The 57,671-nt window shown below is 61.9% G+C and carries 51 protein-coding genes, 4 tRNA genes and 2 pseudogenes (1 of these 57 running past the window's edge); 38 read left to right on the top strand and 19 right to left on the bottom strand.

The window, feature by feature from the left end; genetic code table 11:
• The 4 genes from FME68_RS09995 to FME68_RS09980 form a co-directional block, all read right to left on the bottom strand.
• Positions 1-1,104, bottom strand: partial view of an ABC transporter permease gene (locus FME68_RS09995; protein ID WP_158397456.1) — the 5' portion only. Its footprint begins 192 nt before the window's first position; 1,104 of the gene's 1,296 nt are visible here — the first part of the coding sequence; the start codon lies at positions 1,102-1,104; the stop codon falls past the left edge of the window.
• Positions 1,101-1,775 (bottom strand): ABC transporter ATP-binding protein, encoded by a 675-nt coding sequence (locus tag FME68_RS09990; RefSeq protein ID WP_010189772.1) that lies wholly within the window; start codon positions 1,773-1,775, stop codon positions 1,101-1,103. The genes FME68_RS09995 and FME68_RS09990 overlap by 4 nt, the downstream gene beginning before the upstream one ends.
• Positions 1,772-3,382, bottom strand: a complete 1,611-nt coding sequence (locus FME68_RS09985; RefSeq protein ID WP_158397455.1) for a permuted SH3 domain-containing protein — start codon at positions 3,380-3,382, stop codon at positions 1,772-1,774. Before FME68_RS09985 ends, FME68_RS09990 begins: the two co-directional genes overlap by 4 nt.
• Positions 3,383-3,605: 223 nt before the next feature.
• Positions 3,606-4,079, bottom strand: coding sequence for a hypothetical protein (locus FME68_RS09980; RefSeq protein ID WP_158397454.1), 474 nt, complete (start codon positions 4,077-4,079; stop codon positions 3,606-3,608).
• Positions 4,080-4,283: 204 nt separating this feature from the next.
• On the opposite strand from FME68_RS09980, the gene hemL reads away from it, so the two are divergent.
• The 7 genes and pseudogenes from hemL to FME68_RS09945 all read left to right on the top strand — a co-directional run bounded on the left by hemL (position 4,284) and on the right by FME68_RS09945 (position 10,740).
• Positions 4,284-5,618, top strand: a complete 1,335-nt coding sequence (gene hemL / locus FME68_RS09975) for a glutamate-1-semialdehyde 2,1-aminomutase (RefSeq protein ID WP_158397453.1) — start codon at positions 4,284-4,286, stop codon at positions 5,616-5,618.
• A gap of 31 nt (positions 5,619-5,649) precedes the next feature.
• Positions 5,650-6,258, top strand: a complete 609-nt coding sequence (locus FME68_RS09970) for a histidine phosphatase family protein (RefSeq protein ID WP_070516490.1) — start codon at positions 5,650-5,652, stop codon at positions 6,256-6,258.
• The gene (locus FME68_RS09965; protein WP_070681469.1) at positions 6,258-6,863 is read left to right on the top strand and encodes a TlpA disulfide reductase family protein; all 606 of its coding nucleotides are present in this window, start codon (positions 6,258-6,260) and stop codon (positions 6,861-6,863) included. Before FME68_RS09970 ends, FME68_RS09965 begins: the two co-directional genes overlap by 1 nt.
• 17 nt (positions 6,864-6,880) lie before the next feature.
• On the top strand, positions 6,881-7,666 hold the full coding sequence (locus FME68_RS09960) for a cytochrome c biogenesis CcdA family protein (RefSeq protein ID WP_046647905.1): 786 nt from the start codon (positions 6,881-6,883) through the stop codon (positions 7,664-7,666).
• Positions 7,667-7,717: 51 nt separating this feature from the next.
• A pseudogene (locus tag FME68_RS09955) lies at positions 7,718-9,309 on the top strand (cytochrome c biogenesis protein ResB).
• A 141-nt stretch (positions 9,310-9,450) separates the two neighbouring features.
• On the top strand, positions 9,451-10,482 hold the full coding sequence (gene ccsB, locus FME68_RS09950; RefSeq protein WP_049154848.1) for a c-type cytochrome biogenesis protein CcsB: 1,032 nt from the start codon (positions 9,451-9,453) through the stop codon (positions 10,480-10,482).
• The gene (locus FME68_RS09945; RefSeq protein WP_046647787.1) at positions 10,483-10,740 is read left to right on the top strand and encodes a helix-turn-helix domain-containing protein; all 258 of its coding nucleotides are present in this window, start codon (positions 10,483-10,485) and stop codon (positions 10,738-10,740) included. It begins immediately after the preceding gene.
• Here the strand turns inward: FME68_RS09945 and FME68_RS09940 are convergent.
• Entirely contained in the window at positions 10,737-11,045 is a 309-nt protein-coding gene (locus FME68_RS09940; RefSeq protein ID WP_049154847.1) for a hypothetical protein, read from the bottom strand. The two genes, FME68_RS09945 and FME68_RS09940, sit on opposite strands and share 4 nt — an antisense overlap.
• Positions 11,046-11,088: 43 nt before the next feature.
• On the opposite strand from FME68_RS09940, the gene FME68_RS09935 reads away from it, so the two are divergent.
• Positions 11,089-11,430 carry a DUF4229 domain-containing protein gene (locus FME68_RS09935; RefSeq protein ID WP_046647785.1) on the top strand — a complete coding sequence of 114 codons (342 nt, stop codon included), beginning with the start codon at positions 11,089-11,091 and terminating at the stop codon, positions 11,428-11,430.
• An 8-nt stretch (positions 11,431-11,438) separates the two neighbouring features.
• Here the strand turns inward: FME68_RS09935 and FME68_RS09930 are convergent, their stop codons facing one another.
• Genes FME68_RS09930 through FME68_RS09910 form a run of 5 tightly spaced genes read right to left on the bottom strand, consistent with a single transcriptional unit; the run spans position 11,439 to position 15,667 of the window.
• The gene (locus FME68_RS09930) at positions 11,439-12,323 is read right to left on the bottom strand and encodes a 1,4-dihydroxy-2-naphthoate polyprenyltransferase (protein ID WP_046647783.1); all 885 of its coding nucleotides are present in this window, start codon (positions 12,321-12,323) and stop codon (positions 11,439-11,441) included.
• A gap of 5 nt (positions 12,324-12,328) precedes the next feature.
• Positions 12,329-13,183, bottom strand: a complete 855-nt coding sequence (locus tag FME68_RS09925; protein ID WP_010189755.1) for a metal ABC transporter permease — start codon at positions 13,181-13,183, stop codon at positions 12,329-12,331.
• Positions 13,180-14,034, bottom strand: coding sequence for a metal ABC transporter permease (locus FME68_RS09920; RefSeq protein WP_070526052.1), 855 nt, complete (start codon positions 14,032-14,034; stop codon positions 13,180-13,182). The genes FME68_RS09925 and FME68_RS09920 overlap by 4 nt, the downstream gene beginning before the upstream one ends.
• Complete coding sequence (locus FME68_RS09915; RefSeq protein ID WP_158397452.1) at positions 14,031-14,741, bottom strand: metal ABC transporter ATP-binding protein; 711 nt, start codon at positions 14,739-14,741, stop codon at positions 14,031-14,033. Before FME68_RS09915 ends, FME68_RS09920 begins: the two co-directional genes overlap by 4 nt.
• Entirely contained in the window at positions 14,741-15,667 is a 927-nt protein-coding gene (locus FME68_RS09910; RefSeq protein ID WP_010189749.1) for a metal ABC transporter substrate-binding protein, read from the bottom strand. The genes FME68_RS09915 and FME68_RS09910 overlap by 1 nt, the downstream gene beginning before the upstream one ends.
• 107 nt (positions 15,668-15,774) lie before the next feature.
• On the opposite strand from FME68_RS09910, the gene FME68_RS09905 reads away from it, so the two are divergent.
• Positions 15,775-16,464: a metal-dependent transcriptional regulator gene (locus tag FME68_RS09905; protein ID WP_158397451.1), complete on the top strand. Its 690-nt coding sequence runs from the start codon at positions 15,775-15,777 to the stop codon at positions 16,462-16,464.
• Here FME68_RS09905 and menE read toward each other — a convergent pair.
• The 5 genes from menE to dcuC form a co-directional block, all read right to left on the bottom strand.
• A complete protein-coding gene (menE, locus tag FME68_RS09900; protein ID WP_328287806.1) occupies positions 16,461-17,609 on the bottom strand; it encodes an o-succinylbenzoate--CoA ligase in 1,149 nt (382 codons plus the stop codon). The genes FME68_RS09905 and menE overlap by 4 nt on opposite strands.
• Positions 17,610-17,620: 11 nt before the next feature.
• On the bottom strand, positions 17,621-17,782 hold the full coding sequence (locus FME68_RS09895; RefSeq protein ID WP_158397450.1) for a hypothetical protein: 162 nt from the start codon (positions 17,780-17,782) through the stop codon (positions 17,621-17,623).
• A gap of 26 nt (positions 17,783-17,808) precedes the next feature.
• Entirely contained in the window at positions 17,809-18,789 is a 981-nt protein-coding gene (locus FME68_RS09890; protein WP_158397449.1) for a 1,4-dihydroxy-2-naphthoyl-CoA synthase, read from the bottom strand.
• Between the two features lie 360 nt (positions 18,790-19,149).
• Positions 19,150-19,611 (bottom strand): DIP1984 family protein, encoded by a 462-nt coding sequence (locus FME68_RS09885; protein ID WP_010189741.1) that lies wholly within the window; start codon positions 19,609-19,611, stop codon positions 19,150-19,152.
• A 265-nt stretch (positions 19,612-19,876) separates the two neighbouring features.
• A complete protein-coding gene (gene dcuC / locus FME68_RS09880) occupies positions 19,877-21,286 on the bottom strand; it encodes a C4-dicarboxylate transporter DcuC (protein WP_070701475.1) in 1,410 nt (469 codons plus the stop codon).
• Positions 21,287-21,375: 89 nt separating this feature from the next.
• Between dcuC and FME68_RS09875 the strand changes: the two genes are divergently transcribed.
• The 7 genes and pseudogenes from FME68_RS09875 to FME68_RS09845 all read left to right on the top strand — a co-directional run bounded on the left by FME68_RS09875 (position 21,376) and on the right by FME68_RS09845 (position 29,453).
• Complete coding sequence (locus FME68_RS09875; protein WP_195914104.1) at positions 21,376-22,395, top strand: o-succinylbenzoate synthase; 1,020 nt, start codon at positions 21,376-21,378, stop codon at positions 22,393-22,395.
• A 48-nt stretch (positions 22,396-22,443) separates the two neighbouring features.
• On the top strand, positions 22,444-24,795 hold the full coding sequence (locus tag FME68_RS09870) for an ATP-binding cassette domain-containing protein (protein WP_158397447.1): 2,352 nt from the start codon (positions 22,444-22,446) through the stop codon (positions 24,793-24,795).
• A gap of 10 nt (positions 24,796-24,805) precedes the next feature.
• Positions 24,806-25,420 carry a hypothetical protein gene (locus FME68_RS09865; protein ID WP_158397446.1) on the top strand — a complete coding sequence of 205 codons (615 nt, stop codon included), beginning with the start codon at positions 24,806-24,808 and terminating at the stop codon, positions 25,418-25,420.
• Positions 25,413-27,101, top strand: coding sequence for a 2-succinyl-5-enolpyruvyl-6-hydroxy-3-cyclohexene-1-carboxylic-acid synthase (gene menD / locus FME68_RS09860; protein ID WP_070547316.1), 1,689 nt, complete (start codon positions 25,413-25,415; stop codon positions 27,099-27,101). The genes FME68_RS09865 and menD overlap by 8 nt, the downstream gene beginning before the upstream one ends.
• Complete coding sequence (locus FME68_RS09855) at positions 27,102-27,545, top strand: DUF3592 domain-containing protein (protein ID WP_046647772.1); 444 nt, start codon at positions 27,102-27,104, stop codon at positions 27,543-27,545. It begins immediately after the preceding gene.
• 8 nt (positions 27,546-27,553) lie between these two features.
• Positions 27,554-28,752, top strand: a pseudogene (locus FME68_RS09850) (glycosyltransferase family 4 protein).
• An 11-nt stretch (positions 28,753-28,763) separates the two neighbouring features.
• Positions 28,764-29,453 carry a demethylmenaquinone methyltransferase gene (locus FME68_RS09845; RefSeq protein WP_046647771.1) on the top strand — a complete coding sequence of 230 codons (690 nt, stop codon included), beginning with the start codon at positions 28,764-28,766 and terminating at the stop codon, positions 29,451-29,453.
• A 20-nt stretch (positions 29,454-29,473) separates the two neighbouring features.
• Here the strand turns inward: FME68_RS09845 and FME68_RS09840 are convergent, their stop codons facing one another.
• Positions 29,474-30,712: a geranylgeranyl reductase family protein gene (locus tag FME68_RS09840; protein ID WP_158397445.1), complete on the bottom strand. Its 1,239-nt coding sequence runs from the start codon at positions 30,710-30,712 to the stop codon at positions 29,474-29,476.
• Positions 30,713-30,805: 93 nt separating this feature from the next.
• Between FME68_RS09840 and FME68_RS09835 the strand changes: the two genes are divergently transcribed.
• Complete coding sequence (locus tag FME68_RS09835) at positions 30,806-31,810, top strand: polyprenyl synthetase family protein (protein WP_046647769.1); 1,005 nt, start codon at positions 30,806-30,808, stop codon at positions 31,808-31,810.
• Between the two features lie 76 nt (positions 31,811-31,886).
• Positions 31,887-31,968 (top strand) — tRNA-Tyr (locus tag FME68_RS09830).
• A gap of 50 nt (positions 31,969-32,018) precedes the next feature.
• On the opposite strand, the gene FME68_RS09825 is transcribed toward FME68_RS09830, so the two are convergent.
• Positions 32,019-33,122 (bottom strand): glutathione S-transferase family protein, encoded by a 1,104-nt coding sequence (locus FME68_RS09825; protein ID WP_158397444.1) that lies wholly within the window; start codon positions 33,120-33,122, stop codon positions 32,019-32,021.
• 246 nt (positions 33,123-33,368) lie between these two features.
• Here FME68_RS09825 and FME68_RS09820 point away from each other — a divergent pair.
• The 7 genes from FME68_RS09820 (at position 33,369) to rplA (ending at position 36,569) form a co-directional block, all read left to right on the top strand.
• Positions 33,369-33,444, top strand: a tRNA-Thr gene (locus FME68_RS09820).
• Between the two features lie 34 nt (positions 33,445-33,478).
• Positions 33,479-33,550, top strand: a tRNA-Met gene (locus FME68_RS09815).
• 127 nt (positions 33,551-33,677) lie between these two features.
• A tRNA-Trp gene (locus tag FME68_RS09810) sits at positions 33,678-33,753 on the top strand.
• A gap of 25 nt (positions 33,754-33,778) precedes the next feature.
• Positions 33,779-34,105, top strand: a complete 327-nt coding sequence (gene secE / locus FME68_RS09805) for a preprotein translocase subunit SecE (protein ID WP_070547318.1) — start codon at positions 33,779-33,781, stop codon at positions 34,103-34,105.
• A gap of 138 nt (positions 34,106-34,243) precedes the next feature.
• Positions 34,244-35,158 carry a transcription termination/antitermination protein NusG gene (gene nusG / locus FME68_RS09800; protein ID WP_049154835.1) on the top strand — a complete coding sequence of 305 codons (915 nt, stop codon included), beginning with the start codon at positions 34,244-34,246 and terminating at the stop codon, positions 35,156-35,158.
• A 165-nt stretch (positions 35,159-35,323) separates the two neighbouring features.
• Positions 35,324-35,767 (top strand): 50S ribosomal protein L11, encoded by a 444-nt coding sequence (rplK, locus tag FME68_RS09795; protein WP_010189723.1) that lies wholly within the window; start codon positions 35,324-35,326, stop codon positions 35,765-35,767.
• A gap of 97 nt (positions 35,768-35,864) precedes the next feature.
• Positions 35,865-36,569, top strand: coding sequence for a 50S ribosomal protein L1 (rplA, locus tag FME68_RS09790; protein ID WP_158397443.1), 705 nt, complete (start codon positions 35,865-35,867; stop codon positions 36,567-36,569).
• A gap of 596 nt (positions 36,570-37,165) precedes the next feature.
• Here rplA and FME68_RS09785 read toward each other — a convergent pair.
• Positions 37,166-37,942 carry a siderophore-interacting protein gene (locus tag FME68_RS09785; RefSeq protein WP_230308972.1) on the bottom strand — a complete coding sequence of 259 codons (777 nt, stop codon included), beginning with the start codon at positions 37,940-37,942 and terminating at the stop codon, positions 37,166-37,168.
• Between the two features lie 142 nt (positions 37,943-38,084).
• On the opposite strand from FME68_RS09785, the gene FME68_RS09780 reads away from it, so the two are divergent.
• The 8 genes from FME68_RS09780 (at position 38,085) to FME68_RS09745 (ending at position 44,060) form a co-directional block, all read left to right on the top strand.
• On the top strand, positions 38,085-39,029 hold the full coding sequence (locus tag FME68_RS09780; RefSeq protein ID WP_046647765.1) for an ABC transporter substrate-binding protein: 945 nt from the start codon (positions 38,085-38,087) through the stop codon (positions 39,027-39,029).
• Positions 39,030-40,097, top strand: a complete 1,068-nt coding sequence (locus tag FME68_RS09775) for a FecCD family ABC transporter permease (protein ID WP_082254433.1) — start codon at positions 39,030-39,032, stop codon at positions 40,095-40,097. It abuts the gene before it with no gap.
• Entirely contained in the window at positions 40,094-41,146 is a 1,053-nt protein-coding gene (locus tag FME68_RS09770) for a FecCD family ABC transporter permease (RefSeq protein WP_046647764.1), read from the top strand. Before FME68_RS09775 ends, FME68_RS09770 begins: the two co-directional genes overlap by 4 nt.
• Positions 41,147-41,152: 6 nt before the next feature.
• The gene (locus tag FME68_RS09765) at positions 41,153-41,947 is read left to right on the top strand and encodes an ABC transporter ATP-binding protein (protein WP_046647763.1); all 795 of its coding nucleotides are present in this window, start codon (positions 41,153-41,155) and stop codon (positions 41,945-41,947) included.
• A 338-nt stretch (positions 41,948-42,285) separates the two neighbouring features.
• The gene (rplJ, locus tag FME68_RS09760; protein WP_010189711.1) at positions 42,286-42,807 is read left to right on the top strand and encodes a 50S ribosomal protein L10; all 522 of its coding nucleotides are present in this window, start codon (positions 42,286-42,288) and stop codon (positions 42,805-42,807) included.
• A gap of 86 nt (positions 42,808-42,893) precedes the next feature.
• Complete coding sequence (gene rplL / locus FME68_RS09755) at positions 42,894-43,280, top strand: 50S ribosomal protein L7/L12 (RefSeq protein WP_046647762.1); 387 nt, start codon at positions 42,894-42,896, stop codon at positions 43,278-43,280.
• A gap of 134 nt (positions 43,281-43,414) precedes the next feature.
• A complete protein-coding gene (locus tag FME68_RS09750) occupies positions 43,415-43,738 on the top strand; it encodes a type II toxin-antitoxin system RelE/ParE family toxin (RefSeq protein ID WP_328287805.1) in 324 nt (107 codons plus the stop codon).
• Positions 43,716-44,060 (top strand): HigA family addiction module antitoxin, encoded by a 345-nt coding sequence (locus tag FME68_RS09745; RefSeq protein ID WP_230308966.1) that lies wholly within the window; start codon positions 43,716-43,718, stop codon positions 44,058-44,060. Before FME68_RS09750 ends, FME68_RS09745 begins: the two co-directional genes overlap by 23 nt.
• 17 nt (positions 44,061-44,077) lie before the next feature.
• Here FME68_RS09745 and FME68_RS09740 read toward each other — a convergent pair whose 3' ends face one another.
• The gene (locus tag FME68_RS09740) at positions 44,078-45,262 is read right to left on the bottom strand and encodes an MFS transporter (protein WP_328287804.1); all 1,185 of its coding nucleotides are present in this window, start codon (positions 45,260-45,262) and stop codon (positions 44,078-44,080) included.
• A 220-nt stretch (positions 45,263-45,482) separates the two neighbouring features.
• Between FME68_RS09740 and pgfA the strand changes: the two genes are divergently transcribed.
• The 5 genes from pgfA to FME68_RS09715 form a co-directional block, all read left to right on the top strand.
• A complete protein-coding gene (gene pgfA, locus FME68_RS09735) occupies positions 45,483-46,439 on the top strand; it encodes a cell envelope lipid trafficking protein PgfA (RefSeq protein ID WP_158397441.1) in 957 nt (318 codons plus the stop codon).
• 294 nt (positions 46,440-46,733) lie between these two features.
• A complete protein-coding gene (gene rpoB, locus FME68_RS09730) occupies positions 46,734-50,213 on the top strand; it encodes a DNA-directed RNA polymerase subunit beta (RefSeq protein ID WP_046647757.1) in 3,480 nt (1,159 codons plus the stop codon).
• A gap of 101 nt (positions 50,214-50,314) precedes the next feature.
• Positions 50,315-54,310: a DNA-directed RNA polymerase subunit beta' gene (locus FME68_RS09725; protein WP_070821682.1), complete on the top strand. Its 3,996-nt coding sequence runs from the start codon at positions 50,315-50,317 to the stop codon at positions 54,308-54,310.
• A gap of 237 nt (positions 54,311-54,547) precedes the next feature.
• Positions 54,548-55,195: an ECF transporter S component gene (locus FME68_RS09720; protein WP_158397439.1), complete on the top strand. Its 648-nt coding sequence runs from the start codon at positions 54,548-54,550 to the stop codon at positions 55,193-55,195.
• 364 nt (positions 55,196-55,559) lie between these two features.
• Positions 55,560-57,671: Rib/alpha-like domain-containing protein (locus tag FME68_RS09715; protein WP_268865443.1), on the top strand; the 2,112-nt coding region annotated here is incomplete at its 3' end.

Here is a 57,671-nt window from a genome sequence, read left to right as displayed (position 1 = left end):
ACCACCGATGAGGCAGACCACGATGGCCTCCGTGATGAACTGGATACGGATATCGCGGCGGCGTGCACCAAGCGCCTTGCGGATGCCAATCTCGCGGGTGCGCTCGGTGACGGTGATGAGCATAATGTTCATCACGCCGATACCGCCGACGAGCAGCGAGATGCCGCCGATGGCCGCGAGAACCAAGCTCATCGTGGTGAAGATCTGGTTCAAGGATGCGAGGTCATCGCTGAAGTCAGACACCTTCACCATGTAGTCAGGGTTGTCCTCGTAGTAGCTATCGAAGACGCGCTGCAAGTTGCTGGCCACCGCGGCCTTGTCCAAGTCCGGGTTGCCGCGAACGGTGACCTCGCTGAACGCGGTGCCGGCGCCGGGGGAATCGGAGAACTCGGCCTCCAGCGGGTAAGGAACGAAGGCGGTTTGGCTGGGACCACCGCCCACCAGAGGTCCGGTTTGGGGCTCTTCAAAGACACCGATGACGGCGAGCTCGATCGGGGAAGCCTCCTGGCTTTCAAAGCTCACGTATTGGCCAATGGCGTCTTCAGGGGCGTCGAAAAGCTTGGTGGCTGTTTCCTTATCCAGCATCGTTACTGCCCGGCTGGAGTCGATATCATCCTCGCTGAGGAAGCGCCCGGCCACGATGGAATAGGAAGAGCCGGAGACATAGTCCGGGTTGGTCGGGCGGACGAGGAGGTTGGCAGTCTCCTCCCCGGATTCGCCCTCGACCACGAGGGCACCGGAATAGGAGCTGTACTCGCCGATATTGATGCCGGCGATCTGATCTCCCAAGACCTCCTTGGCGCGGTCCAGCATGTCCGGGGTGAGCATCGAGGACTCGTCCTCGACAAAGCCGCCGCCCATGAAGGGATCATCGGCTTCTTCCTCTTCGCCCTCCTCAGGGCGCTCCTTGACCTGGACGGTGAAGTTATTGGCGCCGACCTTGTCCAAGTCTTTCTGCACGGAAGCCTGCAAGGAGTGGCCGAGCGTGACGATGGCGATGACCGCGGCGATGCCGATGATGACGCCCAAGAGCGTTAGCGCCGAGCGCATCTTGTTGGTGCGCAGGCTGGTCAGCGCCATCTTGGTGGATTCAGCGAAATTCATGACAGCACACCGTCCTTCATCGTGACGGTGCGGCTGCACTCATCAGCCAATTCCGGGTTGTGGGTAATAAACAAGATGGTCTTTCCATGCGTGCGGTGCAGTTCGTGGAAGAGGTCCATGACCATGCGGCCGGTCTGCGAATCCAGCGCGCCGGTGGGCTCGTCCGCTAGGAGAATCTCCGGCTGGTTGGCCAAGGCGCGGGCCACCGCCACGCGCTGCTTTTGACCACCGGAGAGCTCATTGGGGAGGTGGTTCATGCGGTCGCTCATACCGACCATCTCCAGAAGCTCTTCCGCGCGCTGGGTGCGCTCGTGAGCCGAAACGCCCGCATAGACCATGGGCATCTCCACGTTTTTTAGCGCGGACATGCGGCCGATCAGGTTGAAGTTCTGGAAGATGAAACCGATTTTTTGGCCGCGGAAGGAGGCTAGTTTGTCGTCGCCAAGCGCCAGCGCATCCACGCCAGCCAGCTGGTACTCCCCGGCGGTGGGGCGGTCGAGCAAGCCGATGATGTTCATGAGCGTGGACTTGCCGGAGCCGGACTGGCCAACGACGGCCACGAACTCGCCCTCCTCCACGCTGAAGTCGAGGCCCGGGATGACGGTCAGCTCGCTGTCGAGGCCCTCGTTGAAGCGTTTGACGATTCCCCGCATCTCAATGAGGCGGCTCATGCGTTCTCTTCCGCATCATCGGAGCCATCGACGGAGGCGGACATGCCGACCATGTCCTTGTGGGTATCCGCCTGGCTGATGACGGTTTCGCCCTCCTTGAGGCCGGAGGAGATGGCGGCGGAGAAATCAGATTCGCTGGCCACCTTGACCTCGCGCGCCTGGATCGTGCCGTTGTCGACGACGAGGACGTTCTTCTTGCCGCCTTCTTCATAGATGGCGGAGAGCGGCACGGTGATGACGTTCTTATCCTTCTTCGTAATGATCTTTACCTTCGTGGTGGAACCGAGACGCAGCCCCTCGCGGTTGCCGTCGACACGGATGTGCACGGGGAATTCGGGCTTGGAGGAGCCAGTTGGCTTGCCGGAGCCGCCGCCTGCGCCAGCCTCGACATCGGGCTGCTCAGCGGTGGGGGAGATGAAGGTGACCTTGCCTTTGTATTCCTTGCCGGGGCTCGACGGCGAGGTGAATGAGACTTCGTCGCCGACCTTGATGCGGGCGATGTCGCCCTCTTTGACCGTGGACTTCACCAACAACGTGGAGTCATCCGCCACGGTGAGGATGGGGCCTTCGGCGGGCATGCCGGCCTCGCCATTGACGGCGGTAATGACTCCCGCCAGCGGGGAGCGCAGGTCGGCCTGGGAGAGCCGGTACTCCAGCGGCCCATTTTCCTTGGCGTTGTTCGCGCTTGCCGACGCCGCCGATTCCACCGCGTGGTTCACCGCCTGGGACTGGGAGGAAATCTGCTGTTCGATGGCGAGGTTGCTGGCTTGCAGCGCGCGTTCGGCATCGGCAACCGCTTGGTAGGAGGCGGCGGTGGCGCGCTGTTGTTCGCCTAGCTCGCGGTCGATGCCGCGGAGGACGCGACCATAGGATTCCTCGGACTGCTTGAGCTGGCGCTCGGAGTCCTGCACGGCCTCGTCAGAATCGAGGTAGCTCAAGAAAGCGCTGGCAGTGTTGATTCCGGAGGGATCCTCGGTGGCGGTGCCGAGGGAGGCCAGTGCGGACTGGAAAGACTTGGACTCGGCATCGCGCACCCCGGAGCGTGCTTGCTCGACGGCGGCGCGGGCTTCGGCAATCTCGGGGCGGTCGCCCTTGGCGGCGAGGGCATCGTCGAGCTTGCGCTGTGCCTCGGCGTACTCGGTCTGCGCCGAGTTCACGGCGGATTGTGCGCTATTGACCTCTGGGTTGAGGCCTTGGTCGAGGGAATCTTGGAGCTGACGCAGCTGGAGCTGGGCATCCTCGATTTGGTGGACGGCCTCGAGCTTGCTGGCCTCCTGGGAGGTGCGCTGGGCCTCGAGCTCGCGCTCGGTTTCGGTGGTGTCCATGCGGCCGAGCAGCTGCTGGGCCTCGACGCGATCGCCCACCTTCGCGTCCAAAGACTGGATGGGGCCGGTCAGCGAGGTGGTCAGCGAGAGTTCGCGCTCGGCAGAAACCGTTCCGGTGGCGGAGACGGAACTGATGAGGTCTTCTTTGGCGGTTGTCGTGACATCGGTTGCGGTGAGCTGAATATCGGAAGACCCACTGGTTAGTGCGTACATTCCACCGCCGCCTGCGAGGAGAACCGCAGCGATAGCGCCAGCAGTGATGCCGAGAGCTTTCTTATTCATGAATCCCTTACTGTCAGTTTTAGACCGTCATTGAAAAGCGGGTTCAGATTAACTCTTGGGCATGCTTCCTGTCATGCGCAGTGGGGGAATATAGGAGGTAGATCAGGGTCTACCCTTAGATGATGTGAGGCCATGAGGACTGGTGACGTTTCGATCAAATAAGGGCCCCAAAATGGGCGATTTTCTGCCGCTATTTGATCGAAGCGTACTTGGCATCTGACTTTTAGAAGGGCACATCGATGCGGATTTCTTCCGCTTTCGGGAAAGGCGGCAGCTTGGGCAGCTGATCGAGTCCCTCCTGAACTTCCGGTGGGAGGGGAATCTGTGGGGGCTCGGGCAGCTCCAGCTTGGGCTTGGGCCGCTGTGGCGGGGCCGGGCGTGGCGCTGGTGCTGGCGCGGGCGCTGGCGCGCGGACGGTGACGGTTTCTACTTCGACGCGCGGCGTGGGTGTTTCGGCAACTGCGGGTGCGGGAGCTGGTGCTTCGGCTTCGGGTTCCGGTTCGGGTGCTGCGGGAGCAATGGAGGTGGTGTCGCCGAAGCGGTTGACCGGCTGGGGAAGGGCATTCGGCTCCCAGGAAGGCAGCTGGGTCGAGGTGGTGGGACTGGGTTCGGTTCGCGGAGCGGGCTCCGCCTGCGTGGTAGCGCAGGCAGAAAGCGGAAGGCAAGCAAAAATGACAAGAATACGGCGCGATGCCATGGGAATCCCCCTTAAGTAGTGCCTCCCCATAGCGCACCCCAGCGCTGAATTAAGGAAAGGCAGAATCAACGGTGTGCTGCCAGCATAGCGTTCCCATGGCGGGGTGCGCAGCGCGAGCGCGCTGAGGGTGCTCGCGAGGTGGTGGAGAGGCGGCTGCGAGACACGAGGGGACTCCAACTTTTGTATAGGGCTAAAACCGATACAATGTGGGCTATGCCTAACTCCAGCCAGCTAAACCAGCAGAATACGTCCCAGTCCGCCGAGTGGTTCGAGCGCGCCACCAAGGTCACCCCGGGCGGTGTGAATTCCCCGGTCCGCGCCTTCGGGTCCGTGGGCGGTCAAGCCCGCGTTATCGCTCGCGGTAAGGGCTCCCGCCTCTGGGATATCGACGGTAATGAGTACGTCGACCTGGTCAGCTCTTATGGCCCGATGATCCACGGCAATGCCCACCCGGCCATCGTGGAGGCCGTCCAGAAGGCGGCTGCCGACGGCCTCTCCTTCGGCGCACCCACCGAGGGCGAGACGCTGCTGGCGGAGCACATCGTCAAGCGCACCGCCGTGGAGCAGGTGCGCCTGGTCAACTCCGGTACCGAGGCCACCATGTCCGCCGTGCGCCTGGCCCGCGGTTTCACCGGCCGCGCCAAGGTCCTGAAGTTTGAGGGCTGCTACCACGGCCACGTGGACGCGCTGTTGGCGTCGGCTGGCTCCGGCGTGGCCACCTTCGCGCTCCCGGATTCCCCGGGCGTCACGGGTGCCTCGGCCGCGGACACCATCGTCGTCCCGTACAACGATCTCGACGCCGTCCGCGAGGCCTTCGCCGCGCATCCGGGAGAGATCGCCTGCATCATCGCCGAAGCCGCGGCGGGCAACATGGGCACCGTGGCCCCAGAGGAGGGCTTCAACGCGGCACTCAAGGAGATCGCGCATGCCGACGGCGCCCTGCTCATCCTCGATGAGGTCATGACCGGTTTCCGCACCTCCTACAAGGGCTGGTTCGGTGTCGATGGGGTAGCGGGTGACCTGGTGACCTTCGGCAAGGTGGTCTCCGGTGGCCTGCCCGCAGCTGCCTTCGGCGGCCGCGCCGACGTCATGGCTTCCCTCGCCCCGGCCGGCCCCGTCTACCAGGCGGGCACGCTGTCCGGTAACCCGGTGGCGATGGCCTCCGGTCTGGCTTCTCTGGAGCTGGCCAACGAAGAGCTGTACCCGCGCCTGCAGGCAAACGCAGACCGCCTGACCGGCCTGATAACGGCGGCACTTGATGCCGCCGGCGTAGCACATCACATCCAGCGTGCGGAGACGATGTTCTCCATCCGCTTCGCCGAGGGCCAGGGCCGCGACTTCGCCGATATGCAGGCAGCCGATACCTGGCGTTTCGCTCCCTTCTTCCACGCACTGCTGGAAGGCGGCGTGTACGTCCCGCCGTCAGCCTTCGAGACCTGGTTTGTGTCTGATGCGCTCACGGACAATGATTTTGAGGTAATCGAGGCAGCTCTCAAGCCTGCCGCCCAGGCCGCCGCCAGCGCGCAGCGCCCGCAGTAAACCAACCATTTGAGGGGATAGACACAGGTATATGTCCACCACCATCGTCCACTTCGTCCGCCACGGCGAGGTTTATAACCCGGATAAGATCCTCTACGGGCGCATCCCGGGCTATCACTTGTCCTCCCGTGGGCATTCCATGGCCGCACGCACGGCGAAAGCCTTCGAAGGCCATGACGTGACCTACCTGGCGGCCTCGCCGTTGCAGCGCGCGCAGGAAACCGCGATGCCGATTGCGAAGGTGACGGGCTTGGAGGTGGACGTCGACAAGGGCGTCATCGAGTCCGGTAACCGCTTCGAGGGCCTGCGCACCAAGGGCTGGAACTCGCAGCTGTGGAACCCGCAGCGCTGGCCGCTCATGGTCAACCCGCTCAAGCCCTCGTGGGGCGAGCCTTTCGAGGAGATCGCCGCGCGCATGATGGATGCCGCCGAGCGCGCCCGTTCCAAGGCTGAGGGACACGAGGCCATTGTGGTCTCCCACCAGCTGCCCATCGTCATGGTGCAGCGCACCGTGCTGGGCAAGCGCCTGGCCCACGCGCCGTGGGACCGCGAATGCGACCTGGCCTCGGTGACCTCGCTGGTCTACCGCGACCGCGAGATCATCGATATCTTCTACTCCGAACCAGCGCAGGACATCTAATGGTGCGCAGAACTATCCGCGCCGCCGTGGCCGGTGTCGTTGCTGCGCTTGCCTTGGCTGGCTGCGCGCAGAGCGAGGAGAACGCGCAGAACGCAGTAGCCTCCGGCGGTACCTTCGAGTTCATCTCGCCCGGCGGGCAGACCACCATCCGCTATGCGGAGGAAGACCGCAAGCCGCTCAAGGATTTCTCCGGTGAGGACCTGCGGGATGAGTCCACGACGATCAAGCTTTCGGATTTCAAAGACCAGATCGTCGTCCTCAACTCCTGGGGTCAGTGGTGCGCGCCGTGCCGCTCCGAATCGGATGACCTCCAGGCCATCCACGCGGAGCTGCAAAAGCGCAAGGTCGGCACCGTACTGGGTATTAACGTCAAGGACTTCAACCCGGAGATCTCCCGGGACTTTATGGCCGATAACGGCCTAGAGTACCCCTCCATCTACGACCCGCCCTTCAAGACGGCTGCGGCCCTCGGCGGCGTGCCCACCTCCGTGGTGCCCACCACCATTGTTCTGGATAAGCAGCACCGCCCCGCCGCGGTCTTCCTGACCGAGATCACGGAAAAGGATGTCCTCGAGGTCGTCGACGAACTGGAGAAAGAACAGTGATCCTTGCCGCTGACGGTATGGGGCAAAGCTTCGCCGATGCCGCCGTGTCCGGCCCGCTCCTGATCGGAGTGCTCGCCGCGGCCGTGGCCGGATTGGTCTCCTTCGCCTCACCCTGTGTGGTTCCACTGGTTCCTGGCTATATCTCTTACCTCGCCTCCGTGGTCGGCGGTGAGGTGAGCTATGACGAGGAGTTGGGGGTGGGCGTCGGCAAGCGCCGGCGTTGGGCCGTCGTCGGTGCCGCAGCACTCTTCGTGCTGGGCTTTACCGTCGTTTTCGTCCTAGCCACCGTGTCAGTCTTCGGCGCCATTTCGGCGCTGACGCTCAACGCGGATACCCTCATGCGCGCCGGCGGTGTCATCACCATCCTCATGGGTGTGGTGTTCATGGGCGTGGTGCCGGTACTACAGAAGGACACGCGCATGGCGCCGCGGCGCTGGACCACGTGGCTGGGCGCGCCGCTGCTCGGCGGGGTTTTCGCCCTGGGCTGGACCCCGTGCTTGGGCCCCACGCTGGCTGCCATCCTGTCTGTCTCCGCCGGCACCGAGGGAACCACCGCGCTGCGCGGCACCATCCTCATTATTGGCTACTGCCTGGGCCTGGGCCTGCCCTTCTTGCTCGTGGCACTGGGCTCCGCTAAGGCCATGCGCACCGTGACCTGGATGCGGGAGCACTCCCGGACCATCCAGATTCTCGGGGGCATCGCCATGATCCTCGTCGGCCTGGCGCTGCTGACCGGGCTGTGGGGAGATTTCATCAACGCCATCCGCCAGTGGACCGTGTCCTATGGCGCGACGCTGCTGTAAAGGAGATTTTTCGTGAGATATATCCGCAAGGCCTGGCACTGGCTGACCAGCATGCGCACCGCGCTGGCGCTGCTCTTCTTGCTGGCCATCGCCGCCATTCCCGGATCGCTCCTGCCGCAGCGCTCGCTCAATGAATCTAACGTCAACGACTTCATTGAGACCAACGGCAAGGTGGCGGAGATCTACGACAAGCTGCAGCTTTTCGACGTCTTCTCCTCCGTCTGGTTCCAGGCCATCTACGTCCTGCTCATGATTTCTCTGGTGGGCTGTATCATCCCGCGCTCCTGGGATCACTACAAGGCTTACCGCACCCCGCCGACGCGCGCGCCGAAGTACCTGGAAAAGATGCCGCTGAACGCCACCGGTCACTCGGAGAAGTCCCCGGAGGAGATCGCCGCGGCCACCACAACCATGCTGAAGAAGTGGCGGGTCTCCGAGGTCTCGCCCGAGAAGGACCGCGCGGGTGCGCAATCCTTCTCCGCGGAGCGCGGCTATGCCCGCGAGCTGTGCAACCTTATCTTCCACATCGCGTTGGTGGCCATCTTGCTCACCATGGCAGCCGGGCGTCTGGTGCACTACGAGGGCCAGGTCATCGTGGTCACGGAGAAGAACTCCCAGGGCCAGACCCAGGAGCAGGCGCAATCGACGGAGTTCTGCAACACCTCGACCTCCGTCTATGACTCCTTCCGCGCCGGCCCGCTTTTCGACGGCACCGGCCTGCACCCCTTCTGCTTCTTGGCCCACGACTTCACCGCGGACTACCTGCCCAATGGCCAGGCGGAGATGTTCACCTCGAACGTGTCCTATGCCGCCGGCGACGACATCTTCACGGACCCGGAGACCTGGGAGGACTACCAGCTGCAGGTCAATCACCCGCTGCGCATTGACAAAAACCGCGTTTACCTGCAGGGCCACGGTTTTGCGCCGACCATGACGGTGGAGTGGCCTAACGGTGAGAAGCGCACGCAGACCATCCAATTTCAGCCCACTGACACCACGTTCTTCCTCTCGTCGGGAGTGATGCGCTTCGACCCGCCGGCGGCATGTACCCGGACCTGTTTGAGCGCCGCCAGAACCAGATCGCCATCCAGGGCCTGTTTGCCCCGACCGCCGAGTGGTCCGGCGAGAGCGGCAAGCTGTTGCAGTCTTCCTACCCGGCGATGCTGGATCCGGCCGTGGCTATCGATATCTACCGCGGCGATGCCGGCCTGGACACGGGTACCCCGCAGTCCCTCTTCTCCCTCGATTCCAACCTGGTCCACACGGGCCAGCTGCAGAAGATCGACCGCGTCAACCTGAACCAGGGTGAATCGGTCACGCTGGACGACGGCACGAAGATCACCTTCGACGGTGCCTCCGAGTTTGCGAACTACCAGGTTTCCTATGACCCCTTCCAGAGCTGGGTTCTCGTGTCCGCGCTGGTCATGCTGGTATCCCTGGTTGGCTCGCTGGTGATCAAGCGCCGCCGCGTGTGGGTGCGCATCCGGCCGGGGGCCAATGGTGGCACCGATATTGAGATGGGCGGTCTTGCCCGCACCGACCGCGCGGGCTGGTCTGAGGAATTCCATGAGCTTCACCGCGAGCTCCTGGAACTGCCGGATCCCGATGAGGTGGAGGAGGACGAACTCTACTCCGCCGACTAAAGGTGAGAAAGCTATCCGTCAAAAGTTGGATACTCCCGCTGAAGGGGGGTACTCTGATGAGCACCATAAATCTCTCCGCTCATGCAGCCTCGTGCGTGAAGCACGGTGTAGGCACGATTGTGAAGGCAAGGTTTCCCACTCATGCAGGTTGATCAAAATCTGTCCAACTTTTCCGACATCGCGGTGCAAACCGCGTTCGTCGTTTATGCTCTCGCCTTGGTGTTGTCCCTGGTCTACTACGGCCGGATGCACAGCATCATCGAGGCGATGCGCTCCCGCACGACTGCTGTGGCGCAGCAGCGCGAACTCGCTAGCGTGGGGGCCTCGGCAGACAGTGCCGCGCTTGGCGACGTCCCCCCGACAGCCAGCACTGGCCCCGATGCTGACCTAGACGCGGATCTGTCGAAGAAGCGGGAGAACGCCGACAAGCTCGGCGGCATGACGCAGATGCTCCTGTGGTTGGGTATCGCCTTACACTTGGCGGCCATTGTGCTGCGCGGCCTGGCCACGGGGCGTTTCCCGTTTGGCAACCTCTACGAGTACGTGCTCATGGTGACCGCCGGCGCCATGGTGGTGGCGACCATCGCCATGCAGCGCAAGGAATGGCGCACTCTGTGGCCGTGGCTGCTCACGCCGATTCTGGCGCTGATGTTCTACGGCTCCACCAAGCTCTATGCGGAATCCGCTCCGGTGGTTCCGGCACTCCAGTCTCACTGGCTGCCCATCCACGTCACTGTGGTCTCGTTGGGTGCGTCCATCGGCGTGGTCTCCGGTATCGCTTCTTTGCTCAGCGTGCTGCGTGAGTTCCAGCCGAAGGGCAGTGAGTCCGGTTTCTTTGGTGCGCTTGCCCGCCCGCTTCCTTCTGCTAAGAAGTTGGACCGCTTGGCCTACCGCTTGGGCGTGGTGACGCTGCCGACTCTGGGCCTGGGTATTGTACTGGGCGCTATTTGGGCCGAGTCCACATGGGGACGCTACTGGGGCTGGGACCCGAAGGAGACCGTATCCTTCGCCACCTGGATCCTCTACGCCGCCTACCTGCACGCCCGCGCGACGCCGGCCTTCCGCAAGGCCGCGCCGTATATCAACATCGCGGCGATGCTGCTCATGATCTTCAACCTGTTCTTCATCAACATGGTTGTCTCCGGCCTGCACTCCTATGCGGGGCTGAACTAAATGGCGGATACCCCTAAGCCGCGGCACAAACAGGGCAAGCCGGCGGGCGATAACCCGCAGCTCATCGCTCTCGGTGAGGGCTTTGCGCAGCGCCGCCGAGAACTCGGTATCTTGCAGCAGGAGCTGGCTGAGAAGGCCGGGATTTCGCGCTCCACGCTGCACACCATCGAGCACGGCGGCTCTGGCGTGCGCTGGGAAAAGGTGATTGCGGTGGCTGAGGCCCTCGGCCTTGAGATGACCTTCGAGCCGAAGGCTTAGGCTTCGTCGGCTTTATTGTCTTTGTCCTCGGGGGCCTTGGGTTTCTGGGAACCTTGTGAACCCTGTGAGCGACGGCGGCGCTCTTCTTCTTGGCGCTCTGCCTCCCGCTCCCTGGCGCGGCGCTCTTTGAAGCGCTGCTTCTCTAGGTTCCACAGGAACTCTTCGTCATCGTCTGGGCCCTTGATTGCGGGGCGCTGCGGCTGCTGTGTCTGCTGCACCTTCTTATTCCAACTCGACGGACCAAAGGCCTTCCATACGAGGACCGCCGCGAGGACAAACAAGAGTAGTAGTATCAATCGACCCATGCGTTGTATTCTACGGAATGCCCGCAAAGCAAAAGTGAGAATTATGAGTCAGACAGAAAACACCACCAACGCCTCCCAGAACTCCGAACCGCCCCAGCCGGACCCGGCGCTCAAGCGCCGCTCCCGCGTCGCTTTGTGGAAGTACGGGGCTGCCCGCGTGGTGCTGTTCATTGTGCTCACCGCGGTGATTCAGCTGCTGGCCATGGCGGTTCTCGGGACCTTTCCGCTGCTGGTCTCCGCCCTGTTGGCGTTGTTTGTGGCGCTGCCGCTGTCCATGCTGATCTTCTCCACGTGGCGCATGGAAGCCACTCAGACGCTGGCGGAGTACTCCGCGCAGCGCAAGGCCCACAAGAAGTGGGTCCAAGAGGAGCTGGCTGGCCGCTAAATCGGTGGTTAAACCAGAGCCAGCGCTACAGCGTTGATAACCGCCCACACCAGCATCGCGCGGCCGGCCATGCCAAGTACTGGGATGAGTTTCGGGCCGCGTGCGCCGCGGTTGACGGTGCGGATAGCACCCAGCGCGAGAGGGAAGTAGAGCAGCGAAGCGAGCGCGGCCCAGGAATCGAAGGCTAGGCCGATGGTGAGTAGTACCGGCAGCAGCAAGAGGGTCATGAATAGCGTGCGGGACTTTTTATCACCCAGGCGCACCGCCAAAGTGATCTTGCCGGTGGCCTTATCGGAGGGGATGTCCCGGATGTTATTGGCCAGGTTTACCGCCGCACTCATACCGCCGATACCCACGGCTAAGGCAAGGCCTGTCCACGTGATGCGGCCGGCCTGTGTGTACTCGGTACCTAGGACCGCGACGAGTCCGAAGAACACGAAAACGGCGATTTCCCCGAACCCGCGGTAGCCGTAGGGGTTCTTGCCACCGGTGTAGAACCAGGCACCGGCGATACACACGGCGCCGACGAGGATGAACGAGGCGGCGTTGGCAGCTAGGGAGAGTGAGATGCCTGCGATAGCCGCCACGCCGAAGGAGGCGAAGGCGGCGAACTTGACGTGTTGCGGTTTGGCCAGCCCGCCGCCGGTAAGCCGCTGGGGGCCGGTGCGGTCATCATCGGTGCCGCGGATGCCATCGGAGTAGTCGTTGGCGTAGTTCACGCCGATGATAAGAGCCCAGGCCACGATGAGTGCCAGCAATGCGCGTCCCCAGTGCAGACCGTGGGCCGCGGCGGCGGCACCGGTACCAGCGATAACAGGAGCAAAAGCATTGGCCCAGGTGTGCGGGCGAGCACCCTGGAGCCAATCGGCAGGAGTGGCGGAATAGGCAGACATGCTCACTATTGTGCCACTGGTGTGGTGTGCTGCGGCAATGAGCTGGTGCGTTGGCGAAAGCGGTAGATGATGAGCACTGCAACGAAAATAACGGCATTGGTGACTGTCATTGCGGCAGAGGTAGCCGCGTCAAGGACATAGGCAACCCAAAATCCCACGACCGCGCTGATAGCGGCAACGCCACAGGCGGTCAACACCAGCGTGGGCACGCGCTGAGTAAGCAGCCGCGCGGTCATCGTCGGGAATACCATGAGAGCGATGACCAGCATGGCACCGGCAGCGTGAAAGGCGGCGGTGGCGGTGCAGGCAACCACGGTCATAAATATGATGTGAAGAACGCGCGTGGGCACCCCGCGTGCGGCACAAAAATCGGCGTCAAAAGTCGTGGCGGATAAACGCGGCAGTGTAAGGGCGAGGAAGAGAGCATTGATACCCAGCACTGCGGCCATGATGTAGCAATAGTTGGGATTGGAGAAGGCCGCGAGGTTGAGATCACCGACGAGAACGGCGTGGACATCAAGGTGCACGTGGCTCATGTGCGTAGAAATCAGGATGACTCCGGCGGCAAACAGGGCGGGAAAGACCAATCCGAGGGCGGAATCAGCAGTCACCAGCGGGCTGCGCTGTAGTGCGTCAGTTCCCAACGCCACCACCAAGGCGCCAGCGGCCGCGGTAACGAGCAAGATGGGTGAATCTAGATCTGCGGTAAAGAGGTAGCCGACGGCAATTCCGGGAAGGACGGCATGGCCGATGCCGTCGATCAGCATGGCCTGGCCTTTGAGGACAACAAAGGTGCCGGGGATAGCACAGGCCAAGGCGGTCAGGACGGCAAGGAGACAAGCGGTGGCGGCGAGGGTCATGAGGCGAGCTTTCTGCTGAGGAGGCTGATGGTGACGAGCGCCGCCTGAACCAAGACGATGACCGGACCGGTGGGCAGCGGGCCGTGTGCAATGGAGACATAGCAGCCGAGAGCAGCGGTGGCCGCGCCGAAGAACCCGGAGAGCGCGATGAAAGGTAGCAAGCGCGTGGTCCAGGGGCGGGCAGCGGCGGCAGGGCTGATGACCACGGCGACCATGAGCACTACGCCGACGACTTTGACGCCGAGCACCGTGATGGCGGTGAGGGCGAAGAAACTAGCCGCGTTGAGGAACGAGGTGCGGATGCCGGCTACCTGGGCAAAACTTGAATCAAAAGTGACTGCGGCCTGCCGGGTGTGAATGAGGAAAAGAAAAAGCAGCACGCAGCCACCGATGATGAGTGTGGACCGTACATCCGCGCGAGTGAGCGTGGAGGCATTTCCCAGCAAATAATCCTGGATTCCGGCCTTGCCAGGCAATGGTCGGCGGGAAATATACTGCATGAGCAGCATGCCCACCGAGAAAAATGTGGTTAGCGTGGCCGCCATCGCAGTGGTTTGCCCCAGGGGAGTTAACCGCGGGATGAGGTGAATGCACCCCACCGCGAGGGTTCCGGTGAGCAGGGCGCCGCAAGAAAGAAGCCAGACATTTCGCCCGTCCCAGCCAATGGCGGTGGCCACGAGGAAGGCGGTGAGCAGTCCAGGCAGGGAAGAATGCGAGATGGCATCGGCCAGCAGGCTGGTGCGGCGAACATATACCAGTGGGCCTAGCGCGCCAGCGCAGCCACCGATGAGCACGGTGCCCAGGAGTGCCTGGGTATAGGTGTAGTTCTGAAGAAGCTCGAGTGGGTTCATGATGGCAGGGAAAACATATCGGCAATGGCGGACTCTGTGAGCACCTGTTCGGTGGGGCCAGCAGCAATGAGCCGGCCGTGGCCGACCATGAGGACCTCATCGCAAAAGTCGGCGACTTCCGCCAGGTTGTGGTGCACCAGCAGGATGGTCACGCCGTTGTCGCGCAGTTCCTTGAGTACATCCATGATGGCGCGCTGACTTGCGGCATCAACACCAGCGAAGGGCTCGTCAAGGATGATGAATTCCGGATCGCTAACGAGCGTGCGCGCCAACAACACGCGCTGGCGCTGCCCACCAGATAGCGCGGAAATTGGCAGTTGCGCGTGTGCCTGCATTCCGGTGCGCGCAAGTGCTGCGTGGGCGGCGTCTTTGTCAGCGCGGCTGGGCCACTGCCACCAGCGCAGCCCGGCGGTGCGGCCCATCAGGGCGATGTCGAAGGCGGTGGCAGGGTAATTCCAGTCGATATCCGCATGTTGTGGCATATATCCGAGCCGCTGCCGAAAATGTGCCAGATCGACGCCATCGAAGGTCATCGACCCGCAGGCTAGAGGCGGAAGGAGCCCTACCAGCGTGCGGACCAGAGTAGACTTTCCCGACCCGTTCGCACCCACCAGCCCGGTGATAGTCGCGGGGGTGAGGGTGAAGGAGGCGTCGTGAAGCACCGGCGTGCGGGGATAGCCGGCGGTGAGGTTTCCTACGCTGAGCATTAGCTTAGTGCTTTCGCCACGGCGCTAGCGTTATGTTCGAAGGCTCCGAGGTAGGTATCGGTTGGGGCTTCCGGGCCGAGGGTATCGGCAAAGAGCTCTTCATCCGAGATGGTGACGGTCCAGTTGCGGGTTTCTACGGCTTCCTTGAGAGAAGTGATGGCCTGTGGGTTCGCCTGGTTATCTTGGAAGATAACGGGGACCTTCTTCTCCGCGATCGTATCCGCGAGCTCGGAGATCTCAGTGGCGGACTTGGTGGCTTCGGTGGTCACGAAGTCGGTGGCTTGGACTTCAAAGTCGAAGGTCTTGCCGAAGTAGTTGAAGGCGTCATGGCCGGTGATAAGAACGCGCGGGGAGGCGCTTTCGAGTTCCTTAGCGGCCTTGTCGTGCGCGGCTGCAATCTTGTCTTCATAAGCATCGGCGGCCGCGGCATAGTCTTCGGCATTGTCAGAGTCGATTTCGCCGAGTTTGGTGCCGATATGATCGACGACCTGGCTCCACAGCTCGGGGCTATTCCAGATGTGCGGGTCGTAGAGTTTTTCGCCCTTGTCACCTTGCTCGGGCCACGGCAGAAGGTCAGCAGTATCGAGCTGTTCGCCGACAGCTAGCTGCTTTTCACCGAGGGAGGAGAGCTGGTCCACCATTTGCGCCTCGAGGTGAAGGCCATTCCAGAGGACGAGGTCGGCATCCTGCATCTTTTCAATATCGCGCGTGGTGGGCTGGTAGGTGTGTGGATCGCCGCCGGGGCCGACCATGGTGGTGATGTCGGCGTCCGGGGCGATATTGGCGGCCGCATCAGCCAAGTAACCGGTCGTGGCGAAGATCGTCAGGTTATCGTTCTGGGCTTCGGTGGAGTCGCTGCTGGTGCAGGCGCTCAGCGTGCTTGCGACCACGAGGGAAGCGAGGGGAAGCGCAATAAGTTTCTTCACGGGAAACCTCTCTTATTAAAAGTGAATGTCGATGTTCAATGGATTGAACTTGAAAGAGCATAAGTGCTGAAACCGTTGGAAGCAATAGGCTGAACTACGATGGGGGTATGCACATCAGCGAGCTGCCCGAACGCACCCAGGATTACCTCAAGATCCTCTGGACCTATGAGGAGAAAGAGGGCGCTAATACCGCGATGCCGCTGGGGGACCTAGCTAAAGCGGCGGGGCAGAAGCTGCCCACCACGTCGGAGGCGGTCAAGCGCCTGGCCGCGAAGGGGCTGGTGGAACACGAACGCTACTTTGGTGTTCGGCTTGTTGAGGAAGGCCGGCGGCTGGCTGTGGCAATGGTGCGCCGGCATCGACTCCTGGAAACCTTCCTCGTGCGCACTCTGGGCTATACCTGGGATGAGGTGCACGATGAGGCGGAAATGCTAGAGCACGCGACGTCCGACAGGCTCGTTGAACGCCTCGATTCTTTCCTGGGCAACCCCGCCCGCGATCCGCATGGTGATCCCATACCTGCCCCGGATGGCACTGCCGAGCCGGTCTCGCGCATTACGCTTATCGACGTCCCCGCGCAGACCCCCGTCACCGTGGAGCAGGTCACTGACGCGGATGGCGAATTTCTGCGCTACCTGGATAAAAATGGAGTGCGGCCGGGAGTGGAATTGTCCGTCGTTGCCCCCTCGGTTGCGGGTGTGCTCGAGGTTGCCGTCGTCGGCGGTGCGCACTTCCCCCTCGGGGAATCCGCTGCGCGCGGCATTGCCGTACGCAGCTTTGGCGAAGCGGAGGCTTAGCTGCCCCACGTGCGGGCGACGGCGAGGCGGTCAACCTTGCCGGGGCCGGTGGTGGGGAGCTGGGCCAGGCGCTTGAAGTCCTTGGGGATTTGCCACCGGGGAAGGCCACTATCGTCGAGAGCCACAAGGATATCGCCGACATCCGCCCATCCGGTATAGGCAGCGACGATCATCTGTCCCAAGCGTGGGTGGGGGATGCCGACCACGCACACGCCGTCCACTCCCGGCACGTGCAGGATGTGCTGCTCGAGCTGCTCTGGGTGGAGCTTGAGCCCGCCGGTGTTCAGGATGTTGTCGAGGCGCCCGGTGACGGTGAGGTGGCCGTCGTGAAGCGCGCCGGCGTCGGAGGTAGCAAACCACGAGGTGCCGGACTCATCGACCACGAAGGCATCTGAGTCCACGTTTCGGTAGCCCTGCGCAATCATGGGCCCGCCAAGGTAAATGCGCCCCTCGTCGCCGAGGCGAACACGAGCGCTATCCAGTGGCTGTCCGTTGTAGACGCAGCCACCGGAAGTCTCCGAGGAACCGTAGGTGGTGACGATGGTGATGCGCAGCTTCTTCGCTGACTCCAACAACTGTGGGTGGGTGGCAGCACCTCCGACGAGGATGGCGTCAAAGGTGCGCAGGGCCTCGATTCCCTCTAGCGAATCCATGGCCTTGGCCAGCTGCATGGGGGTCAGGCCCGTGTATGAGCGATCCCCGGTGGCGGCCAGCTCGTGCGCGGCGCAGGCGAAGTCGGGGATAGAAAAACCTTCCGACAGGTCAAGACAGAGCGGCTCTACACCCGCGACGAGCGAGCGGATTAATACCTGGATTCCCGCGATATGGGCGGCGGGCATGGCTAGCAGCCACTGACCGGTGCCGCCGAGAGCGCGGTGCGTGGCATCGGCGCTGGAGACCAAGTTGGCGGCCGTGAGTTGCGCGCCTTTCGGCGTGCCCGTGGACCCGGAGGTGGCCACGACCAGCGCGATGGAGGAATCAATAGGTTCTCCTGCGCGCATGTGGTTGCGCAGGAGCTGCGCGCGGGTGCGGTCCTCCGCCGGGACGGGCAGGAAGGTGGCTTGTCCTGCGATGGCCGCTTCCAGATCAGGGAGGATGGCGGCGGGGTCATGTGGATTGACAGGCAGAGGAGAGAGGATGGTCACGGTTAGCTAGGTTACCGCCCGCGGTGCTCGTAAGGGTTGATGAGCTCATCCTCCTGATCGAAGGGGCGCTCACCGTCCCTCTGAGCCTGCTGGATGCGGCGTAACATCCACACTCGCGATGCGATGACGGCAATGAGCGCGATGGCCGCGAGGGTAATGGCGAAATACAGCACTGTGGATCCTCCTCGAGGAATGACGATTAGTAGTAGTACGGGAAGTCATCCCAGTTGGGCTCGCGTTTTTCCAAGAAGGATTCCTTGCCTTCGACGGCCTCGTCTGTCATGTAGGCCAGGCGCGTGGCTTCTCCAGCGAAGACTTGCTGGCCCATGAGGCCGTCATCGGTGAGGTTGAAGGCGAACTTGAGCATGCGCTGGGCGGTGGGGGACTTCATGTTGATTTCGCGCCCCATCTGGATGGCGGCGTCCTCCAGATTGGCGTGGTCAACTACCTCGTTGACCGCACCCATCTCATACATGCGCTGCGCGTCGTAGGTGCGGCCTAAGAAGAAGATCTCGCGGGCGTACTTTTGGCCCACCATTCTGGCCAAGTAGGCCGAGCCATAGCCGGCGTCGAAGGAGCCGACGTCGGCGTCAGTCTGTTTGAAGCGGGCCTCCTGGCGGGAGGCAATGGTCATATCGCACACCACGTGCAGGGAATGCCCGCCGCCGGCGGCCCAGCCGTTAACCACGGCGATGACCACCTTGGGCATGGTGCGGATGAGGCGCTGGACCTCCAAGATGTGCAGGCGGCCGCCCTCAACCTTCTCGCGGGCGGTGTCCACGGTGGACTCATCGGCAGTCGCGTCATCATGCGCGTGCTCCGTGGCGTAGCGGTACCCGGAGCGGCCGCGGATGCGCTGGTCACCGCCGGAGCAAAACGCCCAGCCGCCGTCCTTCTGGGAAGGCCCGTTGCCGGTGAGAAGTACTGTTCCTACATCCGGGGTGCGGCGCGCGTGGTCCAGCGCGCGATAAAGCTCATCCACCGTGTGCGGGCGAAAAGCATTGCGCACCTCGGGGCGGTCGAAGGCGATGCGGACGATGCCATCCTTACGCTGTGGCTTTGGACCGTCACTGTTAAGTCGGTGATAGGTGATATCCGTGAGATCCTCAAAGCCCTTGACGGGCTGCCAGAGCTCCGGCTTGAAAGGGTTATCGGTGCTGTAGTTCTTCTGCTCGCTCATGGCACACCAGCTTAATTGCAAAGCAGTGCGCCGGAAGTATAGTCCCCATTCCCAAACCCTCACCCACACTCTCCGCCCAGCGCGGCGGTGATAAACAATAAACAATACTGCGGGATTATCCCCGTCAATGTGCACGTGTACTCCGTACCAGCGCGGTACACCATACAGTGGGACGGAATCGAACCTCCCTGCCTTCTTGCGCTACGAAGGCGCCTGAGAAGCACTGGGCTCTTCCCTGCCCAGTAAGGGTTGCGCTCGCTGCGAAGGGTGTGGGCTACCGTCGCGCGCTTGGCGCGCAACATGACTACATGTCGAACGACATGGCGTGCCGCAAGCATGCGGCACAACTAGCGGCAGACCTTATTTAGTTATCAGTTCCGTATTCCAGTTCAGCTGCTGGATGCGGGTATCTAGCTCGCGGTACTGGCGGGCCAGATCGTCGGCGCGCTCGCGCAACTTCGGCACGGGCACCGTGGCCACGAACTTGATCTCTGAGCGGGAGTAGCGGTCGTGGCGCGCACCCGCGCGCTCGGCCAATCCCTGGTAAATGCGGCGCTTGCGCAGCAGTCCATCACGAAGTGCGAGTGCCTCCATCAGCGTGATCTCATCGTCGAACGCGGTAGCCGTGTTCGTGGCGTTGATCGCGATGACGAGCTCATCGATGCGCTTGGTTACGCCCTCCAGCTCACGGAGGAGATCCGTCGGGTTCTCATCCGGTTCATCGCCTTCCTGGATGCGGACGGTTGCCGCGAGTCGGTCACTCAACGAGTTGAGGCGCTCCTGCGCCTGGGCGCGCTCGGCCAAGGCTTCAGCAAGTAGCATGGTTCCTCCTTTAACCCTTAATGGGATTGATTGTCTGTGCAATTGTACGGCAGGCAAGAGGCTTCGCCGTGTGGTCGTGACGGTTTTAACAAATAGTGGCCTAAAACTTCGATGATCTGAGGCCTTATTTGATCGATCCGTACCTGGCCGCGGCCGTCTTGGTACGTTTTCGTAAATATGCCCGCAGTTTTTCGGATTTGGGGGACCTTATTTACCAAAACGTACCGCGGGCTCCGTGATTAACGTTGAGCCCGCGCGGAAACCGCTACCCAATAAACATGAACGCAAACAGCGTGTTGAGCACCGTCGCCACGATCATGGGCACGGAGGTGCGCTTGACCAGTTGGATGGGGTTGACCTTGATAGCGCCGGAGACAATGAGCACCGCGGCGTTGACCGGGGAGACCTGGCGCATCAGGTTGGAGGTACCCCAAATGGCGGTGAGCATCTGCGGGGCGTGGATGGAGGTCTGCGAAGCCAGATTGGGCACCACCTCAGAGAAGGCGAAGTAGGGCGCGGTACCGGAACCGGTGAGTGCGGCCATCGCGGCGGTGGCAGCGACGAAGACGAGGACGATGAGGACGGCGGCGCCGGAGGAGCCCTCGGCGGCGTCGATGAGCATGTCGATGACACCCATCTGCGTAATACCCTCCACCAGGACAGCAGCAGCCACCAGCAGGGCCACGACGCCCGCAGCACCTTCGCCCATGCCTTTGAAGAAGCTGGAGATGGAATCCACAGCACTGGTGACGGTGCGCTTGCGGATGGACTCGATGATCATCGCGATGAACAGGGAGACCACGGTCACCGGGAGGATGCCGCCCTCAAAGGGGATGACACCCAAACGGTTAAGAATGGCGGAGATAATGATGAGCAGTAGCGGCATGAGCGGAAGCACGGCGTAGTAACCCGGCAGGGAGGCTGCGCGGGCGATGGCTTCCTCGGTAGCGTCATCGTGCATCGAATCGGCGCTGACCTCACCGGAGCTTTCGGCCTTGCGGGCATCCGCCTTATCGCAGTGGCGTTGCCACCACATGTGTACGAAGGCCGTGATGAGGAGCGTGGGCACCGTGGCGTAGGCGACGGCGCCGTAGACGAACTCGGTTGGCGTCATGTTGGTGAGATCGGCGCCCTGAATGAGGCCGGCCTCAAGCGGTGTGGGCACGATGGTGGAGGAGGTCACCACGATGGCGCCCACGGTCAGGGGCGTCAGGCCCGCGGCGATGAGCGCTGGCAGGAGAGTGGCCACGAGCAATAGGGATAGCGCTGCGGCCGAGGGGATCACCAGCGAGAGCAGCGTGCCCAGGATGAAGCCCACCGGAACCAGCCAGTAGGAGCCTTTGAAGCGCTTGAGCGGCGAGGAGAGCACCACGACCGTCTTGGCATCAGCACCAATGTGCCGCATATAGGACACGAAGCCGAAGAGCACCATAATCGCCATGCCGATGCCGGAGAAGCGTGCTTTGAATAGCGCATCCACGACGAGCAGCTGGTCATAGAAGGCATTGCCCGTGGCTTCGATTTCGGTGGTGCGGAAGTCCGCGCGCCCGGTGAGAGCGGCGAGCATGAGCAGGATTACGCCAACGGCGAAGATGGAGGCCGCGGCGTGGACTTTCTTATAGATGAGATAGACAACTGCGGCGATGGCCAGCAGCGCGATGAGAAGGTAAAGCATCTGAGGATCCTTCTTCTGGTTATATCCACTTACCGTTATAACCTAACACCGGCTATGACAGGTGTCGCGCTGAGCCCCCCACACGTACGATGAACCTCATGCATATTGATGACGTCCTCGACCGCGCCCACGTGGTATCCCTTCCACTCGCCGTGAAATTCCGCGGCATTACTACCCGGGAGGCGCTGCTTATCGACGGCCCCGCGGGCTGGGGTGAATTCGCCCCCTTCCTGGAGTACGGGGCAGAGGAATCCGCCCGCTGGCTCGCCGCCGGACTGGAGGCAGCCTACGAAGGCTTCCCGGAGCCCGTGCGTGAGTGGGTAGAAATCAACGGCACTATCCCCGCGGTCCCCGCCGAGCAGGTGCCCGAGGTCATGGAGCGCTATCCCGGTTGCCGCACCTTCAAGATCAAGGTGGCGGAGAAGGGGCAGACGCTAGAGGATGACATCGCGCGCGTTCACACTGTCCGCACCCACATCGAAGCCCAAGGCCGCGTGCCGGTCTTGCGCGTCGACGCCAACTGCGGCTGGAGCGTCGAAGAAGCCGTTGTTGCGGCAAAGGAGATGATGCCGCTGGATTACATGGAGCAGCCGTGCAAGACCGTCGAGGAACTCAAGGAGGTGCGCACCCAGCTCATGCGCGCCGGGATTTTCGTGCGCGTGGCGGCCGATGAATCCATCCGTAAGGCCAGTGACCCTTACCGGGTGGCGGAGTTGCAGGCAGCGGACGTCGCCGTGGTCAAGCCCGCGCCACTGGGCGGTGTGCGCAAAGTACTCGAGGTAGCCTCCCACCTGCGCGAGCGCCACATGGACATCACGGTGGCCTCCGCCCTGGATACCTCGGTGGGAATCTCCATGGGGCTTGCCGCCGTGGCCGCCTTGCCGCAGATCTATGACGACGAAGACATCGACGTCACCCCGGCCGCCGCGGGCCTGGCCACCGGCTCGCTGTTCCTTGAGGATGTGACAGCACCACGCGAGCTTGTCGACGGTCACCTGCGCGCCGAAGCCCTTGCCCCCGACCCGGATCGCCTCAGCGCGCTCGCCGCGCCGGGCGAGCGCCGCGACTGGTGGTTTGAGCGCGTGCGCGAATGTTGGCCGCACCTTTAAAATCACAGCTCACGGTCCATGTCCGGAGGTCAGCGTAGGCTGGCGGGCATGACGATTTCCGTGAGAGATGCGCACCTGCACAACCTTCGCAACGTGGATGTGGACCTGCCGCGCGGCCAGCTCGTGGCCGTGACGGGGGTGTCCGGCTCCGGCAAGTCTTCGCTGGCCTTTGGCACTATTCATGGCGAAGGCCAGCGCCGCTACCTGGAATCTGTCGCGCCCTTTGCTCGACGCCTCATCGCTTCAGCGGTGGACCCGCAGGTCGGCCGCATCGAGGGGTTGCCGCCGACGGTGGCGTTGCAACAGTCGGCGTCGGCAAGCAGCGCGCGCTCCACCGTGGGCACGATCTCCGCCATGTCTAATTCCGTGCGCCTGCTTTACTCGCGCTGTGGTGACAACCCGGAGGGCCTGTACTCCGATTCCTTTTCCCCGAATACCCCGGAGGGCATGTGCCCGGAGTGCCAGGGCACCGGCGTGGTGCATGAGCCCACGGAGGCCTCCATGGTGCCGGACCCCCGCTTGAGCATCGAGGAGGGGGCCATTGCCGCCTGGCCGGGGGCCTGGGCGGGCAAGAACTTCCACGACATCCTCCAGGAGCTGGGCTATGACCTGGACTCGCCGTGGGAGCAGCTGCCGAAGAAGGACCGCGAGTGGATCCTCTTCACCGAGGAACGCCCGGTGGTGACCGTCAAGCCGCGCCGCGGGGCGGATCAGATCCAGCGCAATTACGAGGGCACGTGGCGCTCCGTGGCCAGCTACCTGACCAAGACCTATGCGGAGACGAAGTCGGATACGCTGCGTGCCCGCGTCTTGAGTTTCATGGAAACCCGCCAGTGCGATACCTGTCAGGGGTGCCGGCTGACGGCGAAGGCGCTCAAGGTCACCTACGCCGGGCTGCCGATCGACGAATTCAATGCCCTCCCGCTCAGCGAGGCCTACGAGCTCCTCAAATCCCAAAAGCCGCAACCGAATGACGCTGAAGACCTGCTCCTTAAGGCCCTCCTTCCGGCCTTTGAATCCGCACTGGAACTCGGCCTTGGGCACCTCAGCCTGGATAGGCCGACGGAAACGCTCTCGGGTGGTGAGGTGCAGCGCCTGCGCCTGGCCGCGCAGCTGCGCTCCGGGCTGTATGGCGTGACCTATGTCCTGGATGAGCCCTCTGCGGGCCTGCATCCGGTGGAACGGGGTGCGGTGCTCGATATGTGCCGTCGCTTCATTGCGGAGGGCAACTCGGTGCTGCTGGTGGAGCATGACATGGAACTGGTCAAGCAGGCCGATTGGATCGTGGACGTCGGCCCGCTCGCCGGTGAGCGCGGCGGCCAGGTGGTGTACTCGGGCCCTGTTGCCGATTACATAGAGGCAGCAGACTCCGCAGATACTCCTACCGCGCGTGCCTTAGCCCGCCCGCGTCCCACGACCAAGGCCGAAGCACGCCCGGCACACGGGGATATCGCGCTGCGTCAGGTGCGCTCGCACACCATCGATGGCCTCGACGTGGACTTTGGGCTGGGCCAGTTCACGGCTATCACTGGGCTCTCGGGTTCCGGTAAATCCACGTTGCTGGCCGCGCTTCATGACACGCTCACGGGGCCAGAGTGTCCGGAGCAGGTCAAGCGCGTGGTCTCCATTACCCAAAAGCCAATCGGCCGAACCCCGCGCTCCACGGTGGCGACGTACACCAACCTCTTCGATAACGTGCGCAAGCTCTTTGCCGCCACCCCGGAGGCCAAGAAGAAGAAATGGACGGTCTCGCGCTTTTCCTACAACGTCAAACAGGGCCAGTGCCATACCTGCGGCGGTGCCGGCCAGATCGAGGTCGAGCTGGTTTTCCTGCCCGGCTCCTATACCCAGTGCCCGGACTGCCAGGGACAGCGCTATAACGATGACACCTTGTCCATCCGTTGGCAGGGCAGGACCATCGCGGACATCCTGGACCTCACGGTGGAAGAAGCCCTGGAGGTCTTTGCCGATGAAGCACCGATCCTCCACGCGCTGCAAACCCTGGAGGCGGTCGGTCTGGGTTACCTGCGCCTGGGCCAGGGCGCGCCGGAGCTTTCCGGCGGTGAGGCACAGCGCATCAAGCTCGCCACGGAACTTCAGCGCTCCCGCAACTCGCGCCGGGGCCATACCGTCTACCTGCTGGATGAGCCCACCGTGGGCCTGCACCCGGCCGATATTGACCTGCTCATTACTGAGCTGCACTCGCTGGTGGAGGCCTCCCATACCGTCGTGGTGGCAGACCACGACCGTCACCTCATCGCTGGTGCTGACCGCGTTATCGAGATGGGCCCGGGCTCAGGCGCGGAGGGCGGACAGATCGTGGCGGATGGCACACCGGCTCAGGTCGCGGCGGGTGAGACGCCCACCGGCCGGGTGCTAAGTGGCGCGGGTGCACGATAAGGTAAATCCCATGACCAACAACAACGGCGACAACGAGACGCGGCAGTTCGGCCGCGTCAACGGTGAGAACGAAACCCGCCAGTTCGGCGCGCCCCAGCAGCATCCGCCACAGCGTCCCCAACAGCACTTCCCAGAGCCTGGCTCCCAGAACACGCAGGCTTTCGGTCAGCCCTATCAGCAGGGCTATGACCAGAATTATCAGCAACCGCAGTATGACCCGGTTCCGTCGAGCTACCAGGTGGAGGAGCCGAAGAAGGGTGGGGGAGCCCTGTCCTATGTCTTCGCGGCCATCGCCGCTATCGCCGTCGTTTTCGCCGGCGTGCTGTTCTTCCTCTGGCGCGGTGCGGCCGCGGATGCCAACAAACCCGCCCCGGAGCCGGTCACCGAGACCGTGACGACCGAAGTCCCCACTACGGTGACCACCACGAAGGAATCTCCGCGGGATCGCCTCCCCACTGAGATTCCTACTGAGCTGCCACCGGAGGTCCCGACGGAGCTGCCGCCGAGCATCCAAGATCAGTTGGATCAGGGTGGATCTGACCTAGAGAGCCTGCTCAACGATCTCTTCGGCGAATTAGAGTCGGGCAACGGTGAGCCCGGTGCGGGCGGTGCAGAGAATGCCTAGTACGCCTAATACACAGCCCGTGGAGTCCTCGCAGCCGGAGTCGATGCAGCTGGCTGAAACACTCGCTGCTCAGCTCTCGCGGCACCTCACTGACGTCGTACTTTGCCCCGGCTCGCGCAACGCGCCGCTGTCTCTGGCGCTTCTCGCGCGCAGCGATATTCGCGTGCATACCCGCCTGGATGAGCGCTCCGCCGCCTTCGCTGCCCTCGGCCTCGCCCGCGTCCAACGCCGGCACGTCGGCATCGTCATGACCTCCGGCACCGCGGTGGCCAACGCCTTGCCCGCGATGGTGGAGGCACATTACTCGCATACCCCGCTGGCCGTTATCAGCGCGGACCGCCCGGCCCGTTTGGTGGGTACGGGGGCCTCCCAGACCATTGAGCAGCCTGGCATCTTCGGTGTGTATGCGGAAACCACCCAGGTGGAGACCACGAGTGATATCCCGCTCGTTGCCGAGCGCTTCCTGAATGATCGCCAGGTGCACATCAACGTGGCCCTCGATGCCCCGCTGGTAGGGGAGGAGCTGCCCGGTACCCCGACGGATTACACGCAGCACCGCGCGCGTACCCCGCGCTGGTCCAACCACGGCGAGGTGGCCGTTGATCTCAGCCGCAACACCCTCGTCATCGCGGGCGACGAAGCTTGGGAAGTCGACGGTTTGGAGGATGTCCCCACCATCGCCGAGCCCACGGCACTTGCGCCCTATCACCCGGTGCACCCGGCCGCGGCCCACCTGTTCCGCCGCGCTCAGGTGTCCGCCAATGACTACGTGGTCAACACCAAGGTGGAGCAGGTCATCGTCGTGGGCCACCCCACCCTGCACCGTGGAGTTCTGGCGCTGCTCAGTGATCCCGATATCGACCTCATCTGCCTGTCCCGCACGGAAGATTTCACTAACCCGCGCGGCGAGGCCGCGCAGCTGGGCACCACCGTCAAGACCAGCGGCGAGCCCACGCGCGAGTGGATGAAGATCTGCGAAGGTGCGGCACAGATGGCGGCCGACGGTGTTCGTGAGGTTCTGGCGGAGACCACCGGTGAGGATGCCACCAAGCCCGAGATCGGCTTTACCGGCCTCCACGTCGCCGCCGCGGTGGGCGATACCCTCGCTGTCGGAGATACCCTCGTCCTGGGCGCCTCCAACGCGGTGCGGGATGCGTCCTTCATCGGCCTGCCCTTCGACGGTGTGGAGACCTACTCGCCGCGCGGGGCTGCTGGCATCGACGGCACCATCGCGCAGGCCATCGGCATCGCCCTGGCCACCCAGTCCCGCGAAGCCGACGCCCCGCGCGCCCCGCGCACCGTGGCGCTCATGGGGGATGTCACCTTCCTCCACGACGCCACCTCCCTCATCCTCCCCGAGGACAACCCGCGTCCGGAGAATCTCACCATCGTCGTTTCAAACGACGACGGCGGCGGCATCTTCGAGGTGCTTGAACAAGGCCGCGAGCCCCTGCGCCCCTCCTTCGAGAAGGCGTTTGGGACGCCGCATGGGGTGGGCGTCGCCAAGCTGGCGGAGGCTTGCGGCGCTGAGCACCGCGAGGTGAGCTCGGCGCAGGAGCTTCTCGATGTTCTCGCAGAGCTCAAGGAATACTCCACCGGCATCACCGTCGTAGAGGCGCATACCACCCGGTCCTCGCGCCGCGCGCTGCAGGAGGCGCTGAACGCCAAGGTAGGCCAGTAAATGCCGCGGCGCCGGGTACGCCAGCTGGTCCTGGTGCTGTATGCCGCGGCATTAGTGGGCATGGCGGGAATGGTCATCGGCCCTTTCTTGAACGACCGCACCATCAACGCCAACCCCGGGCGCGCGCTGGCCACGGTGACGGATGTCGGCACCTTGCGTACCTTCGTGGATTTCCAGGATGCCGAAGGTATCTACCACACCCCACCCACCGGGCTGCTTTATCCCACCGGGCTAGGAGAGGGCCAGCAGGTCTGGGTGCTCTACGCCAAAAGCAACCCGGACTTGGTCAAGGTAGAAGGCCGCGAATGGACCCTGTCCATCATTCCGGCGCTGTCTTCGGCAGCCGTCGCTACCCTGTTAGCGGGTGCCTTGTGGTGGGCAAGCGGGAAAATTAACCGGAATTTAGCACGTGCTTTACCAACCGAGCACTCAGGAAAGGAATGATGGGGCGCATGCGTGTTGCCATCGTCGCGGAATCCTTCTTGCCTAACGTCAATGGAGTGACCAACTCCGTGCTGCGTGTCCTCGAGCACCTCCACGAGCACGGCCACGAGGCCATCGTCATCGCCCCCGGCGCTCGGGATGGACAGGAGGAGATCCCTGATTACCTCGGGTTCACCATCGTGCGCGTGCCCACCGTGCGCGTGCCGTTAGTGGATTCGCTCCCAGTCGGCGTTCCCACCTCCGCTGTGGATGAGGCGCTACGAGAATTCAAGCCGGACATCATCCACCTGGCCAGTCCCTTCGTGCTGGGCGCTGCGGGGGCCTTTTCCGCCCGCCAACAACGTATTCCGGCCGTGGCGTTGTACCAGACTGATGTGGCAGGCTTTGCCACCAAGTACCACGCCTCCGCGCTGGCCTATGGGGTGTGGGAGTGGCTGCGCACCATCCACAATGCGTGCCAAATGACTCTCGCGCCCTCCTCACTGACCATCGCCGACTTGGAGAAGCACCACATCAAGAACGTGCGTCACTGGGGCCGCGGCGTGGATTCGGAGCGCTTCCACCCCTCGAAGCGCTCGGAGGCGCTGCGCCGCGAGTGGGATCCCACAGGAAGCAAGAAGATCGTCGGCTTCGTGGGCCGGTTGGCCGCGGAAAAAGGCGTGCACCGCCTTTCCGCGCTCAATGATCGTGAGGATATCCAGCTCGTGATTGTGGGTGATGGCCCAGAGCGCCCGCTGCTGGAGGCGCAGCTGCCGGAGGCGGTCTTTACCGGGGCGCTGGGTGGCGAGGAGCTCGCAGCCGCATATGCAAGCCTCGACATTTTCGTGCACGCCGGCGAGTTCGAGACCTTCTGCCAGGCTATCCAGGAGGCTCAGGCCTCGGGCGTGCCCACCATCGGCCCCGCGCGGGCGGCCCGGTGGACCTCATCGAGGAGGGCTATAACGGGCTGCTTCTCGACGTTTCAACGTTCGTCGAGGACCTCCCCAATGCGGTGGACGCGCTGCTCAACCTGGAGATTCACCAGGAGTTGCGGGAGAACGCCCGGAAGTCGATTGCCTCCAAGACCTGGCCGGCGTTGTGCGAGCAGCTGCTGGGCTACTACGACGAGGTTTTGGAGAATGTCCGTGAGGTCCCGCTGACCATTTTGGGCCAGCGTCCGGAGCTGCCGCGTTGGGCCGCCCGCGCTCTGGGAGCGCGCGTCGCCTAAACTAGGCGCTTGTGTCTAAGGCAGATCTGGAGAAGAAGCCCTTCGATGTCGCGCGCATGTTTGACGCGGTGGGCAAGAAATACGACATCACCAACACGGTGCTGTCCTTTGGTCAGGATGCACGCTGGCGCCGGCTGACCCGCGAGCGGCTCAACCTGAAGCCGGGGGAGAAGGTCCTCGACTTGGCTGCCGGAACGGCCGTCTCGACGGAAGAGCTGTCCAAGTCCGGCGCGTGGTGCGTGGCCTGTGACTTTTCCCTCGGCATGCTTGCAGCTGGCGCGGAGCGCGATGTACCCAAGGTGGCCGGCGATGGAATGCGCCTACCCTTTGCGGATAACACTTTTGACGCGGTGACCATTTCCTATGGCTTGCGCAATATCCACGACTTCGAGCTGGGCCTGCGGGAGATGGCGCGCGTGACCAAACCCGGCGGGCGCCTGGCAGTAGCGGAATTTTCCAAGCCGGTCATCCCGGTCTTCGGCACCGTCTACAAGGAATACCTGACCCGCTTGCTGCCGCCGATTGCCAAGGTGGTCTCCTCCAACCCGGAGGCCTATATCTACCTCGCAGAGTCCATCCGTGCGTGGCCGGAGCAGCACGAACTGGCCGCTGCCATTAACCGCAACGGCTGGGAACAAGCAGGCTGGCGCAACCTGACCTTCGGCATCGTGGCGCTGCACTCCGCAGTGAAGCCCGCCTAGGGGCCCTAAGGCCAAAGGGCTCAGGACCAAAGGGGAGTATCGCGGCGCAACGCGGAGACCGCCCCGCCGGCCAGCCGCCAGGCGCGGGCAAGCAGATCCTTGTCCTCGTCGGTGATGAGGTTGCCCATGAGGCGCGCTGCGGCCGGCATGAGCATGCGGCCCACCGGCCCACGCATGGCCACAGGTCCGGCCAGCGGCAGGAATTGTGGGTAGGTCAGCAGGCGCGCGGCGGTGCGGGCAAGTAGGAAGGCCTCGCCATACTCGGCGCGTAGCCGGTCTGGCCACGCCAAGGTGAGGTCCTTGGTGCCGAGCATCTCCACGGCGAGCGCCGCCGTTTCCAAGCCATAGTCGATGCCCTCGCCGTTGAGCGGATTAACGCAGGCCGCAGCGTCACCGATGAGCATCCAGTTCGCGCCGGCAACTCCAGACACCGCACCACCCATGGGCAGCATCGCCGAGGTGACGTTGCGCAGCTCGCCCAGACCCCATTCCGAACGCTGCTGCTCAGCGTAGAAATCCAGCGCCTTCTTCGTGTTGAGGCGGGCCGGGCGGGCGGCCGTAGAGAGCGCGCCCAAGCCGATATTGACCCCCTGGCCCAGCGGAAAGATCCAGCCATAGCCCGGCTGCACCACGCCCTCGGGGTCCTTGAGCTCAACGTGGGAGTGCATCCACTCCTCGCCGCCGTGGGGCGAATCGGCATAGGCGCGCGCGGCGATGCCATAGACCTCCTCGCGGTGCCACGTGCGCCCCAACTGCTTACCAAACGTCGAGCGCACACCGTCGGCCACGATGACCCACCGGGAGCGCACGCGGCGCTTGCCGACGGAGAACTCGACCAGCCGGTTGCCGTCGAGCTGCGGCTGTGTTGCCGTGCCGGTTATAAGCTGCGCGCCGGCGTCTCGGGCGGCGTCAACCAGCAGCGCGTCGAATTCATAGCGCGGTAGCGCCGTGCCTTCGTGCGAGGGGTAGGTCTCAGGCCACGGGGCGGTCACGGTGCCGCCGAAGCCGTGTAGCTTGAGCCCGCGGTTGCGGTAGGACGCGTTGACCTCGATGCCGAGGAGCTCCAACTGGTGCATGGCGCGCGGGGTCAGACCATCGCCGCAGGTCTTGTCGCGGGGGAAAGGGGAGGCGTCGACAAGCAGCGTCTCATGGCCGGCGCGTGCGGCGTGGATAGCGGCGGCAGCGCCGGCGGGCCCGGCACCTACGATGGCGACGTCAACAAGGGTGGAATCGATCTGCTCCGACATGGGGACTATCATTGCACGGGATAGTGGCCACAAGTGTGTTGAGGGCCGTGCCATGGGCTACGGTAAGTAAACACTAGGATTTTTGAGCTTAAAGGAACACGTTTAATGTCACACGGCCAAACTCACGCCAAGCACGTGGACTTGGGGGATGCGCAGCTCACCGAGCGTATCAACGCCGGGATGGCTGCTGTAGAGGACCTGCTGAATACGGAGCTCGACCGCGGGCAGGACTTCATTAAAGACAAGGTGCGCCACCTCTCCCTGGCCGGGGGCAAGCGTTTCCGCCCGATGATGGCGTTGCTGGCTTCCGAGTTTGGTGAACGCTCGCAATCGCCCGAGGTGATTAAGGCGGCCACCGTGGTGGAAATGGTCCACGTGGCCACGCTCTACCACGACGATGTCATGGATGAGGCGGAGCGCCGCCGCGGCGTGGATTCCGCGAACTTTCGGTGGACCAACTCGGTGGCCATTCTGGCGGGCGATGCACTGCTCGCGCACGCCTCGCGACTGATGAGCCAGCTGGATACCCACACGGTGGAGCACTTCGCGGAGACTTTCGAGGAGCTCGTCACCGGCCAGATGCGGGAAACCATCGGTGCTGGCGAAGCCAATGCCGTGGAGCACTACACGGCGGTGATCCGGGAAAAGACCGCGGTGCTGATCGCGTCCGCCGGCTACCTGGGTGCCTACCACGCGGGTGCGGGCCCGGAGCAGTGCGAGGCCCTGCGCCAAATCGGTGCGGCCGTGGGCATGATCTTCCAGATCGTCGACGATGTCATCGACATCTTCTCCGACTCCGAGGAATCCGGGAAGACCCCGGGCACGGACTTGCGCGAGGGTGTGTTCACCCTGCCGGTGCTCTATGCCCTGGAGGAGGAAGGCGAGGTTGGCGATGAGCTGCGCGCGCTGCTGACGGGCCCGCTTGAGGACGACGCCTCCGTACAGCGCGCCATCGAGCTGCTGTGGCAGTCGGGCGGCCGCGATAAGGCGCTGGCCGACGTTAACGCGTACCTGCGCGTGGTCGAGGACCAGCTCTCCCTGCTCCCGGAGTGCACGGCTAGTGAGGCTCTGCGCCAGCTGGCGGACTATACCGTTCAGCGCGTTGGTTAAAATACCCTCCTGCCTGGCGATTTGCATGTTGGGCGGGAGTTCGTAGTAAAGTACATAACCGCACTCAAGAGTGCTTGCCAGGTTGCCCGAGCGGCCAAAGGGAGCGGACTGTAAATCCGCCGGCATTGCCTTCAGAAGTTCGAATCTTCTACCTGGCACAACATGAATCCCGCAGACGCAAAAATGTGTCTGCGGGATTGTCTTATCGCTATCGCTGGAAGTCCGCGGGGTTCTTCAACTGCTCGGCCTCAGGCAACGGCCCCGGCAGGGTGGTGCCTTCAGCGAATGGTGCACCCGGCAGATGATCGCGGCCGTGGGGCTGGGCCAACCCAGACAGATCCGGACCGGCCGGCACGATTTGGGTGGGATTAATCTCGCGGTGGACGATGTAGTAGTGCTGCTTGATCTCCGTGAAGTCGGTGGTATCGCCGAAGCCCGGGGTCTGGAAGAGTTCGCGCAGGTAGCCGTAGACATTCGGCATCTCGCTGATTTTGTTCCGGTTCGTCTTGAAGTGGCCGTGGTAGACGGCATCAAAGCGGATCAGGGTGGTGTATGCCCGGATATCGGTCTCCGTGATGTGCTCACCCATGATGAACCGGCGGTGGGCTAGCCGTTCTTCCAACCAATCGAGGACCTCAAAGACATCCGCATAGGCCTCTTCATAAGCCTCCTGGGATGCGGAGAATCCCGCGCGATACACGCCGTTGTTGAGTTTCCTGAAGATGAAGTCGTTAATTTCTTCCATCTCCTCCTGCTGCTCGGATGGCGGCAGCAGGTTGGGTGCGCCTTCTCGCTGGAACTCGGGCCACTCCGTTTGGAAGTCCCGCACCATGGAGTTGAAGTCGTTGGTCACGACCTTGCCGCTGGATTCTTCCACCAGTGCTGGCACGGTGATTCCCCGTGGGTAGTCCGGGAAGCGCTTGAAATACGCATCCTGCAGGCGGGGGATCTGCAACACGGGATCGACGCCGCCTGGATCGAGGTCAAATGTCCAGGAGCGCTTGTCGTGGGTCGGGCCCGCCAAACCTAAGGAGATGACATCCTCCAACCCCAACAAACGCCGAACGATGACCGCGCGGTGCGCCCACGGGCAAGCGCGCGCGGCGATGAGGCGGTAGCGGTGGGGCTGCACCGGCCAGTCCAAAGTCTCGCCACTGCCACTCGCGGAGGGCTGTGGATTGTCACCGGTGACTGAGGCGAGGATGCGGTCACCGATGTAGTTCGTATCTCGCTTGAATTCACCGTCCGTCGAAGCGTTCTGGGCATCGCCGGCCCAGTCCTTGTGCGTATCCTTCTGAGCGCTGTCAGCCATGTCGGTCCTCTCTGCCGGCTAAAAAATACCTGATACGTCAACAATAGCGAGGGTTGAGCTATGAGCGCTGGGGTCTGCAGATTCTGCGGCGTAGTAAAGCTCGCTGTGGATGAATCTATGCGAGTATAAAGATCCCCAAAAACCTTATCTGTACTGGCGATTTGTGTAGCTACACGGTTTCGGGTTAATCTTTTCAAGGCTTCAACGAGAGCACAGCGGAGAAATTCCGTGACTCAAAGAGGCTGTGCCCCCTTAGCTCAGTCGGCAGAGCGTTTCCATGGTAAGGAAAAGGTCGACAGTTCGATTCTGTCAGGGGGCTCCATTCATGTTTCTGGAAGCTTTCAGAAAGTGAATATGGCGGTGTAGCTCAGTGGTAGAGCAAGCGACTCATAATCGCTGTGTCGCGAGTTCAATTCTCGCCATCGCTACCGGGAAAGAAAAGCGCCCGCATCTGGGCGCTTTTTCACTACCGACTCCCAGCCTTGCGCGGCACGTGGTTTCCAAAGGGAATCGGCGTTCTGGTAGGGTTGTGCGTTGTCCCAAAAGGGCACGCAAAGGGGCGTGGCGCAATTGGTAGCGCAACGGTCTCCAAAACCGTAGGTTGCAGGTTCGAGTCCTGTCGCCCCTGCCACATCACTTCCAAGGAGGGAATCGCCGTGAGCGATGAAAAGCAGCCGAGCACCGGGGCTCCGCGCCCAACCGGCAAGCGTCAGCTCTCTGGCGCAGCGACCACCTCTACCGATTCCTACACTGACAAGCGCGTCGTGCGCGTCGAGGACAAGAAGGAAGATTCCTTCGGCGGATCTGTTGGTTCCTTCCCGGGTGAGGTTGTCTCCGAGCTTAAGAAGGTTGTCTGGCCCACCGGCAAGGAAATGGTTCAGTACGTTCTCGTGACCTTCGCCTTCCTCATCGTCCTCACCGCTCTGGTGTGGGGCGTGGACGCGCTGACTGGCCTCGGAGTTGAAGCAATCCTCGCGCCTTAGTAAACTAATTACATACTTTCATCCCGCCGCCTTCCCGCTAGCTCGACTAGGGGAAACGGCGGGATACTTTTTGCCCAAGTCCGGCCGAGTACCCTGGTGGGGACGAGAAGAATAATTACCAATTTGGAGTAGCAGACAATGAGCGAAGAAAACACTGGCACTTCCCTTGAGCAGGCCATGATCGATAACGTCCAGGAACAGGCCGCGGAGGCGGTCGAGGCTACCGAGGAGGCCCAGCAGCCGCAGGAGGAGCTCTCCGCAGAGGAGAAGGAAGCCGCCGAGAAGGAAGCTGCTACCAAGGCCGCCGAAGCCGCCCTCGGTGGCGGCACGGACGAGGCTGAGGCTGAAGGCGAGGGCGCAGGGGAGGCGTCGGCAAGCGCTGACGCGGACGCCGCCGCAGCAGCCGACGCTGAGTACAAGTCCCGCCTGCGCGCCTTTACCCGCGAGCTGAAGAAGCAGCCTGGCCAGTGGTACATCATCCAGTGCTACTCCGGTTACGAGAACAAGGTAAAGACCAACCTCGATATGCGTGCACAGACCCTCGAGGTTGAGGACTCCATCTTTGAGGTCGTTGTGCCGGTCGAACAGGCCATTGAAAAGAAGGACGGCAAGAAGAAGGTAGTTAAGCGCAAGCTGCTGCCGGGCTACGTGCTGGTGCGCATGGAGCTTAATGACGCTGCCTGGTCCGTCGTTCGCGATACCCCGGGCGTGACCTCCTTCGTGGGCAACGAAGGTAACGCCACCCCGGTCAAGATCCGCGACGTGGCTAAGTTCCTCATGCCGAACGATCCGACGGTCTCTCCAGAAGCTTCCGCAGCAGATTCCGAAGGCGAGCAGGTCGTGGCTATGCCGGAGAAGGAGGCCGCCAAGGCCTACGCGCACGACTTCGAGGTGGGCGAGGCCGTCACCATCCTGTCTGGCCCGCTGGCTTCCGTCTCCGCCACCATCTCCGAGATTGACCCGGAGACCGGCAAGATGCAGGGCCTGGTGTCCATCTTCGGCCGCGAGACCCCGGTGGAGCTGTCCCCGACGGAGATCGAGCGCATCTCCTAAAAAGCGATTTTGAGCTGGGCGCACGGTGTTCTAAACTTGAACGCCGTGCGCTTTTGCGCATCTTGAAACGTTCATCCTCCGGTGGCCCACAATGCGTGAGCATCCGGACGGGGCGCTGTTATTCATCGTGGCGGCACTCCGGTACCACAGGAAAGAGGTAATTCGATGGCTCCCAAGAAGAAGGTCACTGGCCTGATCAAGCTCCAGATCGAGGCAGGCGCTGCTAACCCGGCTCCGCCGGTCGGCCCGGCACTCGGTGCCCACGGCGTCAACATCATGGAGTTCTGCAAGGCCTACAACGCTGCGACCGAGTCCCAGCGCGGCAACGTCGTGCCGGTGGAGATCACCGTCTACGAGGACCGCTCCTTCGACTTCAAGCTGAAGACCCCGCCGGCAGCGAAGCTCCTGCTCAAGGCTGCTGGCATCAAGAAGGGCTCTGGCGTTCCGCACACCGACAAGGTTGGCTCCGTGACCTGGGATCAGTGCAAGGAGATTGCACAGACCAAGTTCGAGGACCTCAACGCTCGCGACATTGAGAACGGCGCCCGCATCATCGCTGGTACCGCTCGCTCCATGGGCATCACCGTTGACGGCGTCCCGGCTAAGTAAAAATTCGATTTAATGCGCGATACGTTCTGTATCGCGCGTGGCAGGGCCAGCTTCGGCCCGCTATCACCACATCAATCCAAGAAAAGGAATTGCACTTATGAGCACCAAGTCCAAGGCATACAAGGCTGCCGCTGAGCTGGTAGACCGCTCTCGCCTGTACCGTCCGATCGAGGCCGCCAAGCTGGCCAAGGAGACCTCCTCCAAGAACTTCGACGCTACTGTCGACGTTGTCTTCCGCCTGGGCGTTGACCCGCGTAAGGCTGACCAGCTGGTTCGTGGCACCGTCTCCCTCCCGCACGGCACCGGTAAGGACGTCCGCGTGGCCGTCTTCGCTGAGGGTGACAACGCTGAGGCCGCTAAGGCTGCTGGCGCCGACATCGTGGGCACCGAAGAGCTGATCGCTGCCATCAACGAGGGCAACATCGACTTCGACGTTGCTATCGCCACCCCGGATCAGATGGCCAAGGTTGGCCGCGTTGCACGCGTGCTGGGCCCGCGTGGTCTCATGCCGAACCCGAAGACCGGCACCGTGACCGCCGACGTGACCAAGGCTGTTGCTGACGTCAAGGGCGGTAAGATTTCCTTCCGCGTGGACAAGGCTTCCAACCTGCACGCCATCATCGGCAAGGCTTCCTTCGATGCTGAGAAGCTGGCTGAGAACTACGGCGCGCTGTACGACGAGATCATCCGCCTGAAGCCGTCCTCCGCTAAGGGTGTCTACGCTAAGAAGATCACCATGTCCACCACCACCGGCCCGGGCATCCCGGTCGATGCTTCCGTGGAGAAGAACTACACCGACTAGTGTTGTCTGTGTAAACGAATTTTAGGCCCCGGCTCTTGGATGAGCTGGGGCCTTTTTCGCGCTTTCTCTCTTTTGTTTATGCAGGTCACGGCCGGATATCTTTCTGACAGGTAATTGGCAGCTAAGTACGATGGCCTTTCAAGGAAAGTGCTGCATACTAATTCTTGTGCGTTTGAGAGAGGCGCATGAGAGATAGAGAGAACACCCTGAGTCTTGCAGGGCGGGCGGCGTGAGAAACCGCCTGATAAACAAGACCCCTTACAACGCGGGTTCCGGATTTCACCGGGGCCCGCGTTGTACTGTGTAACCCAAGTCAGGTACTCCACGCCGTGGACTTAAGCGGAGATGCATCAGGCCTAGGGCAAACGCGGACGCTGGATGTAGATGGTTCTAGTCAAAAGGTTTTCTTGGGGGCAAACAAACCATATGGAGGAGCGAAGAAGGTTCGTTTGGGGGCAGGTGAACCTTCTGACTGAAACCTCCTGACGGAAACCTCCTGACGGAAACCTTCTGATGGGAACCATGTGGCAGCGCACCGAGTTATTCACCGGCTATCCGCTGCCGGTTAAAAGGATTAGATGCGTGCGAAGTCCGCTTTAAGGCCGCGGCTTGCCCTTCATCCAGTACACGGACCAGATGACGTCTTCGCGCGGCACACCCCAGTCATGCACGGCTATCGAGCGCACTGCTTTGGCCAGGTCCCCTTCGCCGGATACCCACACCGAATCCGGCGCTGTATCCGCGGTGAAACGGGAGCCGAGAAGTTGTCTGGCGCGTGTGCAGTGTTCGTCGTGTGGAGCCAGGACCATGGTGAGTGAGCGGACCTTGCCGCGCCACGTCTCCTCCAAGCCGTCTTCAACTTCAGCGTCGTCTGTGATCATGGCAACGACGTCGACTGCACCCAAGGTTTCCGGTGAGAAGGCTTCGTAGTGCTCGAGGATGTGCCACAGCGCCGGTAGGGCAGAGGCATCTGCGAGTAACAGTTGTGACTTCCTAGGGGCCTGCCACAGTGCTTGCCCGGTATATATTCCGGCGGTATCCCCGGGTTGGGCATTGAGGATCCAGCGTGAGCCCGGGCCATTATCGCCATGGGTCACCACGTCGACATCGATGGTGCACGCTTCTTGGTTGAGCTTGCGAATTGTGTACCAGCGCAATGCTGGGCGAATGTCGTCGGGCAATCGGGTGACGGCGGCACGAACATTGGTATCGTCGACCGGGAAGGGCGAAAAATCCTGCTCGTCTTGGGGCATGAGGAGCCCAAAATACTCGTCAGGCCCGGCTAAGGGGTAGTCACTAAAAGCCGGCGAGTGAAAAGTTAAACGGTGCAGCCGCGGCTTGAGGCGGGTGTTCCCGGTGAGGGTGACGGGCAATAAGCGGTGATGCGTCAAGGGAATTGATCCTAGGTAGAGGCCAAATTTGAAACCATCATAACGTACAGGTTAGGCTAGCCTCAAATAATTTAGGGGTGCGAATGCTTGCATGCTCGTTCCCGTTGAAGGAAAGGTTTATTCCATGGTTGCTATCCACCGGCGCGCGAAAACCGTGCTCGCTATTGTCTCAGCGGCAGCGATTGCTTTAGCGGGGTGCTCCCGCGGAAGTGGCGAGGACAGCGCGGGTGCGGACAGTGCTGAGGAGGTGCGCGTTGCCAGCCTGGGGCTCGGTGATGCCGATACCGTGCTGGCACTCGGAATCACTCCGGTTGCTGTGGCCCCCTGGGGTGCGAAAGGGGATGGTGATCCCTCCGGAGTTGGCCCATGGGCGAAGGAGCTTTTGGGAGATGCCCAGCCCGAGGTGATCTATAACACCGCCTCCGGTTTCACGGCCGAGGTTCTAGAGCAGGTCACTGCCTCGGACCCCACACAGATCATCGCCGTGAACCAGGCAGTGGATCAGGAGGCGAAGAAATCCCTCGAGGATATCGCCCCGCTGACCGTGAAGCCCGAAGGTTTCGAGGACTGGCAGATCCCCTGGGATGAGCAAGTCAAGACCATCGCCTCTGCCTTGGATAAGGAAGAGGAGGGGGAGAAGCTCATTGACCAAGCAGAGGGCGCCTTTGAGCAGTTCAAGGACTCCCACCCGGAGCTGCAGGGCAAGCGCGCAGCCATCCTCATGCCCTATGACGGGAAGCTGGGCCTCTACACGGCAGAAGACGGCCGTGGCCAGTTCATCGAAGACCTCGGCTTTGAGATCCCCAAGGAACTGCAGGGTGATGGTTCCAGCTTCTTCGTGGACTATGCCCCGGAAAACTACTCCCAGCTCAACAATGTGGACTATCTGTTCGTCTTGGATTACAACGGTGCGGTCGATGAGCTGAAGAAGGATTCCACATTCCAAGGCCTGGACGTGGTCAAGGATGGACGCGTCCGCTACCTCGACACGGACACCGGCAATGCGATGAGCGTGCCGAACCCGCTGACGATCCCGTGGGCCGTCAACAAGTTCGAAGAGCAGCTCTAAGTGCTCGCACTACCGAGGAAGGCTGACGCTATCCACGGCGTTGCGTACCCGCAACGCCGTGGCAAGGCAGACGCACTGGATTCGCGGGGGAGAAGCCGCGCACTGCTCACCACGGCCCTGGTTGTGTCGACCTTCCTCCTTTTGCTGTGCTCATTGGCGGTTGGCTCGAGGGCTATTCCGTTGCCGGATCTGGTGTCTGCCCTCCTCCACGGAGGCGAAGCAGATATCGAGAACATCGTGTGGGATTTGCGTATCCCCCGCACGTTCGTTGCCTACTTCGCGGGAGCGGCCATCGCGGTATCGGGTGTTATCGCTCAGTCCTGGACTAGAAACCCCTTGGCTGATCCGGGCTTCATCGGTATCACCGCGGGGGCCTCGTTCCTGGTTGCCCTCGGGACGGCGCTAGGCGTCGCCACCTCAACCGGGATGCGGACCGCGCTCGCTCTCGTAGGCGCCGGCCTGGCCACAGCATTAGTGCTGGGTGTATCCCGGCGGTTTCAGGATCCCCTGACGCTGGTCCTAGTCGGCGCGGGAGTTGCTGCTGCCTTGAGCTCTGGCGCCATGCTGATCGGCCTGTACTCCACGGATGTCCTTGACAGCATGCGCCGGTGGACCATCGGATCCACGTTCGGGCGCGGCCCAGAGGATGTCGCCATCGCAGGTGCCGGATTGCTCATCGGGTTTTTCATCGCCGCACGTGTGGCGCGCCCGCTCGATCTTCTGGCAATGGGGGAGGAATCCTCGGTTGCTCTAGGCGGTTCTCCCACGCTGGCGCGGCGCGGCGCTGCCTTGAGCATCGTTGTCCTAGCGGGATGCGCTACCGCAGCGACGGGGCCCATTGCCTTCGTCGGATTCGCCATCCCCCATCTGCTGCGCCGGTTCACGGGGCCAGAAGTTACCGCGATGATTGCCCCGGCCGCATTGCTCGGTGGTTGCTCCGTACTCGCTGCGGATATTCTGGGTCGCCTCATCGCGGGCCCCTCTGAGTTGGAGATGTCCATCGTCTTGGCCTTTGTGGGCGCACCATTTCTCATCTGGGCCGTACACCGTGGGGAGCATAAACTATGAGTGGGCGGGTGAAGGGGGACGTCGCCAAGCAACTGCGTTCCCAGGAGCGGCAGCGCCGGACATGGATATGGGCGGCGACCTGCTTCTTTGTTCTGGTCGCAGCAACCTCCTATGTCCTCCTTTTAGGCCAAGGCCCTGTGGCCTTGAGTCCGGGGCGAGTCCTAGAGATCCTCAACGGTGGCGGCAGCCGAAGCGAAATCCGCGTTGTCTGGGACCTGCGCATGCCGGTAGCTCTAGCGACCCTCATCGTAGGTGCCGCGCTCGGACTGGCGGGGTCGTGGACGCAATCCATGTCGCGCAATCCGCTGGCCTCGCCTGACATTCTGGGTGTGACTGGTGGCGCGTCCGTCATGGTGGTCCTCGGAACGGTATTCTCCCGGCCGTTGCTTGCCGACGGACTATCCATGTTCTGGTGGCGAGCCGGACTCGCGCTGCTGGGCGCGGTGCTAGCGGCCATCCTGCTGGTGGCGCTGGGGGGAATCGGCACGAGCAACCGCATCGTCATCGTCGGAATCGCGCTCTCCCTGCTGTTCCAAGCGCTGGTGGCGTATCTCTTACGCGCAGCCGAGCTCCTCCGCGCGGCGCAATCCCAGCTGTGGCTGGCGGGAACCACGGGTTTCGTGCGGATGGAGGTCATTGTTCCCCTGCTCCTGGGGTTGACGCCTTTCGTAGTTCTTGGCCTGTGGTGTGCTCGGGAGCTACCGCTTCTTGCGCATGATGATCTCTCAGCCCTTTCCCTCGGGGTCAACATCACGCGAACACGCGCGTTGCTGCTGGTGGCAGCTACGGGCATCTGCGCGGTGACCGTATCCGTGGCCGGTCCCATTGGTTTCATTGCACTTCTGGCCCCGCATGTGGGGCGTATTGTTGCCCGCACACCCACGCCTGTGCCGCTGGTCTCCTGTGCTGCAGGCGCCGCCTTGTTGAGCGTGTGCGCTGTCATTGCTGGAGCGTTGCCGATGGACGCTCCGGTGGGTGCTGTCTCCTCCATTATCGGAGGATGTGCCCTGGTCATCTTGGTGTGGAATGCCGCACGGCGGAGAGGATAAGAGCTAGTGAAAGACAGAGAAATTACGGCCACCGGTATTTATGCCGGATATAAGGACGGGGAAGACATCCTGTCGGGTGTTGACTTGGTGGCACGCCCGGGCGAAATCACCACGCTTATCGGGCCTAATGGCTGCGGCAAGTCCACGTTGTTGAAGACCTTGTCTAAGATTCTTCGCCCGCGGCAGGGGAGCGTGCACATCGGCGAGTTGGACGTGCACGCCATGAGCCCGAAGGAAGCAGCTGCCCACGTGGCGCTTCTTCCGCAGCAGCCGACGGCGCCGGATGGGCTGCGGGTGGGCGAGCTCGTCGCGCGCGGCCGCTACCCGCACCTGGGCCGTGGTCGGGGACTGTCCACGAAGGACCGCGACATCATCGCGCAGGCCTGCGTGGAGACTAGCATTACGGACTTCATCGACCGTGACATCGCAGCACTCTCGGGCGGCCAGCGCCAGAGGGTGTGGCTCGCGCTGGCCTTGGCGCAGGACACGCCAGTGCTGCTTCTCGACGAACCCACAACCTTCCTCGATCCAGCCCATGCCATCAGCGTTCTGCAGCTCGTGCGCAAGCAAGCCGACGCTGGGAAAACGGTCGTCGTCGTGTTGCATGATCTCATGCTGGCCGGGCAGTACTCCGACACCATGGTGGTCATGAACAACGGCGAAGTCATCGCGCAGGGAACGCCCCGCCAGGCGTTGCGGAAAGAAGTGCTGGCCGCAGCCTATGGCATCGACGTCGAGATCTGGGACGACCCGCGCAGCGACGCCCCCGTCATCGTTCCGCGCGGAGTGCTCAGCGACTGACAACGTTCATACAGGAACCCGCGTCGAAAGCTCTCAGCGGAGCGATTTGGAGTTATGGCAGGTCGGGTTGTAAAGTACCTAGCGAAGTTTGAACGGCCCGCTGAGGCCGAGTCAAAGTTCACCGAAGACCGTCGGTCATCCGGATATCCGGATCGAAGGTTCCTCATCCTAGAGGGCGGCCCACGCAGGAGACACTTTGCGAATAAGCGCGGAATTCCGCGCGCGCCCTGTGCTCTTGCACGGGGCTTTTGTTATTTCGGTTGTCCATCGGGCAAGCGGAGTGGGGAAGGCCCCGGCGGAAAACACAAGAGATGTTTCGAAAGGAGGTGAAGTAGAAAATGGCAAACCCGAAGAACACCGCAGACCTGGCGGCACTGAAGGAGAAGCTCGAGGGTGCAAACTCCATCGTGCTTACCGAGTACCGTGGCCTGACCGTGGGTCAGCTCCAGGAGCTGCGTAACAACCTCGGCTTTGACGTTGAGTACTCCGTCGCCAAGAACACCCTTTTCAAGATCGCTGCCAACGAAGCTGGCATCGAGGGTCTTGACGAGCACCTGACTGGCCCGACCGCTATTGCGTTCATCAAGGGCGAGGCAGTGGATGCTGCGAAGGTCATCACCAAGTTCGCTGATGACAACAAGGCACTCGTTATCAAGGGTGGCTACATGGACGGCAACGCTCTGTCTGCCGACCAGGTTGAGGCCATCGCCAAGCTGGACAACCGCGAGACCACCCTCGCAAAGCTGGCTGGCGCCATGAAGGGTTCTATGGCAAAGGCTGCCGCCGTATTCAACGCTCCTGCAACCAAGATGGTCCGCACCGCTGCGGCCCTGCAGGACAAGAAGGCTGCGGAAGCTTAAGACGCCACTTACAGGCGCACAACTTAAACACACACACTTATCTGGCTGCCTAGTGCGGCTAGGAACAATGAGAAAGGATGCCAATCATGGCTAAGCTCACCAAGGACGAGCTCATTGAAGCTTTCAAGGAAATGACCCTCATCGAGCTCTCCGAGTTCGTCAAGGAGTTCGAGGAGGTCTTCGACGTTGAGGCCGCTGCTCCGGTTGCTGCTGTTGCTGCTGGTGCCCCGGCTGCCGGCGGTGCCGCCGAGGAAGAGAAGACCGAGTTCGACGTCGTTCTGACCGACGCTGGCGCTAAGAAGATCGGCGTTATTAAGGCTGTCCGCGAGATCGTCTCCGGCCTGGGCCTGAAGGAAGCTAAGGAGCTCGTTGAGGGTGCTCCGAAGGCTATCCTCGAGGGTGCTTCCAAGGACGACGCTGACGCTGCTAAGGCTAAGCTCGAAGAGGCTGGCGCTTCCGTCGAGCTCAAGTAATTCACCTGAATTACTAAAGCTTTCCTGCGCAGTACACTCGCTGCGCTCCAACAACCCCGTTCCGCTTTTTGCGCGGTGCGGGGTTGTTCCCGTTTTGTCGGGACCCCGATGGCCCAGCGGATTCTAAACATTTCGTGTCAGGTCTTGACACTAGGGTCAAAAAGAGACACTATTGGGGTGTGCAATTTCGGCGTAGAAGTCTCGAGCGGTTCCATCAGGATGGTGTGCCGCCGCGATATATTCCATCGGAATTGCGTTCGGTAGTGCGCCGCAAGTTACTTATGATTGGGCGGTCTGTAAATGTCACGGACCTTCGGATTCCACCAGCAAACCGGTTGGAGCGGCTCAAGGGTGACCTAGAGGGCTACTACTCAATTCGCGTCAACTCGCAGTGGCGCATCATATTCAAGTGGACACCCGAAGGAGCTGTTGACGTTGACTTTATCGACTACCACTGACGCGCATACTCATGTTGATGTTGTTCCTGTTCCGCATCCTGGAGAAATCCTTCTCCTAGAATTCCTCAAACCCTGTGGTATTACCCAGTATCGCCTGGCCAACGACATTGGCACTACCCGCTCTCAAGTCTCCAAAATTACCCGCGGTACGCTCGGTATCAGTGCCGATATGGCTTTGCGTTTGTCGGCCTACTTTGGGAACTCCGCGGAGTTCTGGCTCGGACTCCAAGAGGAATACGATCTGTGGAAAGCTCGCCAGATCACGGATGTCAGCGCTATCGTTCCGTGGAATCACAAAGAAGAAGCCGACTCTCACTCATAGAAACAGTTGACTTACGCTTATGAGTGGCTAGGGGAGTCCTCTTTCTCCTTCGCGTCTGCTTGCGCAAGGGCGCGATCGGCTCTGCGCACAAAGATGAGGGCGGGCCCGATTGCGAGGAGCCCGGCGAGCGCATTTGCCCACAAACCAGTGGTCAAGGTCCAGCGATGAGATATTGCGGCCAGAGGGGTCGACCACACACTAGAGAGTGAAACGACGGTGCTCATTTGGATATTGGTGACTCGGCCAAGTGTTTCTTCGGCCATAAGCCTGTGGAGTGCGGCATAGGTTACCGCGCCGGCGGCTGGGGCTGTAAGAACGGACAGTCCTAGCGGGATGATCATCAACAGGCTGGGGCTGAGCAGGGCACCACATGCGATTGATGCAGCAACCCAGGCACATGTGCCTACCTGAAGGGCTGCGAAGGAAAACTTCTTTTGCATCCAACCCGTCGACAAAGCACCCACAATCCCGATGAGGACGATGGACGTGCGGGCTAGTCCCGTTACCCATCCAGGGTTGTTCCCCTCCTCCAGTATGAGGACGGCCATGAACAGTGAGCCGTTAATTGCACAGTTCGACAGTGTTTGCATGGCAATGAGCCCGCGAAGTAGGGGCGAGCGAGCCACGATGGCTAAGCCTTCCTTGGTTGTGCGTAGGAGCTTGTTCTCTGCCTTCTTTGCGGGGTCTAGGTTAGCCCTGATGAAGAGGAAGAAGACGATGGTGAGGAAATTTGCCAGACCGACAAACACGAAGGGCAGAGCCACATTGACTTCTAGAAGTGCGCCGCCCACAGTGGGGCCGATGAGTCCCGCAAATTGCAGACGTGCTTGGATGAGCCCTTGTTTGGCGGCGAGCTGTTCTTCTTCAACGAGCTGGGGCAGGCAAGGGTCGGAGCAAGCTTGGCCTATTCGGTAAAAGAGCATCATGCTCCCGAGTAGCGCACCGAAGACGATGGGGGAGAAGCTTCCGGATAGAATGAGGCCCGCTAACGCGAGGTTGAGTATCCCAGCCAGCGCGTTGGTCACAATGATGAGTGGCTTGCGGCGCCACATATCCGCAAGAGAGCCGCCGATGATGCCGCCTGCCAGTGCCGCAATTCCAGTGATGGTTCCATACAGGCCGGCAAGGGTAAGACTATCGCTCAAACGTAGAGTGACCACTGGAATAGCAAGCCCGGCTCCCACCCCAGCTATCTGAGCCACGAGGTCTGACCATAGGTAGAGGCGGAAGTCTCTGTTCTTGCTTTGGGGGTCATTCTTCATTGGTTCCTGCAATCTGCCGATCCGATCTCAAGTGTGATGTGGGGCACTTATCCTTAGACTATTAAACGCTCCGGTAGCCCCCCGTCAACGCCACGTGAATCTGAAACGCACCCTCCGGGGAAATGTGTTTTGAGCAAACGAATCGGTAGGATAAGCCACCATGCTGCCCAAGTCCCGCATCTTCTCCGTCCTCCTGCTCGGCCTCGGCGTTGCGCTGATCGCAGCTGGCCTGGCGGCGTCGAGCTTCTTGAGTTTTAGCCCGCGCCTGCCGCTGGACATCAAGGACACCACGTGGACGATGCAGGATGAGAACGCCACCGCGCAGGAGCTGTCGGCAGAGGGCGCCTCGCAGTACGAGGGGCCCATGACCTATCAGCTCAACCTGGACATTCAGGACCCGGCGGACAAGGAGACAGCAACACTGCGAGTGGGGGAGTCCGCCATCCGCGGTGGCACGGGCAACGTCGAGGACTTGAGCTTTGCGCGCGTGTGGAATTATCCCGTCGACCGCCTCAGCGGTGAGGCCACGGGCCCAGCGGCGCTCTCCCACACCATGGGCTCGCCCACGGCGGAGGTGCCCGTCGAAGGTTACTGGCTGAAGTTGCCGGCTGACGCCGAGCAGACCACCTACCCGGTCTTTGACCCGGTGCTGCGCAAGGCTGCCGACGCCGTCTTCGAGGAATCCCTCGACATCGACGGCCGCACGGTCTACCGCTACCACCAAGAGATTGAGCCCACCAACGTGGCCACCCTCTACGCCGGTAGCACGACCACCACGCTGAGCAATGAGGACGGCTCCGCCGAGCAGGGCTACCTCTTCCACTCCGCAACGCGGGACCTTTTCGTGGATCAAGCCACCGGGCTGGTCGTGGGCATGGACGTTGATGTGCGGGACTACTGGGCCGACCGTGAGGGTAACGAGCGCGAGGTGCAGTTCGCCTTCAACGGTGCCACTGATGAGGAATCCCGCGCGGAGCTGCTTCAGCAAGCAGAGCGCTTCCCGCGGAGTGCTGTGGGGCAGTGGGTGCGCTGGGGCGGCGTCGGAATCGGCGCGCTTCTGGTGCTGCTCGGGGCGCTGGGCGCTTTCCGCCGTCCCACTAGCCGCCACTCCCGCTAGCCGCGCGTGCTAGAGGCCCGCGCGTGCGGATCTCCGAAGCGACACGCCGGCGGCGCGTTTCGCCTTTACAAGGCCGCCATTATGCTATAGGCTATTTCGTTGCGCTGGAATCTGGATCTTTAGTGCACATTTAGCCTTTCGAGCGGTGATGGTAAAACCGACTTGACAAGGTGATTTTGTGCATTCTAAACCCAGTCATTCCACAGCAGACCGAATGCTAAATCTACCAGCGGTTTTGCACCTCACCGGCCAGGGTGGGGCCGCAATCCGCCAGAGGTACTGGAAGGACCCATCTTGGCAGTCTCCCGCCAGACCAAGTCAGTGGCCAACATCCCTGGAGCCCCGAAGCGATACTCCTTCGCTAAAATCAGCGAGCCTATCGCCGTCCCGGGCCTCCTCGATCTACAACTCGATTCTTACGCGTGGCTCATCGGCACCCCCGAGTGGCGCGAGCGCGAGCAGGCAGAGCGCGGCGAAGACGCACGCGTGACGAGCGGCCTTGAGGATATCCTCGAGGAGCTTTCGCCGATCCAGGATTACTCGGGCAACATGTCCCTGTCCCTGTCGGAGCCTCGCTTCGAGCCGGTGAAGAACACCGTGGACGAGTGCAAAGAGAAGGACATCAACTACTCGGCGCCACTGTACGTCACCGCAGAATTTATTAATAACGACACCCAGGAGATTAAGTCCCAGACCGTCTTCATCGGTGATTTCCCGATGATGACCGAGAAGGGCACCTTCATCGTCAACGGCACCGAGCGCGTTATCGTCTCGCAGCTCGTGCGTTCCCCGGGTGTGTACTTCGACCAGACCATCGACAAGTCCACCGAGCGCCCGCTGCACTCCGTGAAGGTCATTCCTTCCCGCGGTGCGTGGCTCGAGTTTGACGTCGACAAGCGCGACACCGTCGGCGTGCGCATCGACCGTAAGCGCCGCCAGCCGGTCACCGTGCTGCTCAAGGCCCTGGGTTGGACTGAGGAGCAGATCAAGGAACGCTTCGGCTTCTCCGAGCTCATGATGTCCACCCTCGAGTCCGATGGCGTGGCCAACACCGATGAGGCTCTGCTGGAGATCTACCGCAAGCAGCGCCCGGGCGAGCAGCCCACGCGTGACCTCGCGCAGGCCCTGCTCGACAACTCCTTCTTCCGCGCGAAGCGCTACGACTTGGCCAAGGTCGGCCGCTACAAGGTCAACCGCAAGCTCGGCCTGGGTGGAGACCACGACGGCCTAATGACCCTGACCGAGGAAGACATCGCCGTCACCCTCGAGTACCTCGTGCGCCTGCACGCCGGCGAGCGTGAGATGAAGGCCCCGAACGGTGAGATGATCTCCATCCACACCGACGACATCGACCACTTTGGTAACCGTCGTCTGCGCACCGTCGGCGAGCTCATCCAGAACCAGGTCCGCGTGGGCCTGTCCCGCATGGAGCGCGTCGTTCGCGAGCGCATGACCACCCAGGACGCAGAGTCGATTACCCCGACCTCCCTGATTAACGTCCGCCCGGTTTCTGCTGCCATCCGCGAGTTCTTCGGCACCTCCCAGCTCTCGCAGTTCATGGACCAGAACAACTCCCTGTCCGGCCTGACCCACAAGCGCCGCCTGTCCGCGCTGGGCCCGGGCGGTCTGTCCCGTGAGCGCGCCGGCATCGAGGTGCGAGACGTCCACGCTTCGCACTACGGCCGCATGTGCCCGATTGAGACTCCGGAAGGCCCGAACATTGGCCTGATCGGTTCGCTGGCTTCCTACGCCCGCGTCAACGCTTTCGGCTTCATCGAGACCCCGTACCGCAAGGTTGTAGACGGCAAGGTCACCGACCAGGTGGAGTACCTCACCGCTGATGAAGAGGATCGCTTCGCTATTGCGCAGGCAGAGGTTGAGAAGGATGCCGACGGCACCCTGACCGGCGACCGTATCGAGGTGCGCCTCAAGGACGGCGATATCGGCGTGACCGACGCCGCCGGCGTTGACTACGTCGACGTTTCCCCGCGCCAGATGGTTTCCGTGGCAACCGCCATGATTCCGTTCCTCGAGCACGACGATGCTAACCGTGCCCTCATGGGCGCGAACATGCAGCGCCAGGCCGTGCCGCTGGTGCGCTCCGAGGCCCCGTACGTGGGCACCGGTATGGAGCAGCGCGCCGCCTACGATGCTGGTGACCTCATCATCACCCCGAAGGCGGGCGTGGTGGAGAACGTCACCGCGGACCTCATCACTATCATGGATGACGAAGGCCAGCGCGATACCTACATGCTGCGCAAGTTCGAGCGCACCAACCAGAACACCAACTACAACCAGACCCCGCTGGTGTCCCTGGGTGAGCGCGTCGAGGCAGGCCAGGTGCTTGCCGACGGCCCCGGTACCCACAACGGTGAGATGTCCCTCGGCCGCAACCTGCTGGTTGCCTTCATGCCGTGGGAAGGCCACAACTACGAGGACGCCATCATCCTCAACCAGCGCATCGTGGAGGAAGACATCCTCACCTCGATCCACATCGAGGAGCACGAGATTGATGCTCGCGATACCAAGCTGGGCCCGGAGGAGATCACCCGCGAGATCCCGAACGTCTCCGATGACGTTCTGCGTGACCTCGACGAGCGCGGCATTGTCCGTATCGGTGCTGACGTCCGCGCGGGCGACATCCTCGTCGGTAAGGTCACCCCGAAGGGTGAGACCGAGCTGACCCCGGAGGAGCGCCTGCTGCGCGCCATCTTCGGTGAGAAGGCCCGCGAGGTGCGCGATACCTCCATGAAGGTGCCGCACGGTGAGACCGGTAAGGTCATCGGCGTTTCCCGCTTCTCCCGCGAGGATGACGACGACCTAGCCCCAGGCGTCAACGAAATGATCCGCGTCTACGTGGCTCAGAAGCGCAAGATCCAGGACGGCGATAAGCTCGCTGGCCGCCACGGCAACAAGGGCGTTGTGGGCAAGATTCTCCCGCCGGAGGATATGCCGTTCATGGAGGATGGCACCCCGGTGGACATCATCCTCAACACCCACGGTGTGCCGCGTCGTATGAACATCGGCCAGGTTCTCGAGGTTCACCTCGGCTGGCTGGCACACGCTGGTTGGAAGATCGATACCGAGGACCCGGCCAACGCCGAGCTGCTCAAGACCCTGCCGGAAGAGCTGTACGACGTCCCGCCGGAGTCGCTCACCGCAACCCCGGTCTTCGACGGTGCCACCAACGAGGAGATCTCTCGCCTGCTGGCTTCCTCCAAGCCGAACCGCGATGGTGACGTCATGGTGGACGAGCACGGCAAGGCCCGCCTCTTCGACGGTCGCTCCGGCGAGCCCTACCTGTACCCGGTTTCCGTCGGCTACATGTACATGCTCAAGCTGCACCACCTCGTCGACGAGAAGATTCACGCCCGCTCCACCGGCCCGTACTCCATGATTACCCAGCAGCCGCTGGGTGGTAAGGCACAGTTCGGTGGCCAGCGCTTCGGTGAGATGGAGGTGTGGGCAATGCAGGCATACGGCGCTGCCTACACCCTGCAGGAGCTTCTGACCATCAAGTCCGATGACGTGGTCGGCCGCGTCAAGGTCTACGAGGCCATTGTCAAGGGTGACAACATCCCGGATCCGGGTATCCCGGAGTCCTTCAAGGTCCTCCTCAAGGAGCTGCAGTCCCTCTGCCTCAACGTGGAAGTTCTCTCCACCGACGGCACGCCGATGGAACTGTCTGGCTCCGACGAAGACGACATGGACGGCGCTCCGTCCCTGGGCATTAACCTGTCCCGCGACGAGCGCTCCGACGCAGACATCGCCTAGCTTTTGGTCCGCCGCCCCAAGCGGCGGCGGGCATAACGAAACACCACCTACATACAAAGCCATCAACTTCCCCCTGACGGGGGATGAAAGGGAGACATTACGTGTTTGACGTAAATCTCTTCGACGAGCTCCGCATCGGGCTGGCCACCGCAGAGGACATCCGTCGCTGGTCCAAGGGCGAGGTCAAGAAACCCGAAACCATCAACTACCGCACCCTCAAGCCGGAGAAGGACGGCCTCTTCTGCGAGCGCATCTTCGGCCCGACCCGTGACTGGGAGTGCTCCTGCGGTAAGTACAAGCGCGTGCGCTACAAGGGCATCATCTGTGAGCGCTGTGGCGTCGAGGTGACCAAGTCCAAGGTTCGCCGCGAGCGCATGGGCCACATCGAGCTGGCCGCGCCGGTTACCCACATCTGGTACTTCAAGGGCGTTCCTTCCCGCCTGGGCTACCTTCTGGACCTGGCTCCGAAGGACCTTGAGCGCATCATTTACTTCGCTGCCAACATCATCACCTCCGTGGATGAGGAAGCTCGCCACAATGACCAGTCCACTCTGGAAGCAGAGATGCTGCTGGAGAAGAAGGACGTCGAGGATGACGTCGAGGCAGAGATCGCTGAGCGCGCTGCCAAGCTCGAGCAGGATCTGGCCGAGCTGGAGGCCGCCGGTGCAAAGGCCGACGCCCGCCGCAAGGTCCAGAACGCTGCCGATAAGGAAATGCAGCACATCCGCGAGCGCGGTGAGCGCGAGGTTGCTCGCCTCGACGAAATCTGGAACACCTTCATCAAGCTGGCTCCGAAGCAGATGATCATCGATGAGACCATCTACGAAGAGCTGGTTGACCGCTACGAGGATTACTTCACCGGCGGCATGGGTGCAGAGGCTATCCAGACCCTCATCCGTAACTTCGACCTCGAGGCTGAGGCCGAGGAGCTCAAGGAGATCATCAACAACGGCAAGGGCCAGAAGAAGATGCGTGCCCTCAAGCGCCTGAAGGTTGTTGCAGCCTTCCTGCGCTCGGGCAACGACCCGGCCGGCATGGTGCTCGACGCTATCCCGGTGATCCCGCCGGAGCTGCGCCCGATGGTGCAGCTGGACGGTGGCCGCTTCGCCACCTCCGACCTCAACGACCTCTACCGTCGCGTGATCAACCGCAACAACCGCCTCAAGCGCATGATCGACCTCGGCGCTCCCGAGATCATCGTGAACAACGAGAAGCGCATGCTGCAGGAGTCCGTTGACGCGCTCTTCGACAACGGCCGTCGCGGCCGTCCGGTCACCGGCCCGGGTAACCGCCCGCTGAAGTCCCTGTCTGACCTGCTCAAGGGTAAGCAGGGTCGCTTCCGCCAGAACCTGCTGGGTAAGCGCGTGGACTACTCCGGCCGTTCCGTGATTATCGTTGGTCCGCAGCTCAAGCTGCACGAGTGTGGTCTGCCGAAGCTCATGGCTCTGGAGCTGTTCAAGCCTTTCGTCATGAAGCGCCTGGTGGAGAACGACTACGCACAGAACATCAAGTCCGCTAAGCGCATGGTGGAGCGCCAGCGCCCTGAGGTGTGGGACGTCCTCGAAGAGGCCATTTCCGAGCACCCGGTGATGCTGAACCGTGCACCGACCCTGCACCGCCTGGGTATCCAGGCCTTCGAGCCGAAGCTCGTCGAAGGTAAGGCCATCCAGCTGCACCCGCTGGCTTGTGAGGCCTTCAACGCTGACTTCGACGGTGACCAGATGGCAGTCCACCTGCCGCTGTCCGCCGAGGCGCAGGCTGAGGCACGCGTGCTGATGCTGGCCTCCAACAACATTCTGTCCCCGGCCTCCGGTAAGCCGCTGGCTATGCCGCGTCTGGATATGGTTACCGGCCTGTACTACCTCACCATGGACAAGGGCGAGGACGAGATCGGTGGCGCGGGAGCTTACGCTCCCGCAGACGAAAACGGACCGGCCCAGGGCGTGTACTCCTCCTACGCGGAGGCCATCATGGCTCGTGACCGCGGCGTTCTGGGCCTGCAGGCCCCGATCAAGGTGCGCATCTCCCACCTGCGTCCGCCGTCAGACATTGAGGCAGAGCAGTTCCCGGATGGTTGGCAGAAGGGCCAGGCTTGGCTCGCTGAGACCACCCTGGGCCGCATCATGTTCAATGACCTGCTGCCGTGGAACTACCCGTACCTCGAGGGCGTCATGGTCCGTAAGGGCGGCGCCGGCAACAAGATGCTGCTGGGTGACGTCATTAATGACCTCGCTGCCAAGTACCCGATGATCACCGTTGCCCAGGTTCTGGACAAGATGAAGGACGCGGGTTTCTACTGGGCCACGCGTTCCGGCGTGACCATCACCATGCACGACGTTCTGGTTCTTCCGAACAAGACCGAAGTTCTCGAGTCTTATGAGAAGGAAGCAGAGCGCATCGAGCGCAAGTACTGGGAGCAGGGTGCCCTGACCGAGCGCGAGCGCTACGACCGCCTGGTTGAGCTGTGGAAGGACGCCACGGACACCGTGGGTAACGCCGTCGAGGAGCTGTACCCCGACGACAACCCGATTCCGATGATCGTGAAGTCCGGTGCTGCCGGTAACATGCGTCAGATCTGGACCCTGGCCGGTATGAAGGGCATGGTTGTGAACTCCAAGGGTGACTACATCACCCGTCCGATTAAGACCTCCTTCCGCGAGGGCCTGTCGGTTCTGGAGTACTTCAACAACTCGCACGGCTCCCGTAAGGGCCTGGCGGATACCGCTCTGCGTACCGCTGACTCCGGTTACCTCACCCGTCGTCTGGTGGACGTGGCACAGGATGTCATCGTCCGCGAGGAAGACTGTGGCACCCGTCAGGGCGTGCGCGTCCCGATCGGCGTCGAGGTTGCCGAAGGCTCCTACGACCTGCACGAGCTGTGGGAGACCTCCGCATCCGGCCGCGTCGTGGCTAACGACGTCAAGGATGAAAACGGCGAGGTTATTGCCGAAGCAGGCGCTGACCTGACCGAGGAGCTCAGCCGCAAGATCGTCGCCGCTGGCGTTCTGGAGATCAAGGTTCGCTCCGTGCTGACCTGCCAGACCCCAGCTGGTGTTTGTGCGAAGTGCTACGGCAAGTCCATGGCCTCCGGCAAGCTCGTCGATATCGGCGAGGCAGTCGGCATCGTGGCAGCACAGTCCATTGGTGAGCCGGGTACCCAGCTGACCATGCGTACCTTCCACCAGGGTGGTGTCGGTGGCGATATTACCGGCGGCCTGCCGCGTGTTCAGGAGCTCTTCGAGGCCCGCAACCCGAAGAACCGCGCTCCTATCGCTTCCGTCGACGGCACCGTGTCCCTGTCCGATGAGGGCAACTTCTGGACCCTGACCATCACCCCGGATGACGGTTCCGACAACGTGGTCTACGAGAAGCTGTCGAAGCGCCAGGGCCTGGCTCAGGTTCGCCGCCCGATGGAGTCCAACCCGGACGCCATGATCGAGCGCTCCCTGCGCGACGGTGACCACGTCAGCACCGGTGACCGCCTCATGCGTGGTGCGGCTGACCCGCACGACGTGCTGGAGGTTCTCGGCCGCCGCGGCGTGGAGAAGCACCTCATCGACGAGGTTCAGGCTGTCTACCGTGCACAGGGTGTGGCCATCCACGACAAGCACATCGAGATCATCATCCGTCAGATGCTGCGTCGCGGTACGGTCATTGAGGCCGGTTCCACCGAGTTCCTGCCGGGTACCCTGGTTGACCTTTCTGAGGCCAAGCAGGTTAACGCCGCTCAGGTTGCTGAGGGTGGCCAGCCGGCTCAGCTGCGCAGTGAGATCATGGGTATTACCAAGGCCTCGCTGGCTACGGAGTCCTGGCTGTCTGCGGCCTCCTTCCAGGAGACCACGCGTGTGCTTACCGATGCCGCCATCAACAAGCGCTCGGATCAGCTCATTGGTCTGAAGGAGAACGTCATCATCGGTAAGCTGATTCCGGCTGGTACGGGTATTTCCCGCTACCGCAACATCAGCGTGAAGCCGACTGAGGCCGCACGTAACGCTGCGTACTCCATCCCGACCTACGGTGATTCCATCTACGGCGACGATGGCTTCGGTGAGTTCACCGGCGCTTCCGTCCCGCTGGAGGAGGACTACACCTTCTAGGACCTGGTCCTTCAACGAGCTAGTCCTTAGCCCTTCAACGCCGAGGGAAACCAACGACCCGCACTTCACCCCGCCAGACACTGGTGGGGACGAGGTGCGGGTCTTTTTCTATCGGTAGCACCGAACCGGGACGTCCCGCTCGGAGCCCCGCCCTGCGAGAAAATTTGGGTTCTCTTACAATAGCGTCAACAAAGCCACAAGAACCCCAGTGCTCATGCCCAGGAAAGGTACCGACCGATGACATTTCCAACCACAGGATTCGAAAAGCCTGCCCCGAAACCACGCGCGTGGACGGGCGTTGATGCTCTTGTTGTTGCCGGCTTTGTCATTGCTGGCGCGCTCCTATTGTGGGGAAGGGGAGCGTTTATTAATCGCTTGGTCATGGGGGAAGATGAGCCACTCCCAACGCATGTGTTGCTACCGCTGCTTTCCGGGACGGCGGCGCTCTTCCCCTTGGCCGGGCTATGTGCGGCCTTAACTGTCCAGAAACCGCTGGCCGCATTTGTGGGTTATGTCATGTCGGTCATGCTGGGTTATGCATTCAGTGGCGTCGTAGGCCCCAGAGCCGTAGTGGAGGTAGTAATCATTGGCGCGGTCATAGAAGCCGTTTTCTTCGGCTGCAAATACGCCCGCTTTGATTTTCTTAGCGGGAGCCTCGCCGGTTTTGCTGCGGTATTGGTAAGCGGACTCGTGGGCATTATCGCCGGTGGTTTTGATGTGGAGCATCTTGCAGCCCAGTTTGGCTGGACGCTTATTAGGCTCCTGGTCACCTTGGTCGTTGTGGTGCCGCTGGCCTATGTCATCGCAAAGGCGGTGCGGGCGGTGCTTCGACGCCATGTCCACGGGTGGGAGAGTGATACACCTCCGAAAATCAAGTCTGTGTAAGACACGCCGTGAATGGGCGATAGTTTTAGCTTCTCGTTACCCCCGTGAACACCCCATGGATAGGGGTGTAGCGGGGGTAATTTGCATGAGGCTTAAATTACGAAACTAATTCAACCTGTGAACGGTATAAACATTGGAGCTACCCGTGGCCAGCAGTTTTAGACATTTATGTTGATCAAACAGGCTATGACGTGCAAGTACACGGTTAACCGCTTCCGAATTTTGCTCTTGCGGGAAGTGGCGGGGGGGGGTAGGGTCTCAGCTTGAGTCCAGTCTGCCTTCAGGAACGCCTAAGTGACTTCGGAATCTAACCGAGGGTGGGCTGCTGACCGGTTTCTTAATTGTTCTCATGAAAGGATTCTTCATGAATGTGAAGAAATTCAACGGTTCTGCCCGTCGTCGCGGTACGACGATTGCAGCTGCCGCGCTCTCTGTGGCAATGGTTGCGCCCTTCGTTCACCCAGTCGTAAGCCCGAATGCTGCGCCGGCTGCTATTGCTCAGGACTCCACGCCTGACCAGAAGCCTAGTGTGGATACCCGAGGCACTTCGGAAGCCACCGCTATCCGAGCGGACGGTACCTGGGGTCAGAAGCAGGGCTACCAAGGTACGGTCTATTTGGATCGTGACTCCGGCCCGGAGGCCCAGAATGAAGCTGACGAAGCTATGCCTGGTGTCAAGGTCTTCTTGCAGTATGTCAATGGCAAGGGTCAAGTTTCGCCGATCTACTACACCACCTCGGACTCTGAGGGCAAGTTTGTATTTGACCTGTCCAAGGCACCGAAGGACGGCCTGGGTAACCCAATCGAGTTCAAACTGGCTGGTGATGACAAGTTCCAGGTTCGAACCTGGGCTGAGAACCCGGATTCGGCAAAGTACACGCTAGCAGGCGGTGGCGACATGTACAGCGGTCGCTTCCACAACCGCCTGACCCGTAAGTGGGAAAGCTGGGACTTCGCTGCTGGCATTAACCGCATCGTAGGCGCCAAGGTAGTATTCCAGGAGCGTCCGAACGTGGATGGTTGGCTCGCCAAGCCTGAAGCTGAGTGGACCGAAGCACCCACTGCCGATAAGAAGTGGCCTGAGGGCGGTCTTTATGGCACCGCGCGAGGTAGTGTTTGGTGGGAAAACAATGAGGTCATGGGTTCACTTCCCAATCAGTACTTCAAGGGATCTACAGACCGTGCTGCTACTAATATTAAGGTCGTAGGCTCGTATGTTAACGACGAAGTGGCCCGTCAGTTTGACGCTTGGAAGGACGCCAACGAAAACCATACCCGTGAGCAGTTCCGCGTTGCGCAAAAGGAAATCGTCGACGCATACCAGGCTGAGCACGGCGAAGGTTCCCACATTGCGGAGTCCCGCGTTGCCTATGTAAAGGACGATGGTTCCTTCTATCTGCCGTTTGCTGGCTTGTATGGCGTCAGCCACACTAAAAAGGGAAACAAGACCACTGATGAGGAGTGGGGCAAGCTCGTCTCTGCTGAGGAAGAAGAGCATGGCAACCTGATGCAGTGGAACGGCACACTTGGCCAGCGTCACCGCCACATCAACACGGACTATATGTACCTGTATCCGGTAGTTGGTGAGAATCGTGACCTGTGGATGGGTAACTACCAGGACAACATGTTCCAGCCCCCCCATGGCGGAAATCTCGGTATTGAAAACGCGTCTGCGAATATTTCTGTCCAGCACTTCGCTCTGCTGACTCCCCGCCCGATTCACGACGTCATCAACTACGATAACGCCTCTGCTATTGCTGCCCCTGGAGATACCGCCAAGTCGAAGACCACGGGCTTGGTTCCCAACCAGCAGTACGCTATTGAGTGGTTTGCAGACGGTGAATCCACCGGTGAGATCTGCACCGTCACGGCTAACGAGCTTGGTGAGCTGGAGTCCTGCGACTTCACCGTTCCGAACGATCTCTCCAAGCCAACTGTGTACTCTTCTCAGGTATTCGCTGCCGATGCTTCGGGTCAGCCAACGGGTACGCTCCTTTTGGCCGACTCCTTCTTGGCAGATCCGACCGTCGTTAAGTATGACGAGACCAAGGGCACTGCCAAGGAAAAGGATCTTGAAGCAAAGCCTTCTTTCGACAACCCGAATACTGATGCCGTTGAGGAGATGCCGGAAGGTGCAACCTTCGAGTTCGCAGACCCTGCCGCCGCCGAAAAACTGGGCCTGACAATCGACGCTAAGACCGGTGTGATCACCTGGCCTGCAGATAAGCAGGTTGAAGGCCAAAACGAGGCCCTGGTAAAGGTTACTTGGACCCCGGCTGAGGGGGCTGACCCGGTATCTCGCGAGGTTCCTGCGAAGTTTGACCTGAAGGCACCTGCTGCAAAGGACAATGAGACTTATGATCCGAAGGGTCAGGATCAGGAGGTTCCGGTAGGCGGTACTCCGGATCCGAAGAAGAACATCGAGAATGCTGGTGATCTTCCGGAGGATACGAAGTACGAGTACAAGGAGACCCCT

Origin of the sequence: Corynebacterium hiratae (genome assembly GCF_009708045.1) — a bacterium.
Lineage (GTDB): Bacteria > Actinomycetota > Actinomycetes > Mycobacteriales > Mycobacteriaceae > Corynebacterium > Corynebacterium hiratae.
This window is presented reverse-complemented; position numbering and strand designations above follow the sequence as displayed.

Bases quoted from the DNA above. Each gene is read 5' to 3' on its own strand.
- hemL (WP_158397453.1), top strand. From the start codon at position 4,284: ATGTGGGCTATGCCTAACTCCAGCCAGCTAAACCAGCAGAATACGTCC.
- FME68_RS09780 (WP_046647765.1), top strand. From the start codon at position 38,085: ATGGTTGCTATCCACCGGCGCGCGAAAACCGTGCTCGCTATTGTCTCA.
- FME68_RS09960 (WP_046647905.1), top strand. From the start codon at position 6,881: ATGGGGCAAAGCTTCGCCGATGCCGCCGTGTCCGGCCCGCTCCTGATC.
- FME68_RS09930 (WP_046647783.1), bottom strand. From the start codon at position 12,323: ATGTCTGCCTATTCCGCCACTCCTGCCGATTGGCTCCAGGGTGCTCGC.
- FME68_RS09935 (WP_046647785.1), top strand. From the start codon at position 11,089: ATGAGTCAGACAGAAAACACCACCAACGCCTCCCAGAACTCCGAACCG.
- rplA (WP_158397443.1), top strand. From the start codon at position 35,865: ATGAGCACCAAGTCCAAGGCATACAAGGCTGCCGCTGAGCTGGTAGAC.
- FME68_RS09890 (WP_158397449.1), bottom strand. From the start codon at position 18,789: ATGAGCGAGCAGAAGAACTACAGCACCGATAACCCTTTCAAGCCGGAG.
- FME68_RS09970 (WP_070516490.1), top strand. From the start codon at position 5,650: ATGTCCACCACCATCGTCCACTTCGTCCGCCACGGCGAGGTTTATAAC.
- nusG (WP_049154835.1), top strand. From the start codon at position 34,244: ATGAGCGAAGAAAACACTGGCACTTCCCTTGAGCAGGCCATGATCGAT.
- FME68_RS09945 (WP_046647787.1), top strand. From the start codon at position 10,483: ATGGCGGATACCCCTAAGCCGCGGCACAAACAGGGCAAGCCGGCGGGC.
- pgfA (WP_158397441.1), top strand. From the start codon at position 45,483: ATGCTGCCCAAGTCCCGCATCTTCTCCGTCCTCCTGCTCGGCCTCGGC.
- FME68_RS09985 (WP_158397455.1), bottom strand. From the start codon at position 3,382: ATGAATAAGAAAGCTCTCGGCATCACTGCTGGCGCTATCGCTGCGGTT.
- FME68_RS09940 (WP_049154847.1), bottom strand. From the start codon at position 11,045: ATGGGTCGATTGATACTACTACTCTTGTTTGTCCTCGCGGCGGTCCTC.
- rplK (WP_010189723.1), top strand. From the start codon at position 35,324: ATGGCTCCCAAGAAGAAGGTCACTGGCCTGATCAAGCTCCAGATCGAG.
- FME68_RS09915 (WP_158397452.1), bottom strand. From the start codon at position 14,741: ATGCTCAGCGTAGGAAACCTCACCGCCGGCTATCCCCGCACGCCGGTG.
- FME68_RS09885 (WP_010189741.1), bottom strand. From the start codon at position 19,611: ATGCTACTTGCTGAAGCCTTGGCCGAGCGCGCCCAGGCGCAGGAGCGC.
- FME68_RS09825 (WP_158397444.1), bottom strand. From the start codon at position 33,122: ATGGCTGACAGCGCTCAGAAGGATACGCACAAGGACTGGGCCGGCGAT.
- FME68_RS09855 (WP_046647772.1), top strand. From the start codon at position 27,102: ATGCCGCGGCGCCGGGTACGCCAGCTGGTCCTGGTGCTGTATGCCGCG.
- FME68_RS09720 (WP_158397439.1), top strand. From the start codon at position 54,548: ATGACATTTCCAACCACAGGATTCGAAAAGCCTGCCCCGAAACCACGC.
- FME68_RS09990 (WP_010189772.1), bottom strand. From the start codon at position 1,775: ATGAGCCGCCTCATTGAGATGCGGGGAATCGTCAAACGCTTCAACGAG.
- FME68_RS09980 (WP_158397454.1), bottom strand. From the start codon at position 4,079: ATGGCATCGCGCCGTATTCTTGTCATTTTTGCTTGCCTTCCGCTTTCT.
- FME68_RS09870 (WP_158397447.1), top strand. From the start codon at position 22,444: ATGACGATTTCCGTGAGAGATGCGCACCTGCACAACCTTCGCAACGTG.
- FME68_RS09965 (WP_070681469.1), top strand. From the start codon at position 6,258: ATGGTGCGCAGAACTATCCGCGCCGCCGTGGCCGGTGTCGTTGCTGCG.
- FME68_RS09770 (WP_046647764.1), top strand. From the start codon at position 40,094: ATGAGTGGGCGGGTGAAGGGGGACGTCGCCAAGCAACTGCGTTCCCAG.
- FME68_RS09920 (WP_070526052.1), bottom strand. From the start codon at position 14,034: ATGAACCCACTCGAGCTTCTTCAGAACTACACCTATACCCAGGCACTC.
- FME68_RS09925 (WP_010189755.1), bottom strand. From the start codon at position 13,183: ATGACCCTCGCCGCCACCGCTTGTCTCCTTGCCGTCCTGACCGCCTTG.
- FME68_RS09840 (WP_158397445.1), bottom strand. From the start codon at position 30,712: ATGATAGTCCCCATGTCGGAGCAGATCGATTCCACCCTTGTTGACGTC.
- rplJ (WP_010189711.1), top strand. From the start codon at position 42,286: ATGGCAAACCCGAAGAACACCGCAGACCTGGCGGCACTGAAGGAGAAG.
- dcuC (WP_070701475.1), bottom strand. From the start codon at position 21,286: ATGCTTTACCTTCTCATCGCGCTGCTGGCCATCGCCGCAGTTGTCTAT.
- ccsB (WP_049154848.1), top strand. From the start codon at position 9,451: ATGCAGGTTGATCAAAATCTGTCCAACTTTTCCGACATCGCGGTGCAA.
- FME68_RS09905 (WP_158397451.1), top strand. From the start codon at position 15,775: ATGCACATCAGCGAGCTGCCCGAACGCACCCAGGATTACCTCAAGATC.
- FME68_RS09875 (WP_195914104.1), top strand. From the start codon at position 21,376: ATGAACCTCATGCATATTGATGACGTCCTCGACCGCGCCCACGTGGTA.
- FME68_RS09835 (WP_046647769.1), top strand. From the start codon at position 30,806: ATGTCACACGGCCAAACTCACGCCAAGCACGTGGACTTGGGGGATGCG.
- FME68_RS09865 (WP_158397446.1), top strand. From the start codon at position 24,806: ATGACCAACAACAACGGCGACAACGAGACGCGGCAGTTCGGCCGCGTC.
- menD (WP_070547316.1), top strand. From the start codon at position 25,413: ATGCCTAGTACGCCTAATACACAGCCCGTGGAGTCCTCGCAGCCGGAG.
- rplL (WP_046647762.1), top strand. From the start codon at position 42,894: ATGGCTAAGCTCACCAAGGACGAGCTCATTGAAGCTTTCAAGGAAATG.